General features: G+C 32.2%; 58 protein-coding genes and 3 tRNA genes (2 of these 61 cut by a window edge). 27 read left to right on the forward strand and 34 right to left on the reverse strand.

What is annotated here, in order from left to right:
• Positions 1–213, reverse strand: the 5' portion of a protein-coding gene (locus HYN56_RS17885) for a thioredoxin family protein (protein ID WP_109193419.1). The gene continues 963 nt to the left of window position 1, outside the view; the window shows 213 of its 1,176 coding nt (coding positions 1–213); it begins with the start codon at positions 211–213; its stop codon lies off the left edge, out of view.
• A gap of 177 nt (positions 214–390) precedes the next feature.
• Here HYN56_RS17885 and menD point away from each other — a divergent pair, with 177 nt between their 5' ends.
• The 7 genes from menD (at position 391) to HYN56_RS17920 (ending at position 8,928) form a co-directional block, all read left to right on the forward strand.
• Positions 391–2,052: a 2-succinyl-5-enolpyruvyl-6-hydroxy-3-cyclohexene-1-carboxylic-acid synthase gene (gene menD / locus HYN56_RS17890; protein ID WP_109193420.1), complete on the forward strand. Its 1,662-nt coding sequence runs from the start codon at positions 391–393 to the stop codon at positions 2,050–2,052.
• 146 nt (positions 2,053–2,198) lie between these two features.
• Positions 2,199–3,050: a CvfB family protein gene (locus HYN56_RS17895; RefSeq protein ID WP_109193421.1), complete on the forward strand. Its 852-nt coding sequence runs from the start codon at positions 2,199–2,201 to the stop codon at positions 3,048–3,050.
• 790 nt (positions 3,051–3,840) lie between these two features.
• Positions 3,841–4,674 (forward strand): 1,4-dihydroxy-2-naphthoyl-CoA synthase, encoded by an 834-nt coding sequence (locus HYN56_RS17900; protein ID WP_012024845.1) that lies wholly within the window; start codon positions 3,841–3,843, stop codon positions 4,672–4,674.
• 102 nt (positions 4,675–4,776) lie between these two features.
• Entirely contained in the window at positions 4,777–5,739 is a 963-nt protein-coding gene (gene menA, locus HYN56_RS17905; protein ID WP_109193422.1) for a 1,4-dihydroxy-2-naphthoate octaprenyltransferase, read from the forward strand.
• Between the two features lie 30 nt (positions 5,740–5,769).
• On the forward strand, positions 5,770–6,447 hold the full coding sequence (locus tag HYN56_RS17910; protein ID WP_109193423.1) for a metal-dependent hydrolase: 678 nt from the start codon (positions 5,770–5,772) through the stop codon (positions 6,445–6,447).
• 147 nt (positions 6,448–6,594) lie between these two features.
• Positions 6,595–7,833: a tetratricopeptide repeat protein gene (locus tag HYN56_RS17915; protein ID WP_109193424.1), complete on the forward strand. Its 1,239-nt coding sequence runs from the start codon at positions 6,595–6,597 to the stop codon at positions 7,831–7,833.
• A 57-nt stretch (positions 7,834–7,890) separates the two neighbouring features.
• Complete coding sequence (locus HYN56_RS17920; RefSeq protein WP_109193425.1) at positions 7,891–8,928, forward strand: o-succinylbenzoate synthase; 1,038 nt, start codon at positions 7,891–7,893, stop codon at positions 8,926–8,928.
• 169 nt (positions 8,929–9,097) lie between these two features.
• Here the strand turns inward: HYN56_RS17920 and HYN56_RS17925 are convergent, their stop codons facing one another.
• The gene (locus HYN56_RS17925; RefSeq protein WP_109193426.1) at positions 9,098–9,646 is read right to left on the reverse strand and encodes a hypothetical protein; all 549 of its coding nucleotides are present in this window, start codon (positions 9,644–9,646) and stop codon (positions 9,098–9,100) included.
• 19 nt (positions 9,647–9,665) lie between these two features.
• On the reverse strand, positions 9,666–10,583 hold the full coding sequence (locus HYN56_RS17930) for an OmpA family protein (protein ID WP_109193427.1): 918 nt from the start codon (positions 10,581–10,583) through the stop codon (positions 9,666–9,668).
• Between the two features lie 185 nt (positions 10,584–10,768).
• On the opposite strand from HYN56_RS17930, the gene HYN56_RS17935 reads away from it, so the two are divergent.
• Both HYN56_RS17935 and HYN56_RS17940 read left to right on the forward strand, forming a co-directional pair.
• On the forward strand, positions 10,769–11,242 hold the full coding sequence (locus HYN56_RS17935; RefSeq protein WP_109194863.1) for a CYTH domain-containing protein: 474 nt from the start codon (positions 10,769–10,771) through the stop codon (positions 11,240–11,242).
• Position 11,243: 1 nt separating this feature from the next.
• Positions 11,244–12,218, forward strand: a complete 975-nt coding sequence (locus HYN56_RS17940) for a YpdA family putative bacillithiol disulfide reductase (RefSeq protein WP_109193428.1) — start codon at positions 11,244–11,246, stop codon at positions 12,216–12,218.
• 110 nt (positions 12,219–12,328) lie between these two features.
• On the opposite strand, the gene HYN56_RS17945 is transcribed toward HYN56_RS17940, so the two are convergent.
• Positions 12,329–13,897, reverse strand: coding sequence for a protein adenylyltransferase SelO (locus tag HYN56_RS17945; protein ID WP_109193429.1), 1,569 nt, complete (start codon positions 13,895–13,897; stop codon positions 12,329–12,331).
• Positions 13,898–14,071: 174 nt separating this feature from the next.
• Entirely contained in the window at positions 14,072–14,605 is a 534-nt protein-coding gene (gene msrA / locus HYN56_RS17950; protein ID WP_109193430.1) for a peptide-methionine (S)-S-oxide reductase MsrA, read from the reverse strand.
• Positions 14,606–14,786: 181 nt separating this feature from the next.
• Between msrA and HYN56_RS17955 the strand changes: the two genes are divergently transcribed.
• On the forward strand, positions 14,787–16,274 hold the full coding sequence (locus HYN56_RS17955; protein ID WP_109193431.1) for an aminotransferase class V-fold PLP-dependent enzyme: 1,488 nt from the start codon (positions 14,787–14,789) through the stop codon (positions 16,272–16,274).
• Positions 16,275–16,538: 264 nt separating this feature from the next.
• Here the strand turns inward: HYN56_RS17955 and HYN56_RS17960 are convergent, their stop codons facing one another.
• From HYN56_RS17960 to HYN56_RS17985, 6 genes are all read right to left on the reverse strand, one after another.
• A complete protein-coding gene (locus HYN56_RS17960) occupies positions 16,539–18,281 on the reverse strand; it encodes an APC family permease (RefSeq protein WP_109193432.1) in 1,743 nt (580 codons plus the stop codon).
• A gap of 120 nt (positions 18,282–18,401) precedes the next feature.
• Entirely contained in the window at positions 18,402–18,872 is a 471-nt protein-coding gene (locus tag HYN56_RS17965) for a nuclear transport factor 2 family protein (RefSeq protein WP_109193433.1), read from the reverse strand.
• A 47-nt stretch (positions 18,873–18,919) separates the two neighbouring features.
• Positions 18,920–19,444 carry a hypothetical protein gene (locus tag HYN56_RS17970; protein ID WP_109193434.1) on the reverse strand — a complete coding sequence of 175 codons (525 nt, stop codon included), beginning with the start codon at positions 19,442–19,444 and terminating at the stop codon, positions 18,920–18,922.
• 9 nt (positions 19,445–19,453) lie between these two features.
• A complete protein-coding gene (locus HYN56_RS17975) occupies positions 19,454–19,930 on the reverse strand; it encodes a hypothetical protein (RefSeq protein WP_109193435.1) in 477 nt (158 codons plus the stop codon).
• Between the two features lie 6 nt (positions 19,931–19,936).
• The gene (locus HYN56_RS17980; protein ID WP_109193436.1) at positions 19,937–20,614 is read right to left on the reverse strand and encodes a peptidoglycan DD-metalloendopeptidase family protein; all 678 of its coding nucleotides are present in this window, start codon (positions 20,612–20,614) and stop codon (positions 19,937–19,939) included.
• A 4-nt stretch (positions 20,615–20,618) separates the two neighbouring features.
• Positions 20,619–21,284, reverse strand: a complete 666-nt coding sequence (locus tag HYN56_RS17985; RefSeq protein ID WP_109193437.1) for a spermidine synthase — start codon at positions 21,282–21,284, stop codon at positions 20,619–20,621.
• A 64-nt stretch (positions 21,285–21,348) separates the two neighbouring features.
• Here HYN56_RS17985 and HYN56_RS17990 point away from each other — a divergent pair, with 64 nt between their 5' ends.
• The 5 genes from HYN56_RS17990 (at position 21,349) to HYN56_RS18010 (ending at position 27,075) form a co-directional block, all read left to right on the forward strand.
• Complete coding sequence (locus HYN56_RS17990) at positions 21,349–21,900, forward strand: 1-acyl-sn-glycerol-3-phosphate acyltransferase (RefSeq protein ID WP_109193438.1); 552 nt, start codon at positions 21,349–21,351, stop codon at positions 21,898–21,900.
• Positions 21,901–22,152: 252 nt separating this feature from the next.
• Positions 22,153–23,307, forward strand: coding sequence for a M14 family metallopeptidase (locus HYN56_RS17995; RefSeq protein WP_109193439.1), 1,155 nt, complete (start codon positions 22,153–22,155; stop codon positions 23,305–23,307).
• Positions 23,308–23,384: 77 nt separating this feature from the next.
• Entirely contained in the window at positions 23,385–23,864 is a 480-nt protein-coding gene (locus HYN56_RS18000; RefSeq protein ID WP_008468989.1) for an Lrp/AsnC family transcriptional regulator, read from the forward strand.
• Positions 23,865–23,955: 91 nt separating this feature from the next.
• Positions 23,956–26,541: a phosphoenolpyruvate carboxylase gene (locus HYN56_RS18005; protein WP_109193440.1), complete on the forward strand. Its 2,586-nt coding sequence runs from the start codon at positions 23,956–23,958 to the stop codon at positions 26,539–26,541.
• 18 nt (positions 26,542–26,559) lie between these two features.
• Entirely contained in the window at positions 26,560–27,075 is a 516-nt protein-coding gene (locus tag HYN56_RS18010) for a DinB family protein (RefSeq protein ID WP_109193441.1), read from the forward strand.
• A 95-nt stretch (positions 27,076–27,170) separates the two neighbouring features.
• Here HYN56_RS18010 and recQ read toward each other — a convergent pair whose 3' ends face one another.
• From recQ to aroB, 5 genes are all read right to left on the reverse strand, one after another.
• Complete coding sequence (gene recQ / locus HYN56_RS18015; protein WP_109193442.1) at positions 27,171–29,294, reverse strand: DNA helicase RecQ; 2,124 nt, start codon at positions 29,292–29,294, stop codon at positions 27,171–27,173.
• 144 nt (positions 29,295–29,438) lie between these two features.
• Positions 29,439–29,855, reverse strand: a complete 417-nt coding sequence (locus HYN56_RS18020; protein WP_109193443.1) for a DNA primase — start codon at positions 29,853–29,855, stop codon at positions 29,439–29,441.
• 8 nt (positions 29,856–29,863) lie between these two features.
• Positions 29,864–30,832 carry a deoxyhypusine synthase family protein gene (locus tag HYN56_RS18025; protein ID WP_057117936.1) on the reverse strand — a complete coding sequence of 323 codons (969 nt, stop codon included), beginning with the start codon at positions 30,830–30,832 and terminating at the stop codon, positions 29,864–29,866.
• A gap of 99 nt (positions 30,833–30,931) precedes the next feature.
• Entirely contained in the window at positions 30,932–32,335 is a 1,404-nt protein-coding gene (locus HYN56_RS18030) for a type III PLP-dependent enzyme domain-containing protein (RefSeq protein WP_091499049.1), read from the reverse strand.
• Positions 32,336–32,640: 305 nt separating this feature from the next.
• The gene (gene aroB / locus HYN56_RS18040) at positions 32,641–33,708 is read right to left on the reverse strand and encodes a 3-dehydroquinate synthase (RefSeq protein ID WP_109193444.1); all 1,068 of its coding nucleotides are present in this window, start codon (positions 33,706–33,708) and stop codon (positions 32,641–32,643) included.
• Positions 33,709–33,956: 248 nt separating this feature from the next.
• On the opposite strand from aroB, the gene HYN56_RS18045 reads away from it, so the two are divergent.
• Positions 33,957–35,129, forward strand: coding sequence for a proline dehydrogenase family protein (locus HYN56_RS18045; RefSeq protein ID WP_109193445.1), 1,173 nt, complete (start codon positions 33,957–33,959; stop codon positions 35,127–35,129).
• Between the two features lie 262 nt (positions 35,130–35,391).
• Here the strand turns inward: HYN56_RS18045 and HYN56_RS18050 are convergent, their stop codons facing one another.
• Positions 35,392–37,176 (reverse strand): ABC transporter ATP-binding protein, encoded by a 1,785-nt coding sequence (locus HYN56_RS18050; RefSeq protein WP_109193446.1) that lies wholly within the window; start codon positions 37,174–37,176, stop codon positions 35,392–35,394.
• A gap of 267 nt (positions 37,177–37,443) precedes the next feature.
• Between HYN56_RS18050 and HYN56_RS18055 the strand changes: the two genes are divergently transcribed.
• The 3 genes from HYN56_RS18055 to HYN56_RS18065 all read left to right on the forward strand — a co-directional run bounded on the left by HYN56_RS18055 (position 37,444) and on the right by HYN56_RS18065 (position 37,827).
• A tRNA-Val gene (locus HYN56_RS18055) sits at positions 37,444–37,518 on the forward strand.
• 86 nt (positions 37,519–37,604) lie between these two features.
• Positions 37,605–37,679: transfer RNA gene (locus HYN56_RS18060), tRNA-Val, on the forward strand.
• Between the two features lie 67 nt (positions 37,680–37,746).
• Positions 37,747–37,827, forward strand: a tRNA-Tyr gene (locus HYN56_RS18065).
• Between the two features lie 57 nt (positions 37,828–37,884).
• Here the strand turns inward: HYN56_RS18065 and HYN56_RS18070 are convergent.
• Both HYN56_RS18070 and HYN56_RS18075 read right to left on the reverse strand, forming a co-directional pair.
• A complete protein-coding gene (locus tag HYN56_RS18070; protein ID WP_109193447.1) occupies positions 37,885–38,538 on the reverse strand; it encodes a hypothetical protein in 654 nt (217 codons plus the stop codon).
• A 67-nt stretch (positions 38,539–38,605) separates the two neighbouring features.
• Positions 38,606–38,950, reverse strand: a complete 345-nt coding sequence (locus HYN56_RS18075; RefSeq protein WP_109193448.1) for a VOC family protein — start codon at positions 38,948–38,950, stop codon at positions 38,606–38,608.
• A 205-nt stretch (positions 38,951–39,155) separates the two neighbouring features.
• Between HYN56_RS18075 and lepB the strand changes: the two genes are divergently transcribed.
• Positions 39,156–40,763, forward strand: a complete 1,608-nt coding sequence (gene lepB, locus HYN56_RS18080; protein WP_109193449.1) for a signal peptidase I — start codon at positions 39,156–39,158, stop codon at positions 40,761–40,763.
• 140 nt (positions 40,764–40,903) lie between these two features.
• Here lepB and HYN56_RS18085 read toward each other — a convergent pair whose 3' ends face one another.
• On the reverse strand, positions 40,904–41,710 hold the full coding sequence (locus tag HYN56_RS18085; RefSeq protein ID WP_109193450.1) for a hypothetical protein: 807 nt from the start codon (positions 41,708–41,710) through the stop codon (positions 40,904–40,906).
• Positions 41,711–41,844: 134 nt separating this feature from the next.
• On the opposite strand from HYN56_RS18085, the gene HYN56_RS18090 reads away from it, so the two are divergent.
• Entirely contained in the window at positions 41,845–42,420 is a 576-nt protein-coding gene (locus tag HYN56_RS18090; RefSeq protein WP_109193451.1) for an HD domain-containing protein, read from the forward strand.
• A gap of 50 nt (positions 42,421–42,470) precedes the next feature.
• On the opposite strand, the gene HYN56_RS18095 is transcribed toward HYN56_RS18090, so the two are convergent.
• The 4 genes from HYN56_RS18095 to HYN56_RS18110 form a co-directional block, all read right to left on the reverse strand.
• Complete coding sequence (locus tag HYN56_RS18095) at positions 42,471–42,977, reverse strand: endonuclease V (RefSeq protein WP_109193452.1); 507 nt, start codon at positions 42,975–42,977, stop codon at positions 42,471–42,473.
• A 90-nt stretch (positions 42,978–43,067) separates the two neighbouring features.
• A complete protein-coding gene (locus tag HYN56_RS18100) occupies positions 43,068–43,589 on the reverse strand; it encodes a hypothetical protein (RefSeq protein ID WP_109193453.1) in 522 nt (173 codons plus the stop codon).
• A gap of 6 nt (positions 43,590–43,595) precedes the next feature.
• A complete protein-coding gene (locus tag HYN56_RS18105; RefSeq protein WP_109193454.1) occupies positions 43,596–44,966 on the reverse strand; it encodes a hypothetical protein in 1,371 nt (456 codons plus the stop codon).
• A 22-nt stretch (positions 44,967–44,988) separates the two neighbouring features.
• A complete protein-coding gene (locus tag HYN56_RS18110; RefSeq protein ID WP_109193455.1) occupies positions 44,989–45,519 on the reverse strand; it encodes a hypothetical protein in 531 nt (176 codons plus the stop codon).
• 140 nt (positions 45,520–45,659) lie between these two features.
• Between HYN56_RS18110 and HYN56_RS18115 the strand changes: the two genes are divergently transcribed.
• The 4 genes from HYN56_RS18115 to map all read left to right on the forward strand — a co-directional run bounded on the left by HYN56_RS18115 (position 45,660) and on the right by map (position 48,596).
• The gene (locus HYN56_RS18115) at positions 45,660–46,055 is read left to right on the forward strand and encodes a VOC family protein (protein WP_109193456.1); all 396 of its coding nucleotides are present in this window, start codon (positions 45,660–45,662) and stop codon (positions 46,053–46,055) included.
• A 52-nt stretch (positions 46,056–46,107) separates the two neighbouring features.
• Positions 46,108–46,677 carry a Crp/Fnr family transcriptional regulator gene (locus HYN56_RS18120; protein WP_109193457.1) on the forward strand — a complete coding sequence of 190 codons (570 nt, stop codon included), beginning with the start codon at positions 46,108–46,110 and terminating at the stop codon, positions 46,675–46,677.
• Positions 46,678–46,757: 80 nt separating this feature from the next.
• The gene (locus HYN56_RS18125; protein ID WP_109193458.1) at positions 46,758–47,495 is read left to right on the forward strand and encodes an SDR family NAD(P)-dependent oxidoreductase; all 738 of its coding nucleotides are present in this window, start codon (positions 46,758–46,760) and stop codon (positions 47,493–47,495) included.
• Between the two features lie 336 nt (positions 47,496–47,831).
• On the forward strand, positions 47,832–48,596 hold the full coding sequence (gene map / locus HYN56_RS18130; protein ID WP_109193459.1) for a type I methionyl aminopeptidase: 765 nt from the start codon (positions 47,832–47,834) through the stop codon (positions 48,594–48,596).
• 29 nt (positions 48,597–48,625) lie between these two features.
• On the opposite strand, the gene HYN56_RS18135 is transcribed toward map, so the two are convergent.
• From HYN56_RS18135 to HYN56_RS18145, 3 genes are read right to left on the reverse strand one after another with little or no spacing between them, the layout of a single operon-like run.
• Complete coding sequence (locus tag HYN56_RS18135) at positions 48,626–49,153, reverse strand: GNAT family N-acetyltransferase (protein WP_109193460.1); 528 nt, start codon at positions 49,151–49,153, stop codon at positions 48,626–48,628.
• Positions 49,154–49,165: 12 nt separating this feature from the next.
• Positions 49,166–49,693, reverse strand: a complete 528-nt coding sequence (locus HYN56_RS18140; protein ID WP_109193461.1) for a serine O-acetyltransferase — start codon at positions 49,691–49,693, stop codon at positions 49,166–49,168.
• A 55-nt stretch (positions 49,694–49,748) separates the two neighbouring features.
• Positions 49,749–50,159, reverse strand: a complete 411-nt coding sequence (locus HYN56_RS18145; protein WP_109193462.1) for a VOC family protein — start codon at positions 50,157–50,159, stop codon at positions 49,749–49,751.
• A gap of 112 nt (positions 50,160–50,271) precedes the next feature.
• On the opposite strand from HYN56_RS18145, the gene HYN56_RS18150 reads away from it, so the two are divergent.
• The gene (locus HYN56_RS18150) at positions 50,272–51,018 is read left to right on the forward strand and encodes an XAC2610-related protein (RefSeq protein ID WP_109193463.1); all 747 of its coding nucleotides are present in this window, start codon (positions 50,272–50,274) and stop codon (positions 51,016–51,018) included.
• A gap of 42 nt (positions 51,019–51,060) precedes the next feature.
• On the forward strand, positions 51,061–51,411 hold the full coding sequence (locus HYN56_RS18155) for a DUF2200 domain-containing protein (protein ID WP_109193464.1): 351 nt from the start codon (positions 51,061–51,063) through the stop codon (positions 51,409–51,411).
• Positions 51,412–51,454: 43 nt separating this feature from the next.
• On the opposite strand, the gene HYN56_RS18160 is transcribed toward HYN56_RS18155, so the two are convergent.
• From HYN56_RS18160 to HYN56_RS18190, 7 genes are all read right to left on the reverse strand, one after another.
• Complete coding sequence (locus tag HYN56_RS18160) at positions 51,455–52,012, reverse strand: DUF4256 domain-containing protein (RefSeq protein ID WP_109193465.1); 558 nt, start codon at positions 52,010–52,012, stop codon at positions 51,455–51,457.
• Positions 52,013–52,024: 12 nt separating this feature from the next.
• A complete protein-coding gene (locus HYN56_RS18165) occupies positions 52,025–52,402 on the reverse strand; it encodes a DoxX family protein (protein WP_109193466.1) in 378 nt (125 codons plus the stop codon).
• A 6-nt stretch (positions 52,403–52,408) separates the two neighbouring features.
• Positions 52,409–52,876, reverse strand: a complete 468-nt coding sequence (locus tag HYN56_RS18170; protein ID WP_109193467.1) for an SRPBCC domain-containing protein — start codon at positions 52,874–52,876, stop codon at positions 52,409–52,411.
• 3 nt (positions 52,877–52,879) lie between these two features.
• On the reverse strand, positions 52,880–53,197 hold the full coding sequence (locus HYN56_RS18175; RefSeq protein ID WP_109193468.1) for an ArsR/SmtB family transcription factor: 318 nt from the start codon (positions 53,195–53,197) through the stop codon (positions 52,880–52,882).
• A gap of 130 nt (positions 53,198–53,327) precedes the next feature.
• On the reverse strand, positions 53,328–54,698 hold the full coding sequence (locus HYN56_RS18180) for a hypothetical protein (protein WP_109193469.1): 1,371 nt from the start codon (positions 54,696–54,698) through the stop codon (positions 53,328–53,330).
• A 118-nt stretch (positions 54,699–54,816) separates the two neighbouring features.
• A complete protein-coding gene (locus HYN56_RS18185) occupies positions 54,817–55,866 on the reverse strand; it encodes a linear amide C-N hydrolase (protein WP_109194864.1) in 1,050 nt (349 codons plus the stop codon).
• Between the two features lie 220 nt (positions 55,867–56,086).
• Positions 56,087–57,671 carry the 3' portion of an ABC-F family ATP-binding cassette domain-containing protein gene (locus HYN56_RS18190; RefSeq protein WP_109193470.1) on the reverse strand. 2 nt of this gene lie beyond the right edge of the window, so 1,585 of the gene's 1,587 nt are visible here — the last part of the coding sequence; the start codon is cut by the window's right edge — 1 of its three bases falls inside, at position 57,671; its stop codon occupies positions 56,087–56,089.

A 57,671-nucleotide genomic window follows, 5' to 3' on the forward strand; every position in this document is an offset into this window, starting at 1 on the left:
AAAATCAATTACGGCAGGATCGCTTAAAACTTCACTTTTCATCAAATTACAATGCGGACACCAATCTGCATAAAGCATCACAAAAAGCGGTTTTCCTTCTTTTTTGGCAGTTTCCAGTGCTGTTTTATACGGAATATCAACAGGAACAAATTGATTTTGAGAATGTACAGTTTGAAAAGTAACAGCTAAAAAGAGTAGTAAAAAGAAACGCATAATTAAGTCAGGCTTTTATTAATAATTCGATTTTACAAATATATCTCCTTTTTTGAGAAAGAGCCTTAATATATTCCTAATTGTAATATAAATAAACTGCGAACTTTGTAACTTTGTAAGCAAGATTAAGAAAAATCAAATTAGTGATTTTCTTTATAAAAGTAATACACGATCAGAATGATTTACCCCAAAATAGCGCTTGCACAAAGCATTATCGAAATTTTATCTGCCAAAGGCATTATCAATATTATTATTTCTCCAGGATCCAGAAATGCCCCTTTAACGATTGGATTTGCTCAAAATCCTAATTTTAAATGTTATAGTATCGCAGACGAAAGATGCGCCGCTTTTTTCGCATTAGGAATCGCACAGCAAACTAAACAACCGACTGCTGTTGTTTGTACTTCAGGATCAGCTTTATTAAATTATTATCCCGCTTTCGCGGAAGCATTCTACAGTGAGATTCCTTTAATTGTAATTTCTGCTGATCGTCCACAGAGCAAAATAGATATTGGTGACGGACAAACGATTCGTCAGCAAAATGTATTTTTGAATCATTCGGTTTTTAATGCTAATCTTACGGAGGAAGCTTCAGAAGAAAATGATTTAAAAATCAATCAGGCGATTGAGGCTGCAATTCTGAAAAAAGGACCTGTACACATTAATGCGCCTTTTGAAGAACCTTTGTATGAAACTACAGAAGAACTTTCGGTTCAACCGAAAATCACCAATTTCATTTCTGGTATCAGCACAAAAAATATAGAAAATAGTGACGAATTTGTTTCTGTTTGGAATAAAGCGAAAAGAAAATTAGTTCTGGTTGGAGTTAATGAAGCGAATACAATTGACAAGGAAATTATAGAAAATTTAGCTTCAGATCCTTCAATTGTGGTACTTACAGAAACAACTTCTAATCTTCATCATCCTAATTTTATTAATAGTATTGATACTTTAATTACACCTTTTGATGATTCTGATTTTAAAGAGTTTAATCCGGAAGTTTTAATCACTTTTGGTGGAATGGTAGTTTCAAAAAGAATTAAAGCTTTTTTACGAAAATACAAACCAGAGCATCATTGGCATATTGATACTTTGCGTGCTTACGATACATTTGGAGCGTTAACGAAACATGTCGAAATGCAGCCAAATGATTTCTTTAAAGATTTACTTTCAAAAACGACATTTGTAGAAAGTGATTATTTTGAAAATATTGATTCTGTATATAAAGAAAGACTGGAAAAGAGAAAAGAATATTTAAGTCAAATTGGTTTTTCAGATTTTAAAGTTTTCGAAAAAGTGATAGAATCGCTTCCTAAAAACAGTCAGCTTCAGGTTAGTAATAGTTCCGCAATTCGTTATGCACAATTAATTGATATTGATGAATCGATTGAAGTTTTCTGCAATCGCGGCACCAGTGGAATTGACGGAAGTACATCTACAGCAATTGGTGCGGCAGTTGGGAATTCAAAACAAAATATTTTTATTACCGGCGATATCAGCTTTTTGTACGACAGTAATGCGCTTTGGAATGCTTATATTCCTAAAAACTTTAAAATTATTTTAGTAAATAATGGAGGAGGAGGAATTTTCAGAATTCTTCCGGGACATCAGGAAAAACCGGTCTTCAATACTTATTTTGAAACTTCGCATCATTTAACTGCAGAACATTTAGCTAAGATGTATCACTGTAATTATTTTGTTGCTAATGATTCAGAAAGCTTAAATACAGGTATAGAATTTCTATATCAAAGTGATGATGCTCCGACAATATTGGAGATTTTTACACCAACAACTGAAAATGATGTTATTCTAAAACAATATTTTAAGAGTTTAAATTAATTCTCTTTACCTATTAGAATTAAATAAAAAGTGTCGTTTTGCGGCACTTTTTATTTTATGTTAAACATTTTTGATTTAACATTTTCAAACTTCGTACCTTTGCATGACAAAACTTAGTTGTATAATCAACTTAGAATATTAAAAAAATGCTTGAAATAGGAAAATACAATACTCTAACTATATTACGTGATACCAAAGTAGGTCTGTTTTTAGGTAATCCTGAAATTGATCCAGAAGGTGTTCACGATGTTTTATTGCCAAATAAATATGTTCCAAAAGAGTTTGAAATCGGAGAAGAATTAATCGTTTTTGTTTATCTGGATCACGAACAACGACCGGTTGCAACCACTTTAGTACCTTATATTTTATTGAATGAATTTGCTCTTTTGCGTGTAAATTATATCAATAATGTTGGGGCTTTTATGGATTGGGGAATGGAAAAAGATATTCTGGTTCCGTTCAAAGAACAAGCCCGTCCAATGGAAAAAGGCAAACGTTATTTGGTTTATTTGTACATGGACAAACAGACTAATCGTTTGGTTGCATCAAGTAAAACCAATCAGTTTTTGAGCAATGACGATTTAACAGTTGAAAAAGGAGAAGAAGTAGATTTAATCGTTTCTCATATTACCGATATGGGAATCAATGTAATTATCAACGAACAACACAAAGGTCTTTTGTACAAAGACGAAGTTTATGATGATTCTATCAGAACTGGTCAAAGATTACGTGGTTATATCAAAAACATTCGTCCTGATAACAAAATTGATGTTGCGCTTCAGGCTCAGGGAGTTGAAAGTATCGAACCGAATGCAGAAAAAATCTTAAGTGAATTAAGAGCAAGCAGAGGTTTTCTAAGGTTAAACGATAATTCCCATCCCGAAGACATCAAGACTGTTTTAAAAATGAGTAAAAAATCATTTAAAAAAGCAATTGGAACCTTATACAAAGAAAGACTTATTGAAATAAAGGAAGACGGAATTTATTTAATAAATTAAATTTCCAATATTTCGAATTCCAAATTACAAAAATAGCTTTAACACAAAGTATTGGAATTTGGAATTTTCATTTTTGGAATTTGCGAAAGTATATATAACACAAAAGGCTGCTCATTACGAGCAGCCTTTTGCTTTTTATTCTAGTTTTAAAAAAAATTGTAATTAAAAAAAAACAGAAATAAAATAATTCGAATCCATCTCAGAATAATAGCTTTACGTATTTTAGAGATTATCCTATTGACGGTATGTCTTTTAAACAATTAATGCAAATATCTTAAAAGCAAAAAGAGAATTTCACGGCTGCTCCATTGGTTTATAAAATAACTTTTAGAAAGTGTGAATTAGTACTTTTTCCTCTTTTCGTTATCCTTTATATACTAATCATAGTTACAATTCTAACCTTTAACCTTAGGTGTTACTTTTTTCTTTTTGAAGTTTCGACAAACACATAAATCATTTGCTCTTTAGTTTGAGGTTTGTTAGTGAAAACCCTAAAAAAATGAGCGACAAATTTTTTAAATTTTCTCAAAAAAATCATTTTTTAGGTTAATAAATCAGTGAAAGAAAATCAATCTGAAATCAAGTAAATAAAATGTATCTCGTTGATTTCTAGGATGTAAAATTAATTATTATTTTTCTAAACTAATGTTAAAAAATGTTATTTTTTGTAAGTAAATACCAATTGTTAACATTGTGTGGCGATTTCGTTAAGACTTAACCCAAATTGAGTAGGTAAAATTGTAAAAATGCCTTATTTTTACCGTATAATTATTTAAACAAAAAAATCAAAATGGATTGGATTACAGCCAGAGAATTTGAAGATATAACTTATAAAAAATGCAATGGAGTAGCGAGAATTGCCTTTAACAGACCAAATGTTAGAAATGCTTTCCGCCCTAAAACCACTTCAGAATTATACCAGGCTTTTTATGATGCACAAGAAGACACTTCAATTGGAGTTGTTTTACTTTCTGCTGAAGGGCCTTCAACAAAAGACGGAGTTTATTCTTTTTGCAGTGGAGGAGACCAAAATGCACGTGGACATCAGGGATATGTAGGAGATGATGGTCAGCACCGTTTAAATATACTGGAAGTACAGCGTTTAATTCGTTTTATGCCTAAAGTTGTTATTGCAGTTGTTCCGGGATGGGCAGTTGGAGGCGGACATAGTTTACACGTAGTTTGCGATATGACACTTGCCAGTAAAGAACATGCTATTTTTAAACAAACAGATGCCGACGTAACTAGTTTTGATGGAGGTTACGGATCTGCTTATTTAGCAAAAATGGTAGGTCAGAAAAAAGCTCGTGAAATCTTTTTCTTAGGTAGAAATTATTCCGCACAGGAAGCTTTTGAAATGGGAATGGTAAATGCCGTAATTCCGCACGACGAATTGGAAGCTACTGCGTACGAATGGGCACAGGAAATTCTTCAAAAGTCGCCAACTTCGATCAAAATGCTAAAATTCGCTATGAACTTAACAGATGACGGTATGGTTGGACAGCAGGTTTTTGCAGGAGAAGCAACTCGTTTAGCTTATATGACAGAAGAAGCAAAAGAAGGAAGAAATGCTTTCTTAGAAAAGAGAAAACCGAACTTTGGGGAAAATAAATGGTTGCCATAATAATTTTAGATTTCTGATTTCAGATATTAGATTTTCAATCTATCTATTTTTAATCAGAATGTAATAATCTAAAATCGACATTCTAAAATCTAAAATTACAATATGAAACATTGGATTGAAGCCGCAAGATTGCGCACATTGCCTTTATCAGTTTCCGGAATTATAGTTGGAAGTATATACGCCTTATCAAATCCAACAGAAACTATTAACACACCGACAGAAGTATTCAGTTGGAAGATTTTTGGTTTCGCACTTTTAACAACATTAGGTTTACAGGTTTTATCCAATTTTGCCAATGATTATGGTGATGGAGTAAAAGGTACTGATAACGCAGATCGGGTAGGACCGCAGCGTGCTATTCAGAGTGGTGTTATTACGCCTCAAGCCATGAAAAAAGCCATTATAATTACTTCTTTACTAACTTTATTGTCTGCCATAATCTTGATTTATTTTGCTTTTGGCAAAGATAACTTTGGATATTCAATTTTCTTTTTACTATTGGGAATTGCTGCAATTGTAGCAGCTATTAAGTATACGGTTGGAAACGGAGCTTATGGTTACAGAGGATTTGGAGATGTATTCGTTTTCATTTTCTTTGGATTGGTCAGTACTTTAGGAGTGAATTTTTTATATGCGAAAGAGGTTGATCCGCTTTTGATTCTGCCAGCCATTTCAATTGGATTATTGAGTGTTGGGGTTTTGAATTTGAACAATATGCGTGATCAGGAATCGGATAAAAAAGCAGGAAAAAATACGATTGTAGTACAAATAGGCGCTGCAAATGCTAAAATTTACCATTATACTTTGATCGTTACAGCAATGCTTTTAGTAGTCGTTTTTGCTATTCTGAGCGATTACAACTTTGATCAATATTTGTTTATATTGGCTTATATTCCTTTAACTAAGCATTTAATTACAGTTTATAAAAATCAGGATCCTAAGTTGTTAGATCCGGAATTAAAAAAACTGGCGTTGAGCACTTTTTTACTTTCAATCCTACTAACCGTTTGTATGATTTCGTTGATTTCGGACATCATTGTGAACTTGTTTTTAGGCGGAAGATAGAAACAACTTTAAACTTAAAATTAGATAAAAATGAAAATCACATATTACGGACATGCTTCTTTGGCAATTGAAGTAGGAGGAAAAAATATTATTGTAGATCCTTTTATTACCGGAAATCCAAAAGCTTCCGGAATTGATATTAATGTAATAAAAGCAGATTATATTTTGGTTACGCATGCACATGGCGATCACGTTTTGGATGTTGAGGCCATTGCAAAAAATACAAATGCAGTGATTGTTTCCAATGCAGAAATTGCAACTTACTACGGAAATAAAGGATTCAATTCACATCCAATGAATCACGGTGGAAGCTGGAAATTTGATTTCGGAAAAGTAAAATATGTAAACGCAATTCATTCCAGCAGTTTTCCTGACGGAACTTACGGTGGAAATCCTGGGGGTTTTGTAATTGAAGGCGAGCATAAAAACATTTACATCGCGGGAGATACCGCTTTAACTTACGACATGAAATTGATTCCGCTTCGTACAGAATTAGATTTAGTAATTCTTCCAATTGGAGATAATTTCACAATGGATGTAGAGGATGCGATTATCGCTTCAGATTTTGTAGAATGTGACAAAATTTTAGGGTATCACTTTGATACTTTCGGTTATATCGAAATTAATCATGAAGAAGCTATTCGTAAATTCTTCGATAAAGGAAAAGATTTGATGCTTTTAGAAATAGGAGAATCAATAGAATTATAATTATCATGCAAAAATGTAGTCGAAAGCAGAAAGTAATCTCGCTTTCGACTACATGTTTTTAAAGCAATCTGCTTCATCAGAAAGTTATTTGGCACAATCTATGTTATTGAAATACTGGAGTTTTTAAAATAAAAATCATTTTAATCTGTGAAATCTGTGGCAATTAAGGCATCCTCACAAAAATCAACTTTCAAAAAAATATTCCTTTCTCTTTTTATTGTGGTTTCTTATAACGTTTTTGCTCAAAAAGACGGTTATTGGGACAAAGAACGAGCAACGACAAAAGAAATTATGGTTCCGGCTCGTGATAGAATCTCTATTGCGACAGAAGATTTGCCGGTTGGAACTACAGAAATCGTTTATCGAATTACACTTTTAGATAAAAATCAGGAAATGGCTAATAGCCTGGTTTCTTTATTAAAAGCAATTCCTGATCCGTCTGGGGTAAGTCAGGGATCGGCTGGTGCGGTTTTCTTAATGTCTAAAATTTCAGGAGACGACCAATGTACCTATTCAATTTTTACCTCAAACGAAAATGCTAAAAAGTACGTTTCTGACGGTAAAATCACGAACGCTTGTTATTCTCAGGCAGAGCCAGTTAGTAAAGACGCAAAACGTTTGTCGGTTAACAAATCATCTTGTTTAAAAGAAAACATCAGTACAATCTGGTTTGGTTTTGAAAGTAAAAACTGGATTTTAAGCCAAAAAGTAGTCTTAGAAGTAGTCCCTTGGGTTGATACTAAGCTGAACCGTGGCTGGAATCAGGATAATAAAAACGAAATCATAAGTTTGTGCAAAACGTCTACAATGGCACAAAAAATGGCTAATTCTGACGATTTTTGCGTTTGTATTTTAAACAAAATCATGAAACAATATCGTTATGATGAGTTTCAGAAACTACTGGCTGTTGAAAAAACAAAAGTGTATAAAGATTTTGGAAATTCTTGTTACAAAGATGCTGATATCTCTAAAAATGTTTTTAATGATTTAAGAAAACAGGCGTCATCTTTAATCAAAACACAAAAATACAATGAAGCGATTCCGAAATTAAACACTATTGTTAACGAAGGAAAAGCAACCGCTTTAGATTACAGTTCTCTGGGATATTGTTATATTCTGACCAAACAATATGCAAAAGCATTAAAAGTACTTCAGGACGGAGAAAAACTGGATGATACGGAACTTATGGTAAAATTGAATTTGGCTCATGTTTATTTGGTAAGCAACGATTACAGCGCTGCTAAAACTATTTATAAAAAATACCAAACACAAAATGTTACTGACAGTTTAAGCTGGATTGAGAAAACAAAACTCGATTTTCAGACCTTTGAAAAAGCAGGTTTGCCTTCAAAAGATTTTGAGAAAATCTTAAAATTATACAACTAAGTTGCTTAAAAAAAACTTAGCCTCTCAGTACCCAATTATTTTAGCATTAAAAAGAAAATGAACGCATCTTATCATAAATATTTATTACAATTTAAAAGGCCATCCGGAACTTCGAGAGGAATTATGACCGAAAAAGAAACCTGGTTTATAATTCTGGAAGAAAATGGTAAAAAAGGAATAGGAGAGTGTGGAATCCTTCGCGGACTAAGCGTCGATGATCGTGATGATTATGAAGAAAAACTAAAATGGGCCTGTGATAATATTCATTTAGGAGAAAAAGCACTTTGGGAAGCTTTATTAGAATTTCCATCCATTCAATTTGGCATTGAAATGGCTTTTTTATCGTTAAAGAGTGAAAATCCATATCTTTTATTTCCTTCAGATTTTACTAACAATGTGAGTTCAATCAATATAAACGGTTTGGTTTGGATGGGAGAATCTGCTTTTATGAAACAGCAAATTGAGGACAAGTTAGCTAATGGATTCAATTGCATAAAACTTAAAATTGGTGCAATCGATTTTGAAAAAGAATTGGAATTATTAGCATTTATAAGAAGTCATTTTTCAGCGGAAGAAATAGAAATTCGTGTTGATGCAAATGGAGCCTTTTCTGTAAGTGAAGCTTTAAATAAATTAATTCAATTAAATCAATTTCAATTACATAGTATTGAACAACCGATAAAAAAAGGAAATGTAAAAGAAATGGCAAGGCTTTGTGAAGAGACACCACTTCCAATTGCATTAGATGAAGAGCTTATTGGTGTATTTTCGTTTGAAGAAAAAGAAAAATTACTGCAAGAAATAAAACCACAATATATTATTTTGAAACCAAGTTTTATTGGAGGTTTTAAAGGAACACAAGAATGGATTTCATTAGCAGATAAATACAATATCGGTTGGTGGATCACTTCAGCTTTAGAAAGTAATATTGGTCTGAATGCAATAGCGCAGTGGACTTTCCTTCAAAATTCAGAAATGCCACAAGGTTTAGGAACCGGTGCATTATATACTAATAATATAGATTGTCCATTAGAAGTCAAAAATGGACGACTTTGGTATAATTTAGACAAAGAGTGGCAAAAGGATTTTTTTTAAGATTCAGAGTGACAAAGTAGCAAAGTGACAAAGTAAAAAAGGTACAGAGTAAAAAAACTTTGTACCTTTTTTTTTGTTATTAATTAAGAAAAGTAAGGGAGACAAAGTTTCAACAAAAGCTAAAAACTCTGCAACTTTGCTACTTTGTCACTCTGAACCTTAAAAAAAATCACTCTTTTCCGCCTAATAGACTATCCTGCCAGTCTTTCAATTCCTGCCATTTTCCCTGGTAAGCCATTAAAGCCTGTTTTGCCCATGTGCTTGGATTGTGTATGGCGTAATTCTCGCCACCTGCATCAAGTATAGATTGTAATTTTTCTGTTGAAGCCTGAGAAAGATCATACCACGTTTTGATTCCGGCATCGTTAAACAAAGCTTCTATTTTTGGTCCGATTCCCTCGACAATTTTCAGGTCATTTTCTTTGATTTTCTTGCCGAGCACCGTTGCTGCCAATTCACTGTTAAATGGAATTACAGTTGGAGCGCTTGCTGCAAACGATTGTGGTGCAGGTTTAGATTTTGCTGCCGCTAAATCTGCTTCTAAAGTTGAAATCCTTCCATTTAGATTTCGGGTATTAGCTTTACAGGCATCCAAATCGGCCTGAAGTGACAATGCAAGAGAATCATCATTTTTCGAATTCATTTTTCCTAGTAAGTAGCCTAAAATTCCACAGATTAGTCCTACTAGTGCAGGTATTAAGATACAAGGTATATTCATGATCGTATGTTTTGATTAATTATTTAATAGTAATTACAGTCCTTCTGTTTGATGCCTTTCCTTCAGAAGTATTATTATCTCCAATTGGCTCATCCGGTCCTTTAGATTGTGTTTCAATCCTTCTGGCATCAATACCATTTTTAGAAAGATAATTTTTAGAAAATTCTGCTCTTTTTTGTCCTAAAACAATGTTTGAATCACGATTTCCAACATTATCAGAATGTCCAACAGCTAAAACAACAGCGTCTTTTACATGTTCGGTATATTTTACAATATCTGCAACTTTTTGTTTTTCAAGAGTCGTTAAAGTTTCTTTGGACTGATTGGTATTAAAATGAAGAATTAACGGATCTGCATTAATTTTACTTTTTAAAGCAGTCCACTCATCAGTTCCTGCACTTGTGGAAGTAGAATCTATAGTGTCAAATGCATAATTTGCGGGACCTAGAAGTGTGTCGGCACTCATTTTCCATTTGCCTATAATTTCTCCTTTGGTGTTGAATTGTTTTTCTGATAATCCTTCAGAGACAAAATAATTTTTGACTTCGTTGGCTCTTGCCAGACCCAGATTCTCAAAATTGGTAGAATTTGTTTCATCTGATGTTGCATAGCCCGTTATCGTTACTTTTTGCTGAGGGTTTGAAACCAGGAATGTCTTTAATTTTTGAATACCACTTATGACAGAATCACTGACAGGTATTATTAAAGTAGCGCTGTTTTTAAGGAACTTGAGATTATCATTTGTCTGATATTCAATTCCAGGACCATTTAGTACAAACGGAACAAAATTAGGCTCCTGAACAGGTGTTGAAACTGTTTTTGGAGTATCATCCGTTGTAATTTTCTCAGAGCAATTGCAGCAGAATTTCAGATATAAAAAAGTACCTAAAATAATGGTTATTGCAATGCCTAATAGATAAAGTGCTTTTTTAGACATAGACGATGAAGTTAAGATTCTATCAAATTTAACTAAAAAAATAACACGTAATGTATTAATAATCAGTTATTTTAAGGTTTTTAGCTTCAAAGTCTATTTTTCAAATTAACAAATTTTTCATTTTTTATCTTTTTAAGGACTTGATTAAAATGAGTAACTTGCATAAAAATAATTTACATTTTAAAATGGTCGAAATAGAAAGAAAATTTCTTGTCAAATCTGACGACTTCAAAAATCAGGCTTTTACTCAGAATAAAATAGCTCAGGGATACTTGAGTTCTGTTCCGGAGCGAACTGTTAGAGTTAGAATTAAAGGGAACAAAGGATTTATAACTATAAAGGGAATAAGTCAAAGTGGCGGTATGTCCCGTTTTGAATGGGAAAATGAAATTCCGCTGGACGAAGCAACAGAACTTTTGAAATTGTGTGAGAAAGGTAAAATCGAAAAAACGCGTTACGAAATAAAATCAGGAATTCATGTGTATGAAGTAGATGAATTTTATGGCGAAAATGAAGGTTTGGTAATGGCTGAAATTGAATTAAATTCTGAAACAGAATCCTTTGAAAAGCCAGACTGGCTTGGTGAAGAAGTTACTAATGATGAAAGATATTACAATGCTTATTTGAGCAAAAATCCTTTTAAAGACTGGCAGAAATAAAATGACAGAATCAAAGTACGACCTTATAATAGTAGGTGGTGGTCCAATCGGACTAGCCTGCGCCATTGAAGCCGAAAAGAAAAATCTGAAGTATTTAATTATAGAAAAAGGTGCGATAGTAAACAGTATTTTTAACTACCCGCTTTATATGACCTTTTTTTCAACTGCCGAAAGATTGGAAATTGGAGATATTCCGTTTAATTGTCTGGCACCAAAGCCCGGGCGTCAGGAAGCTTTAGAATATTACAGAAATATACATCGTTATTTTAAATTCAATATCAATCTTTTTGAAAAAGTTATTGATGTAAAGAAAGATGATAATAGTATTTTTCAAATAAAAACAGACAAACAAGCATATCAATCTAAGAATGTTATAATTGCTACAGGTTTTTATGATATTCCGATTGAGATGAATGTTTTGGGAGAAAATCTGCCTAAAGTTCGTCATTATTACAAGGAAGCGCATGAATATGTTTTTAGAAAAGTTTTAGTTGTAGGAGCAAATAATTCTTCTGTAGATGCTGCACTGGAATGTTGGAGAAAAGGTGCAGATGTTACGATGGTGATTCGAAAAAACGAGATAAATAGCCGTGTAAAATATTGGGTAAAACCGGATATAGAAAACCGTATCGAAGAAGGAAGCATTAAAGCATACTTTCAGTCTAATATAACCGAAATTCGAGAAAACGAAGTTGAAATTGAAACGCCAAATGGTAAAATCACAATCGAAAATGATTTTGTTTTAGCTTTGACAGGTTATAAACCAGATTTGAATTTTCTTGAAAAAATGGGAATCCAGCTTTCTGATGATGAATTAAAAATTCCAGTTTATAATTCAGAAACGATGGAAACCAATGTTGAAGGCTTATTTCTTGCTGGCGTTGTCTGCGGCGGTATGCAGACACACAAATGGTTTATAGAAAATTCAAGAATCCACGCCAATATGATTCTAGATTACATAAGTAGCTCAAAGTAAAAGAGATTTGCCACGGATTACACGAATTCACACAAATTTTATAAACTTAATTAAAATATAAAGTAAAAGAAATTAGTGTGAATTCGTGTAATCCGTGGCAAAAAAAGCTTTTAAGAACTGCAAGAAAGCATTGAACAGCCAACTTTTGTTCTGGCCCAATCCGGACGTTTGGCAAACCATTTTTCCGATTTCGGCTGTTCGGCATAAGGATTTTTTAAAAGCTGAAATAATTCATCTACTAAAGAATAATCTCCTTTATCTGCAGTATCTATTGCCAATTGTGCCATATAATTTCTGAGCACATATTTAGGATTTATTTCATTCATTTTTGAAGCACGTTCTTCATCAGAAAGTGTTTCACTACTCAATCTTTTTAGATAAACAGAAAGCCATTTCTGCCATGCGTCCAAAATTGTATCTTTTATTTCCTGTGGCAAATAAAATGCGTACTCGATCTTTTCAAATGCTTGTTCTACAGAATCTTCTTTTTTAATTTGACTAAGATTTCTAAAAAATATAGTCATATCGGTTTCTGATAATTGTAAAATTTCCTCTAACCCTTTTATGATTTTATTATCAGTATCGCTTGAAGTAAATATTCCTAATTTGCTTAAAAACATAATTTTGTAATCTTCTTCAAAATCAATTATAAATGAATCCAGAATCTTTTCTAAAGGTGCTGCTTCATTAACAAGAGGATAGAGTGCATTTGCTAATTGAAATAAATTCCACTGCGCAACTTGCGGCTGATTTCCGAATCGGTATCTTCTGTTTTGACTGTCTGTTGTATTGGGAGTCCAATCCGGATCGTAATTTTCTAACCAGCCATAAGGGCCGTAATCAATCGTAATTCCGTGAATAGACATATTATCGGTATTCATAACTCCGTGAACAAAACCAACTCTTTGCCAATGCAAAATCATTTTACGCGTAGTATCTGCTACCTCTTGAAAGAATTGAATGTATTGTTCTTTCGGTTCACCTGTAATTTCCGGAAAGTAATGTTTGATTGTATATTCTACAAACTGTTTTAGGTTCTTAAGTTCGTTTCTGGCTGTCAGCATTTCATAACTTCCAAAACGTATGAAAGATGGAGCCACACGACAAACCACCGCGCCTTTTTCATAAGCTGGATTTCCGTTATACAAAATATCACGCAATACCTGATCTCCCGAAAGAATCAAAGAAAGCGATCGCGTAGTGGGAACACCTAAATAATGCATGGCCTCTGCACACAAATATTCTCTAATAGAAGAACGCAAAACGGCTAAACCATCTGCTGTTCTGGAATAAGGCGTTTTTCCAGCTCCTTTTAATTGCAGCGTATAAAACTGATTTTTATTTTCAACTTCGGTTAAATTAATCGCACGACCGTCTCCGAGTTGACCCGCCCAATTTCCAAACTGATGTCCCGCATAACACATTGCATAAGGTTGTGTTTCGGGTAAAATATCTTTTCCTGAAAATACATTTAGGAATTCATCTGACTGAATTTCCTCTTTTGAAATCCCAACTAATTCCGCAACTTCTTCAGAAGCATGTATTAGTTCAGGATTAGAAGGTTTTGTTGGATTTACATACGAAAATAAAGTGTTTTTTACCTGACGAATTTCATTTGTTAATTCCGGATCCGCAGGTAATTCAGCTGTAAATCGATTGTTTATTTTTAAACTTTTCATTTTGTTTTTTTATTTTGCCACAGATTAAATGGATTAAAAGGATTTCTTTCTTTTTTTTGCCGCGAATTACACAAATTAACACGATTTTTTTTTTTTAATTTAACCAAAAATTAGTGTTAATTCGTGGCCAAAAAAAATCTTTTTAATCTTTAAAATCTGTGGCTAAAATTAAATTTAGCTAATTAACATATCAGCGTACATTTTTTTTAGTTTTTGAATTTTCGGATCAATTACTACTTGGCAATATCCAGCTTCCTGATTTTCATTGTAATAATTTTGATGATAATCTTCTGCTTCGTAAAATACTTCAAATGGCTTTAATTGAGTAACAATTGGATCTGCGTAAGCTGGTTGTACTTCCTCAAATACTTTTTCTGCAATTTCTTTTTGTTCTTCATTATGATATAAAATGATAGAACGATACTGCGTTCCGCTATCACCGCCCTGACGATTTAAAGTTGTTGGGTCATGGCTTGTCATGAAAATGAAAATTAAGTCATGATATGAAATTATGTCAGGATTATAAGTGACCTGAATAACTTCTGCATGTCCGGTTCTCCCAGTACAAACTTCACGATAAGCAGGGTTTTTAATAAATCCATCCGAATAACCTGATTTTATTGATTCTATTCCTTTTAAACGCTGAATTACAGCTTCTATACACCAAAAACAACCACCACCAAAGGTGGCTACTGATAAATTTCCCATAAATGAACTTTTTGTTTGTTTATTGTCTATTAATTCGATAGGATATTATGATAATTTGCTAAAAAATAGTTCTTTTAACTAAAGATACCCGACAGGAATGTAATGTTTGAAGTTTGTTATTGATAAATTCGCAATTTTATAAAAAAACGATATATTTGCAGTCAAACACAAGACACAACTAATGAATAGCAAAAATAGTACCATCACCCTTGAAACTTATTTTCAGGAATTTAGACAGAATATTGTCGGCATAAATCAGGAATTTACGTCACCTTATGGCAGAAAATCAATCGTTTATACTGACTGGACTGCCAGCGGAAGATTATATCGTCCTATTGAAGAAAAATTATTGAATGATTTCGGTCCTTTTGTAGCCAATACACATACTGAAACTACTGTTTCCGGTACTGCCATGACAAAAGCCTATCATCATGCCAGACATATTATTAAACGTCATGCGAATGCAAATAATGATGATGTCCTGATTACAGATGGAACGGGAATGACTGGAGTTATCAATAAATTTCAGCGTATTTTGGGCTTGAAAGTTCCTGAGAATTTAAAAAGTTTTACGAATGTCCCAGCAGAAAAGAAACCAATTGTTTTTATTTCTCATATGGAGCATCATTCTAACCAAACTTCATGGCTGGAAACTATTGCTGATGTTGAAATTATTCCGTCTTGTGAAAAAGGACTTTTTAATTTAGAAAATCTTGAAGTTTTATTAGAAAAATATACTGATAGAACGATTAAAATTGCTTCGATTACAGCTTGTTCTAATGTAACAGGATTAAGAACACCTTTTCATGAAGCTGCAAAATTAATGCACCAATATAACGGGGTTTGTTTTGTAGATTTTGCTTGTTCCGGGCCTTATGTAGAAGTAGATATGCACCCTGCTGATCCTGAAGCATATTTGGACGCAGTTTTCATGTCTCCGCATAAATTTTTAGGCGGCCCTGGAACTTCTGGTGTGTTAATTTTCAATAAAAAATTATACAATAATATGATTCCGGATTGTCCTGGTGGTGGAACTGTAAGCTGGACAAATCCTTGGGGAGAACATAAATATATTGACAACATTGAAGATCGTGAAGACGGGGGAACTCCCGGTTTTCTTCAGGTTATTAAGACAGCTTTGGCTATTGAACTTAAAGAAGAAATGGGAATCGAAAACATTATGCAACGCGAGCACGAAATCGTTGATTATGTTTTTAGTGAATTAGAACCTATTGAAAATATCAAGATTTTAGCAGGACAACATAAAGAACGTCTTGGAGTAATTTCGTTTTTTATTGATGATCTTCATTTTAATTTAGGTGTAAAAATCTTAAATGATCGTTTTGGAATCCAGACCAGAGGAGGATGTAGTTGTGCGGGAACTTACGGTCATTATTTATTGCATGTTGATCAGGAGACTTCTAATAAATTGGTTAACGAAATTACAATTGGTGATTTAATCAAAAAACCGGGATGGATTAGAATGTCAATTCACCCGACAACTACTGATAAAGAAATTGCTTTTGTTTGTCAAAGCATTAAAGAACTGGCAGCAAATCATAAAGAATGGGCTTTGGATTATTCTTATGATAAAAACAGAAACGAGTTTATTCATAAAAATGCTACTTCTTTTGAAGATGAATTGGTGGAAAGCTGGTTTAAATCTTAATTTTTTATTGACCGCAAAGACACAAGGATTTACACAAAGTGCGCTAAGGTTATAAAATATAAACCCAATAGTTTTTAAACTATTGGGTTTGTTTTTTCTTATGAAAATGAAAGTTTCTAATTTAGCCCCGATAGAAGTGGAAATCCTTTTACTTTTTTCTTTAAAAAGTAAAAGATTACTTCATCAGTTCGCTATCGCTCATGTGCAACGGATAGCGGGACTGGACGTTATTTAAAACAAGAATATTTCTGCTACTAAAAAAAATTACATAATTAATCTTACTCCGCCAAGATCTGAAACGCGATAGGAAAACTTATTTCCGGGAGAACCTATAAACATAAAGTTTTTTGGAATTTTCCATTTCTGGGAAAGTTCGTCGATTATTTCAGGGCCAAAAACTCCTTGAATTTCTAAGTATTCTATGTCGAGTCCGTCATAAGCTCGGTCTAGAACTTCAAGGTCTTTTTTAAGCGCTTCATTATTAGTGGAGTCGTTTTTGACATGAACAATTTTTAGTTTTTTGGTTGTTTCATTGTCTTCGACATACTGCAAAACTTTGTTCAAAATCGTAATATCATCACCTTTGGTAAAAAATACAAATTCCTGTGAGTTAATTTGCGTGCTTAAATTCTGAAGATAGCGATTGCTTACAATAACCATTTTTCTAAGCGGCAGGTAGAAATACTCTAAGGCTTCAATTAACAATTTAATCAGCATAACGCGATTAAGCATGATTCCGATAAATAGTAGTGCCGGAATCATATATTGCAGAAAAGTGTAGAATGAATTAATATTAAGTTCCATATTTCCTATAAAGGCTGCAATTACAAAACTTACGGCTGCCAAAACTGCTATACCGCGAGCACGTTCCGGTCTTGGAAGTTTTTTTCGTTTATATTTCAAGAGTAAATTCCCAATTCCAAATAAAGCCATAACAGCAAGAAATGAAAAAGTATAAACTCCTGCCAAAGATTCTAAATGCCCACTCGTAGCAAAAAGAACAGAAATACAAAGGATTAAAAAACTGATTACTATTCTGTAATGTGCGCCTCTTTTATTTGTCTTTAGGAAATAATTTGGGAGAATCCGATCTAATGTCATTCGGTTTAAAAGTCCGGAAACACCAACAAATGAGGTTAAAACCGCCCCACAGAGTACCATAACGGCATCAATAGAGATCAGCCAGGCAAGCCAGGCTCCGCCGGTAGTTTGTCCTAAATGCGCTAAAAGGGATTCTTTGTTTTCTCCAACTTCTGTTAACGGAATTACGCTGATTAATAATATGGCAATAAACGGATTAAAGAAACTGACAATTCCCCACATATTTCGAAGTGTTTTAGGAAAAACTCCGTGTTCTTGTTCTTCTACAAAATTGGCAGAACTTTCAAAACCTGAGATTCCTAACATCGCTGCTGAGAATCCTAGAAAAAGTGCCGTTTTGATACTTTCGTATGCAATAGGAGTGTGCCAGTTGATGTGAAAAGTTTCTAAACCATGAGTTAAAACAAACCAAATGGAAGCTAAAACTAACAAGGTTAACGTTCCAATATGTGTCAGGAAAATTATAACGGCTACAAATGCAGATTCTCCAATTCCTAGAATAGCTAAGCCAGTAAATAAAACTAATACAATAACAGTTGCAATAGTAACATTGAGTCCTTCAAAAATTCCATGCAAATAGTGCATTCCTTCTGATGCCGAAATAACTGCCGTTGCCATATAGGATAAGACCGTCAGGGTAGCAGCAATTGAAGCTAATCGTTTTGTTGATGTATTTAACAGAACATTGTAGGCACCACCATTTAATGGAATTGCACCAACAACTTCTCCGTAAATTTTTCTGAAAAGAAATAATACAACAGCTACAATCAGCAGCGAAATCCAGGCATATTGTCCTGCATACAATATTGTCAAAGCAGATACATAAAGGCAGGAAGAACTAATATCATTACCGCAAATAGCAGTGGCCTGCAATTGATTTAATTTTTTGTGTACAATTTCTTTCATCAGTATTTGAGATTTACACTTTTAGTAAAAAACAACAAGTAACAAATAATTATAATCGAGGAAAAAGGGCAGATATTAGTCTAAAAAACGTATTGAAAATTAAAGTTTTTAGTAAAGGTATTATTTTGATTCCTGAAATTTTTGCAGTGATAATAAAGCTTGTTTCTGTACTTTTTTCTGAAAGAAACCTGTCCAGCCAAGTAAATATCCTGTTGGACCAAAAGCTTGTTTGGACCATTTCCAAACATCAAAGTTATCAGTGTGTTTGATGATTAATCCGTCCTGAAAAACAAATTCGGCTCTGATTTTATTGATAACTTTTCTATTTGTTTTACTGAAATTGTAGGTAGCAACCCAATTGGCAGAACCAGTTGAATCATCGGCTTTTACGTTTGAAAATTCAATTTTTAAGTTTCCTTTACTTTTTGAAAGTAACATTTCCCACATTTTTGAAACCTGATCTTCTTTAAGTAAACCAAATGCTGGATCGATAAAGTGAACTTTGGGATGATAACATTCACTCATTGTCTTAGCATCGGCATTTGCAAAAGCGGTATAGAATTTTGTTATTAGGATTTCGTTTAAATTCATAGGAAATTTTTAATGTTAAATATAAGATTTATTAGATTAAAAAATCACTATAAAACACTAATTTCTTTAGCTGTATCAAATGTTTTTTTGCTTTTATCGAATGCTGTTGAGAAATAACTCATTTTATTATAAGCAGTAAAATATCCAGTCTGATTTCCAAAATCATTTGATCCTCCGGCAATTATAAATCTAACGGCATAGATATCGTTCTTTTTTAATTTTAACCATTCTGCCGGAGTAAAATAATAGTAAGAAGTTGTTTTTCCGTCAGTTGATTCTTTTACGTTTTTATCTGTACATGCGATAACATCTGCATTGGCTAAATCTACGTACAAACCACCCGCAATTCGGGCTTTATCATTTGCAGTATCAATTGTAATTTTTAAAATGCCACCTTTATCTGTTTTTGCTATTTGAATTTTGGCTTCACCGGTAAAAGCATATTTTTCACAAATAAAAGTATATTCCTGTGTTGCAGGAAAAGGAGTTGAGCCTTTTACACTTATAGTTTGCTGTGCTTTTGCAAATGTTGAAATAAACAATAATAGAAGAAGGGATAATTTTAAATTCATATTTTTAATTTATTGATTAGCCAATTTAGCATCAAATTTTTCATCCCAGTCCATTGATTTAATGGCCGAAATGAGGTTTTCATCATTTACAAAAACTCTTAATTCTTTGTTTGCAACTTTTTTACTGTATAATGCGTGATAGCGGTAAATTATTTCGTTTTTGGTTTTGTAAACTCCGTCCAGTTTTAAATCAATAAAGCTTCCGTAATACTGTCTAAACCTTTGGCAAGTTTTGGTTAAACGCTCCTCAGTTGTGTTTTCCATTACCGATTTGGTTACTTCAGTTTCGTTAAAAGGTTTAAATTTTGAAGTATTACAAGTTGACAGCACTCTTTTTCCCAGTTCATACGCCTTTTGCTGTTGATTTGCATTTATTTCAGATCCGGAAACTTTCTTTATTTTTAAATCTTCTGTATCTCTGTTTACTGTTTTAGATTTACATCCAATTAATAATAACAAACATATAATCAATCCTGCTTTCTTCATAACTATTTAAGTAATTTTTAATAATAAGTTAGGATCGGGACAATTTTCGATATAAAAATTTAGGTCTTTTGTATTGCAGACACCAGGATAATCTCCTAAGTAATTTTCAATATTGTGTATGATTTGAAAATGGACATGCGGTGCATAATCTCCATTTACTGAGGCTTTTCCTAAGGTCGCAATCTTTTCGCCTTTTTTGAAATAGTCTCCGATCGTTAAGTTTTCTATACTTTCTAACGACAAATGTCCGTATAAAGTATAAAATTTTTGATTTTCTACTTCGTGTTCCAAAATTATAGTCGGACCATAATCTCCCAATCCAATGTTGTTTTTAAAACTATGAACTTTCCCATCCAGTGCTGAAAGTACAGCTGTTCCCGCATTTGTCCATAAATCTAAACCAATATGAATATTTCGTTCCGGTTTTGATTCATTCAGGAAAATGGAACTTCTCTGATATAAAGAACGTCCTTCTATATAACCTCCAAAAGCAACTTTGGCATTTTTTCTTTCCAGATAATTTGTAATATATTTTTCAAAATCATCTGATGTCTCCAGTTTTGCATCGGTTAATTCCTTGTTTGAAACGGAGAGATTAATAGGTGTATATTCTGAAATACAAATTGTTTCATCAATAATTTTAGTAGGTGGTAAGGCGTTTAAAATGGAGGTAAGGGGTCTCATGAAATTAGGCTACTTTATTTATAATTATTATTTCGTTGTGTGTTTCAATTCGTGGTAACATTTTAGTAATAAACAGTTCTGAATTTACTTCAGAAATATATTTTCGATTTCTAACATTATGTGCTTCATCCAAAATCATGGTATTGAATAAAACATAACCATTATCTTTTAATAGGACGCAGATTCTATCCAGAAAAAATTTTTCGAACAAAAAGTTAGGCATGTGTGTGTCTTCAAAAATGTCAATAATAATAAGGTTGTATTTGTCTTTTGTTTTTAGAACAAATTCAAAAGCATCATCAATAACCACTTCCAATTGTTTAATCTGATTCAGGTTGAAATACTGATTTGCAATCTGGATCATTTCGGGATCGATCTCAACACCAGTTATTTTTTCTTTGTATTCAATTTCATCTACTAATGTTTTTACAACGCTTCCACCGGCAACTCCTAATAATAGAATATGATCCATTTTGAGAATATTCTCGTAACCAATATTTCGAAGTCCGTACCTTAATATGCGCTGTAAACTTCCATAGGAATAATTAGTGTTTTGAGTATCTAAAACCAGTTCGCCATTTGCCCACGTAACTTCGATCATTTTGCTTCTTGCCGATTTCTTTTTAAATATTTTTATGGGAATAATGTAACTGAAAAATTTTCGAATCATTTTGTATGCTTTTACTCAAATTTACCATTAAATCTTTTATTTTGCATTAAATAATCAATGTTTAATGAAAAAACTATTATACAAATTCATCTTTTATAAGCTAATGGACTGGAAGATAGTGGGACTGGAAAATGCTGAAGTAAAAAAATGTATACTAGTAGTAATGCCACATACGAGTAATCATGACTTTTATATAGGACTTTTTACTCGTGGAATATCCGGATTGCAGATGAATTTCGTCGCGAAAAAGGAATTATTCCGATTTCCGTTCGGTTTTTATTTTAGAAATGTTGGTGGAGAACCTTTAGATCGTTCCGGCGGATTAAATAAAGTAGATGCTATTGCTGCAATCTTTGAAAGAAAAGAAGTTTTTCGTCTTGCCGTTGCCCCAGAGGGAACCAGAAAAAAAATGAATGAAATCAAAACCGGATTTTATTTTATAGCGCTTAAAGCGAAAGTGCCAATTCTTCCAGTAGCTTTTGACTGGGGCAAAAAAGAAGTAAATCTGGGAGAGCCATTTTATCCAACTGGAAATTATGAAGCCGATTACCAAATCCTGAAAAAACATTATAATGGAGTTTTGGGTAAAATTCCAGAAAATGGAATTAAACTGTAAAATCTGATGTTTTTTCCAAATGCGTGAGAATCGCGTATTTGGAAATTTTCTGGATCAATTTCCAAATACGTGCTAATTTTTCAATTACGAGAAATCAGACTTAAATGTACTTTTTATAAAGATTAGAATTTTGGAATAAAAAATTTAACTGTTGTTTAAAAAAAACGGTTACACTATTAAATTGTTAAAGCTTTCGGGGTTTTATAATTGTAAAAATAAAGATCTTTACTTTTGTCAACTAATCAAAACATAATGAATTTAGAAAATCTTTTTATACAATACAAAGAGCAGAGTATATCTGGGAGATATTTGACGTTAGATCATATTCAGCCCATTTTAGATAGATTAAATACCAATAATCAAGTACAAATAATTGGAAAGTCCGTTTTAGGCGAACCTATTTATAGTTATCAAATTGGTACGGGGCCAACACGAGTGTATTTATGGTCTCAAATGCATGGGAATGAAAGCACTACTACAAAAGCATCATTTGATTTTATCAATTTATTGAATGATGATATTGATTTTGCCAAAAGAATGCTCGACACGTTTACTTTTTATTGGATTCCGATATTAAATCCGGATGGTGCAAGATTATATACGAGAGCAAATGCTAATGAAATTGACTTAAATCGCGACTCACAAGACCTGACTCAGCCGGAAAGTAATATTTTGCGTAAAGTATTTGAAGACTTTAAACCTCATTACTGTTTTAACCTTCATGATCAGCGTACCATTTTTGGAGCAGGAACCGAAGGAAAACCAGCAACAGTTTCTTTTTTAGCGCCTTCCTATAATGAAGAAAGAGAAGTAAATGAGAACAGACAAAAAGCCATAAATATCATCGCAGGGATCAACAAAGTACTTCAGGAATATATTCCAGGACAGGTCGGACGTTTTGATGACTCCTTTAATATTAATTGTATTGGAGACACTTTTCAATATTTAGGAGTTCCAACGATCTTATTTGAAGCAGGACATTATCCGGGCGATTACGACAGAGAAATTACACGTAAATACATATTTTTCGCGTTAATTTTAAGCTTCCAGATCATTTCCGAAAACGATTTAGTAAATAATCGAATTGGTGAATATTTGAATATTTCACAAAATAACGTGGTTTTTTATGATTTTATGTATAAAAATGTCAAAATAAATTATGATGGTATCGAAATTATTACGAATTTTGTCGCACAATACAAAGAAGAATTAATCGAAAATAAGATTCATTTTAATGCTTACATCGCTGAAGTAGGTGAACTGGAAAATTATTTTGGGCATTATGAATATGACGCAAAAGGCGAAGAATATTCGGATGATTTTTCCAGTTTTCCAAAAGTGGGTCAAAAAGCAAATTTTTATTTAAATAAAAATGTTAAATTTGTTAACGGATTAATAAAAAGTTAATTTTTATGTGAATTTCTTGTTTTTTATATATAATTTTATACTTTGTAATAGCAATTAGTAATATTAATTAAACAATTATGAGTAAATTTCGTTTAGATGAAGTAGATCACCAGATTTTAGATATGTTAATAGACAATACGAGAGTTCCGTTTACTGACATTGCAAAAAAATTATTGATATCTGCTGGAACAGTACATGTTAGAGTAAAAAAGATGGAAGACGCAGGTATTATCATGGGGTCTTCTTTAGCTTTAGATTACGATAAATTAGGGTATTCTTTTATTGCTTATGTGGGTGTATTTCTAAATAATACCTCTCAGACAAAATTTGTATTAGAACGAATTAACCAAATTCCATTCGTGACTGTAGCTTCTGTAACTACAGGAAAATTCAATATTTTTTGCAAAATTAGAGCAAAAGATACTAAGCACGCAAAAGAGGTTATCTTCATGATTGATGATATCGATGGTGTTTACAGAACTGAAACTATGATTTCTTTAGAGGAAAGTATAAACGATAAGAAGCGTTTGATGCATACTATTTTCAAAAATATGTAAGAACTTTTCTTGAATGCTATATTAAAATATACCTCAAGTTTATTCTTGGGGTTTTTTTATGACTAATTAACCAACCAACTATAACACGATTATGTATACGTTGCCAAAAATTGAGCGTTTTAATCAAGACGTTCTCTCAAAATACCACATTTATAATAGTGTTTTCATAACATTACCATTTGATTCTATAGATAATACGGGAGTTTTACTTCCTTTATTTACAGAGACTTGCGAAACGGGCTTTAAAAAAGAAGAAACACCAAAAGAAATTTTTGATTTCTTTTCTAATAAATTTTTAAATAACGCATCTGAGACAGAAAAAGTCGACTTAATGTTTCGATTTATTCAATACATTGAACGTCAAATTGTATTGTTTGACGCTATTGAAGACGCTGCTTTTCCAGAAGTAAACAATATGGAAGGACGCGGTTCTTTGCGTGACATTAAAGAAAAGTCAGATGCTAAGGAAAAAGACGATGAATTAGTTGAGTTTTTAGAAAACTTCAACGTTCGTACGGTTTTAACCGCGCATCCAACACAATTTTATCCTGGTCCTGTATTAGGAATTATTAATGATTTAACTGAAGCTATTCGTCAGAATGACTTACTTAAAATTAAACAATTACTTGCGCAGTTAGGAAAAACGCCTTTTATACAGCACGAAAAACCAAATCCTTATGATGAAGCAGTAAGTTTGATCTGGTATTTGGAAAATGTATTTTATGCTACAGCAGGAGAAATTGTGCATTATTTACAAAAAAATATTAATGAAGGAACACCAATCCAAAACCAATTGATAAAACTTGGTTTCTGGCCAGGAGGAGACCGTGACGGAAATCCATTTGTTACTACAGAAATTACACTTAAAGTTGCGGATCGTTTAAGAACTTCAATTTTGAAATGCTATTACATAGAAATGAGAAATTTAAAACGTAAGCTAACTTTCTCTGGTGTAGACACTTTAGTATCCGACCTTGAACATAAACTTTACCGTTCTGTATTCTATTCTAAAGGAGATATTTTCATTACTTTAGAAGAATTATTGACACAGTTAAATACAATTAGAGAGATTATAATCGAAAAGCATCAGTCCTTATATTTAGATGAATTAGAAGCGCTATTGGTTAAAATCAATTTATTTGGATTCCATTTTGCAACTTTAGATATTCGTCAAAATAGTAAAATTCATAATAAAGTATTTAAGGATGTTGTAGACTATTATTTAAACTCTGGTTCTTCAATTTTTCCAACAAATTACTATGACTTGACAGAAGATCAAAAGATTGATGTTTTATCTAAAGTTAAAGGAGATTTAAATCCTGCTGATTTTACAGATGAAATTACAAGATCAACTTTAGAATCTGTTCAGGCTATTAAAACGATTCAGAAAAATAATGGTGAAGAAGGAGCGAACCGTTATATTATTAGTAATAACGAAAGCGCATTGAACGTAATGGAAACTTTCGCCATGATTCGTTTGAATAACTGGGAAAATCCTACGGTAGATATTATTCCGCTTTTTGAATCTGTTGATGATTTACAGAATGCACATTCTATTATGGAGCAGTTATATACTAATCCTGAATATGCTAAGCATTTAAAATCACGAGGAAACGAACAGACTATCATGCTTGGTTTCTCCGACGGTACAAAAGATGGTGGCTATTTAATGGCCAACTGGAGTATTTATCAGGCAAAAATTTCATTGACCGAAATCTCCAGAAAATATGGAATTAAAGCTATTTTCTTTGACGGACGTGGAGGACCACCTGCTCGAGGAGGAGGAAAAACACATAAATTCTATGCCTCTTTAGGGCCAAAAATTGAAAATAACGAAATCCAGATTACGGTTCAGGGACAAACTATTAGTTCTAATTTTGGGACTTTAGATTCTTGCCGTTATAATATTGAAAACTTACTGACTGCAGGAGTTACAAATCAGGTTTTCGGTAAAGATAAAAATGAACTTACTTCAGATGAAACTGAGATTTTAAATCAGTTAGCTGATTTAGGTTATCAAAAATATTTAAGTTTCAAAAATCATCCGAAGTTCATTCCATATTTGGAAAAAATGAGTACGTTGAAATATTACTCTAAAACAAACATTGGAAGCCGTCCATCTAAAAGAAGCAAATCAGAATCTCTTGATTTTGCTGACTTAAGAGCGATTCCTTTCGTAGGCTCATGGAGTCAATTAAAACAAAACGTTCCTGGATTCTTTGGTGTGGGTTCTGCATTAAAACATTTTGAAGAAAGCGGTCAATGGGATAAAGTAAGCGATTTATATCATAATTCCTTATTCTTTAAAACTTTATTGGAGAACAGTATGATGTCATTGGCAAAATCATTCTTGCCTTTAACAGCTTATATGAGCAAAGACCCTGAGTTTGGGGAATTCTGGAATATTATTCACTCGGAGTTTTTAGAAACAAAAAGACTTCTTTTGAAAATTGCAGGGCACAAAACTTTGATGGAAAATTATCCTGATGGTATTGCTTCAATTCAGATTAGAGAGCGTATTGTATTACCTTTATTGACAATTCAACAATATGCTTTATTGAGAATTAATGAATTAAACAAAGCAGAAGTTCCAAACGAAGATTTGATTAAAGTTTACGAGAAAATTGTAACACGATCTCTTTTTGGAAACACTAATGCAAGTAGAAACTCTGCTTAATTAATTAAATTTTACAATATGTACGTTAGCGAAATAGCAGAAAACGAGTATTCAGGTCATTTTGGAACTTATTTGAAACAAGCAGGAGAAGGTAAATTGCTTGAAGAGTTAGAAATTTCTCTTCATGATTTTATTCGATTTGTTCAAAATCTTCCGATGGATAAATTTGACTATCGCTATGCGGAAGGAAAATGGACAATTAAAGAGATTATTCAGCATGTAATTGATACTGAACGTATTTTTGCTTACAGAGCTTTACGTTTTTCAAGAAATGATAAAACGCCTGTGCCAAGTTTTGAAGAACAGGATTATGCTGATAATACAGACGCTAATTCAAGACATCTTCAGGATTTGTTGATGGAACTTTCTGCTGTAAGACATTCCAATTTATTGTTTTATAAAAGTTTGTCAGACGAACAATTGAAAAGAATAGGAACTGCTTCTGGTAATCAAATTTCTGTTCGTGCTTTGGGTTTTATTATAATTGGACATCAAAAACACCATCAAAAAGTTTTTGAAGAGAGATATTTATAAAATTTCAATTTAAAAATAAAGTAAACCCGACAAATTTTTAAAATTGTCGGGTTTATCATTTACTTTAGGGAGTTTCTAGTGTGATCTTTCCTTCGTCAAGATGACAAAACTAATTTCTGTTTTCTCTCCAAAAATGCCAACCCAAATCTTATCTTATCATAGGACATTTTTTCTTCAAAATACTCAAAATAAGGTCTTAATGCGTTCGGATTTTCCAGTTCTATTTGCGCTTTTTCAATAGATTGAATTTCATCTTCTGAAACAAATTGACTTAAATTGATATCATTTCCATCAACGTATAATTTGGCTAAATGAGAAATAATTGTGGTTTCGCCTAAATTTCGTTGTTCAGCAATTTCCTTTACAGAAATTCCACTTTGGAACAACTCTAGTGTTTTAGAGTACGTACTTTCTTTTTTCTCTTTTTTGACTACAGATTTGTTTCTTTCAAATTCTATAATAGCTTTGATAAAATCATCTCCGTATTTCTCCAATTTTGCCTTTCCGACACCTTCCACAGCAAGAAACTCTTCATCACTCATTGGGCGTAAAATTTCCATCTGGCGCAACGATGCATCACTGAAAATAACATAAGCCGGAACTTCTTCTTCTTGTGCAATTTCATAGCGTAGTTTACGAAGTGCTTCAAAAAGAGAATTTTTAACGACTTTAGTTCTAGTTTCTCTAATTTCTGCTTTTTCAATTGTTTTCTTAACAACAGTAGTTAACTTTACTTTTTCGCCTTCAAATAAAACTTTTTTAGCAAAAGGAGTCAGTAATATTTTGTTGTGCTGATGGAAAGCGATTTCGCAATATCCTAAGTTTATAAGCTGAATTAAATATTGATTCCAGTCATACCAGGAAACATCATCGCCAATTCCGTACGTTTTTAGTTCTTGATAATTTTTTTCGTAGATATAGGTATTTCTCGAGCCTCGCAAAAAGTCTATAATTACTGCCAAAGGCTCCGATTCTTTTAAACGTGTGATTGCTGACAAAGCTTTTTGGGCGAGAATCGTCCCATCGAAAAAAGTTGGAGGATTTTTGCAAATATCGCAGTTTCCACAGTTTTCGGTGACAAGTTCTCCAAAATAAGAAAGAAGAATTTTTCTACGACAGCTTACGGCATCAGCATACTGCTTCATACGATCTAATTTTGCCAGCTGAATATCTGCGTTTAATCCTTCAGATGCAAATTTCTGAAGCTGAATCACATCTGCATAACTTTCAAATAAAATAGTTTCTGCCGGAAGGCCATCACGACCAGCCCTCCCAATTTCCTGATAATATCCTTCTATATTTTTAGGAAGATTATAATGGATAACCCAACGAACGTTAGATTTGTCAATTCCCATCCCAAAAGCAATAGTCGCACAAACAACCTGACAATCGTCATTAATAAACTGATCCTGAGTTTTGGCTCGGGTTTCATTATCCAGACCAGCATGATAAGCTTTTGCTGTAATTCCGTTTTTCTTTAATTTCTCTGCAAGCTCTTCAGTTGTTTTGCGACTAAGGCAGTAAATAATTCCGGATTCATTAGGTTTATCTTCAACAAAATCAATTATTTGTTTAACACGATCTAATGCAGGACGAACTTCTAAACTCAGATTTTTTCGATCAAAAGAAGCAATAAACGTTTTAGGCTTTTTTAGATTCAGTTGCTTGGTAATATCTGTACGTGTAGCTTTGTCTGCTGTTGCTGTTAAAGCCAGAACCGGAGTAGAAGGGAAGCGACTTTTTAAATATCCCAAATTGGTGTAGGCAGGTCTGAAATCATGCCCCCAGGATGAAATACAGTGCGCTTCATCAATTGCTATCAGGCTAATAGTTAATTCATTAAAAGCCATGTCCAGATACGAAAGACTTTCCGGAGCAATATAAACTAATTTGAATTTATTAGATTTTAGATTGTCAATATAATACTGCTGTTCTTGTGAAGATTGTGAACTATTGATATAACAAGCGGCTATTCCGTTTGTTTTCAAACTATCAACCTGATCTTTCATTAAAGCAATCAAGGGAGAAATTACAATTGTGATTCCAGGTAATATTAAAGCCGGAAGCTGAAAGCATATCGATTTTCCTCCACCTGTGGGCATAATTGCTAATGTATCTTGTCCCGAAAGTATCGTACTTATTATATTTTCCTGATTTGGTCTGAATTTTTCAAAACCAAAATTTTCTTTTAAAGTTGCGTGTAAAATTTCTGAAGTCATTGGCGTATAATTTTTATGTTGGGTTAATAATTTTAGAAATAATCTTACAAAACATAAAAATATAAATTTTATTTAAAGTTTAATTCAAAATATAAAAAAAGGAACCCAAATAGAGTTCCTTTTATTTATTATAAAGAAAATGAATTAATCTTCATCCTCTTCATCTTCGTCGTAATCAGTATCTGCCTTATCGTTGTCATCATCATCGTCATCATCGTCTCCACCGTCAGAATCTGGTTTATCTTGATTATCATCTTCGTCGTCGTCATCGTCGCTAATATCATCATCAAGATCTAAACCTTTAACTGGTGCAATTGCATCTACATCAACATCTAAATCATCATCTTCATCGTAGTTTTCAATTCTGTCAGCAAGTTTAGTACTAATCTTAACTAAGTAGATAGTGTCCTCAGTACGTACTTCAACAGCCTCAACCAATTCGTTTTTAGCATTTCTAAAACGGATTACATCCGAATCATCGTAACCATCAGGAAATTTTTCAACCAAAAGGTTTAAAATTTCATTGGTAAGTTTAGCGTAGTCTACTATAACTCTTTTCATAAATTATTTTATAAATCTAATAAATATGCGAAAATTAACGGAGCAACGATTGTAGCATCCGACTCAATAATAAATTTAGGGGTCTTGATATCTAATTTACCCCAAGTGATTTTCTCATTTGGAACTGCTCCGGAATAAGATCCATAACTAGTTGTTGAATCAGAAATCTGGCAGAAATAACTCCAAAATGGAACATCGTGCATTTCCATATCCTGGTAAAGCATTGGAACCACACAGATAGGGAAATCACCTGCAATACCACCACCGATTTGGAAGAATCCAATACCGTTTGAACTGTTTTTTGAATACCAATCTGCTAAGAAAGTCATGTACTCAATTCCGGATTTCATGGTTGATGCTTTTAAATCTCCTTTAATTACGTATGAAGCAAAGATATTTCCCATTGTGCTATCTTCCCATCCCGGTACGATAATCGGTAAATTTTTCTCTGCAGCTGCATACATCCAGCTATCTTTTAAATCAATTTCATAATATTCTTCTAGAACACCTGACAACAACATTTTGTACATGAATTCATGCGGAAAATAACGTTCTCCTTTATCGTCTGCGTCTTTCCAAATTTTGTAAATGTGTTTTTGTAAACGACGGAATGCTTCGTGTTCAGGGATACAAGTGTCAGTAACACGGTTTAATCCTCTTTCCAATAAAGCCCATTCGTCTTCAGGAGTTAAGTCACGGTAATTTGGAACTCTTTCGTAGTGAGAATGAGCTACAAGGTTCATGATGTCTTCTTCCAGATTTGCTCCGGTACATGAAATAATATGTACTTTGTCTTGTCTGATTACTTCAGCAAAAATTTTTCCAATTTCTGCTGTACTCATTGCGCCAGCCATACTTACCAGCATCTTTGCACCATCGGCTAATTGCTGCTCGTATGCTTTTGCAGCATCTACTAATGAAGCAGAATTGAAATGCAAATAATGTTTTTCAATAAACTGACTGATTGGTCCTTTCATTTTTTTGTTTTTTTTTGAATTAAAAAGTTTAACCTTTTTGGATGTTAATGCAAATTAAGAATTTTCTAAATATTTTCTTTACTTAATTTGCCGTTTTTTTTACAACTTTTTTTTGTAGCCTAGAATTTTTAATACATCGTCAGAAGTCTGTTGTTCTGAGAAAACTTCTGTTGCCAGAATACCATTTTCATCACGATCTATTAAGATGTGTTTTGGCTGTGGAATCAAACAGTGGTGAAGACCTCCGTATCCTCCAATTGTCTCCTGATAAGCGCCAGTATTAAAGAAACCAATGTAAAGTGGTTTTTCTTTATTGTACTTTGGCAAATAAATGGCATTCATGTTTTGTTCAGAATTGTAATAATCGTCACTATCACAAGTAAGACCTCCCAACAGAACCCGTTCGTAAGTATCATTCCAGCGATTAATAGCCAACATGATAAAACGTTTGTTTATAGCCCAAGTATCTGGTAAAGTAGTAATGAAAGATGAATCAATCATATTCCATTTTTCTCTATCATTTTGTTGTTTTTGATACAAAATCTGATAGATTGCACCACCGCTTTCGCCTACAGTAAAGGATCCAAATTCCGTAAATATATTTGGAACATCTACTTCAGCTTCATCACAAGCAATTTTAATCTGATTGATAATTTCGTCAATCATGTATTGGTAATCATATTCAAAAGCAAGTGAATTTTTAATAGGGAAACCACCGCCAATGTTCAAACCGTCAAGAGTTGGACACTCCTTTTTAAGAGCAATGTACACTTTAATACATTTTACAAGCTCATTCCAGTAATATGATGTATCATTAATTCCGGTATTAATGAAAAAGTGAAGCATTTTAAGCTCTAATTTATCATTCTCCTGAATTTGTTTTTTATAGAAAGAAACAATGTTTTTGTAACCAATTCCTAATCTTGAAGTATAAAACTCAAATTTAGGCTCTTCCTCTGCTGCAATACGAATTCCGATTTTGAATTTACCTTTAATTTCAGCCTGAAGTAAATCTAATTCTTCATAATTATCAATAATTGGAATGGTATTCTTATGTCCGTTATTGATTAATCTCGCAATATTGCTAATATATTCGTCTCTTTTGAAACCGTTACAAATTACATAAGTACTTTTGTTGATTTTTCCGTTTTCTAATAAATTCTCTACAATATTAACATCAAATGCTGATGAAGTTTCGATATGAATATTGTTTTTGAAAGCCTCATTCATGATATATTCAAAATGAGAACTTTTTGTACAGTAGCAATAGTAGTATTTTGCGTCGTACTTATTCTTTTCCATTGATTTTCTGAACCAAGCTTTTGCTTTGTTGATATTTTCAGAAATTTGAGGCAAATAAGTAAACTTTAATGGAGTACCATATTGTTCAACCAATTTCATTAAATCGATGTTATGAAATAAAAGGTTGTCTTTGTTTAATTTAAATTCCTCTTGTGGAAAGTAGTATGTTTGATTTATTAGATCAGAATATTTTGTATTCATTTATTTGTCAAAGTTTTAGAGATTGTAATTGTATTTTAAATTTAGTATTTTTTAGGCTAAATCTTAAATTCAAACTCTAATATTTGCAAATATAATTGGCAGCTTTTCATGCTCCGCTTTTGAACATTGGAAAACATCAAAACAAAACGGACTTTTGCTATTATAAAAACGATCCAACATTCTTAATAAAGAACTGTTGAGGCGGTTTCTGTAAGAGCTGAAATGTCTTCTTTGTTTGTTTGTTTTCATGGGGCAAATGTAAAAAATAAAATATACCAAATGCAACGCTTTCGATTAAAAAAAGTTTAAGATTTATAATCTTGAAACGCGTCCAGAATTAATTTATTTTCAACGGATTGGTTAATTTTTATTTTTCCGATTCCCTCAATTAATGCAAATTGAATTGTACCGTATTCATTTTTTTTGTCGTGAATGAGTAATTCTAAGATCGGATCGATATCATTTTCTTCAAAAATCACATCATCATAAATGCCTTTGATAATGGTTTTGATTTCTCTGTATTCTTGTTCCGTAATTAGATTTTTTTGAAGTGAAATATAACTTTCTAAAATCATTCCGACAGCAATAGCTTCTCCATGTAGCAAAGTTGTTTTTTCTTCACTTTCCAAAAAGTAACTTTCGATAGCATGTCCTAAAGTATGTCCGAAATTCAATGCTTTACGAATGTTTTTTTCAGTTGGATCCTGAATTACGATTTCATTCTTAATTTCAACCGAACGATAAATCAATTGATCTAGTTCATCAAAAACAATCGATTTTAAATCTGAAAACTGTCTCCAGTAAGGTGCGTCATAAATTAAACCGTGTTTCAACATTTCAGCTAATCCGGAACGCATTTCGGTTTGAGGCAAAGTTTCAAGATATTCAGTATCGATTAAAACCATTTGAGGCACATTAATAACGCCGATCTGATTTTTAAGATTTCCTAAGTCAACTCCCGTCTTTCCTCCAACAGAAGCATCCACCATAGACAATAAGGTAGTCGGAACATTAATGAAATCTACACCTCTTTTAAAAGTAGAAGCAACAAAACCTCCTAAATCTGTAACTACACCGCCACCAACATTAATTACAAGTGATTTTCTATCGCCTCCAAGTTCCGTTAAAATATTCCATATCTCGATACAAGTCTCAATATTTTTATTAGCCTCACCAGCTTCAAACTCTATAATTTCGATAGCCAATTCTGTCTCTAAATGCGGAATAAATTTAGGAAGACAATATTCATTGGTTTGATCATCGACAATTATAAATATATTAGAATATTTATTTTCTCTTAAATGTTTATTTAAAGCTTCGTAAGCATTTTGGTTAAAATGTACGAGGTAATTATTGGCTTGAATAGAGTTCATAATTCTTTAATTGATTGAAAACGCAAAAATAAAGCATTTTAAACGAAATAATCTTCAAACTTTGACTCAAATTTGTTTAAAATACAGGCTTATATATCTTAATTTATCTAGATTATAATTAAGCAGGTAAATATTTACTTTATAAATTGGTGTTTTCTGATAATCTTATTAAATATACTTAAAAAAATCGCCCTGTTTTATGAAGAATATTTAAAACACTCTCTATCTTTGCATAAAAACTAAACTTAATGGAAAAAATATTCGATAACACTCAGGTTGCATTCTCACTTAAAAGTGACACAGAACTTGATAGAGCTTATTTTCTTTTTAAAATGATTGACAGTGAACCCTTAGTACGAATTGGTACTGCTGTTACAAATTTTGCTATAAAGGCGCATCTTCCTGTTGAAGGATTAATTCGCGCTACTGTTTTTGATCACTTTTGTGGTGGAGTAAACGAAAACGACTGCTTGACTGTAGTTGATAAAATGTTTACTAAAGGAGTTTCATCTGTTTTGGATTATTCAGTTGAAGGAAAAGAAGAAGAGGAGCAGTTTGATGCAGCTCTGGCAATGACATTAAGAACTGTTGAGTTTGCAAAAGAACGTCTTGCTATTCCATTTGCGGTTTTTAAGCCAACCGGTTTAGGGCGTTTTGAATTATATGAAAAATTAGGAGAGAAACAAACTTTATCACCAGCAGAACAAGCAGAATGGGATAGAGTAGTAGCTCGTTTTGATAAAATCTGTAGTGAAGCTCACAAAAAAGATGTAGCGTTATTGATTGACGGTGAAGAAAGCTGGATGCAGGATGCTGCCGACGATTTAGTTACAGATATGATGCGTAAATACAACAAAGAAAAAGCAATTGTATTTAACACTTTACAGATGTACCGATGGGATCGTTTGGATTATCTAAAAGGTCTGCACGAAATCGCTAAAAATGAAGGTTTCTATATCGGAATGAAGCTGGTTCGTGGTGCTTATATGGAGAAAGAAAACAAAAGAGCGGAGGAAAAAGGATACGTTTCTCCAATCTGTGTTTCTAAGCAAGCTACAGACGATAATTATGATGCTGCTGTTCAATACATGGCAGATCATTTGGAGACGATGTCAATTTTTGCAGGAACCCACAACGAATTAAGTTCTTATAAATTAATGGAAATTTTAGCTCAAAAAGGCATTACTAAAAATGATAACCGAATCTGGTTTGGGCAATTATACGGAATGAGTGATAATATTAGCTACAACTTAGCAGAAAACGGTTATAATGTAGCAAAATATCTGCCATTCGGACCTGTAAAAGATGTTATGCCATACTTGATTCGTCGTGCTGAAGAAAATACTTCAGTTGCTGGACAAACAAGCCGCGAATTATCCATGATTAAAACAGAGCGTAAACGCCGAAAAGGAAAGGAGTAGTTTTTTAGTGTTCAGTTCTTAGTATTCAGTTTACAGTTTACAGTTTACAGTTTACAGTTTACAGTTTACAGTTTACAGTTTACAGTTTACAGTTTACAGTTTACAGTTTACAGTTTACAGTTTACAGTTTACAGTTTACAGTTTACAGTTTACAGTTTACAGTTTACAGTTTACAGTTTACAGTTTACAGTTTACATAAAAAAAAGCTTCAATTTTCATTGAAGCTTTTTTTTATGAATTTCTAAAATTGGGAATTTTCTTTTTAAGAATTACTAAATTGTAAGTTGCTTAAATTCTTGTAAATTCCGTTTTCGAGGTTTATTAATTCCTGATGTGTTCCTTCTTCAGAGATTTTTCCGTTATCTAAAACTAAAATCTTATCAGCATTTCTAATCGTTGAAAGTCTGTGTGCAATGATAATGCTTGTTCTTCCTTCCATTAATACCTCTAAAGCTTCCTGAACCAGTTTTTCGCTTTCACTGTCTAAAGAGGATGTTGCTTCGTCTAGAATCAAAATACTTGGGTTTTTCAGCAAAGCTCTCGCAATAGCAATACGCTGACGCTGTCCGCCTGAAAGTTTTACACCGCGTTCTCCAACTAAAGTTTCGAATTTCTCAGGGAAACCATCAACAAAATTGAAAGCGTTTGCTTGTTTAGCAGCTTGCATAATTTCTTCGTCGGTTGCATCTGGTTTTCCGTAAGCGATATTTTCCTTAATTGTTCCTCCAAACAAAATTACGTCCTGAGGAACAATGCTCATATTTCCTCTAAGGTTTTCTAAATCGTAATCGTAAATATTTTTTCCATCAACCGTGATTTCTCCTGAAATAATATCATAAAAGCGAAGCAAAAGCGAAGATATAGTCGATTTTCCAGCACCACTTGGGCCAACAATTGCAATTTTCTGACCGAATTCGGCTGTGAAATTAACATCTTTTAAAACCTGAACTTCCTGACGTGTTGGATAACTAAACGCGACATTTTTAAAAGTAACGTTTCCTTTAATTTTTTCTTGGGCGCCTTTATATTCCGGGTTGATTTTTTCCGGACTTTCGTCTAATAATTCAAAAACTCTTTCGGTTGCACCAATTGCTTTTTGAATCTGCGCATATAATTCGGCAATTCCTCCAAAAGAAGCTCCAACAAAGGTAGAGTAAAGTACAAATGAAATTAATTGCCCAACACTCATTTCGCCTCCAATACTTAAACGAACACCATACCAAACCACGGCAACAATAGCTCCGAACAAGCAGAAAATGATAAACGAAGCAAAATAACCACGGTATTTACCACCTTTGATAGCCAATTTTACCACATCGTGAATTTTTCCTTTATACCTCGCAATTTCGTACCATTCGTTTGCAAAAGCTTTTACAATGCTGATTCCCTGCATTGTTTCTTCCACGATTACCTGACTTTCGGCAACCTGATCTTGTACCTGTTTGGAATACTTTCTAATGAATCTTCCAAAAATTACGGCCGCAACAGCTACCAAAGGCACTACAGCAAGCATTAATAAAGTAAGTTTAAAACTTTCAGTAGCTAAAAGAATAACACCACCGATAATTAAAATAAACTGACGTAAAAACTCCGCTATTGTTGTTGTTAAAGTATCCTGAATTTGTGTTATATCAGCACTGATTCTACTGTTTAATTCACCAACTCTTTTTTGAGAGAAGAAAGTCATTGGTAATTTTACCAAATTCGTATACAAAGCCAAACGTAAATTTGCCAGTGTATTTTCGGTAAAGTTTACGAATAATGATAATCGAAAGAATGAGAAAAAAGACTGTAAAAACAGAATTACAATTAAACCTAAAGCAATTGTATTTGCCTGGTCGTTATTTTTATTTTTCACACAATCTACAAGCATTCCCATTAACTTAGGAAAGGCGAGGGCAGTAGCGCCTGTTAAAAGCAGAAAAATCAAACCAATGAAGAATTTCCATTTATGATGTCCTGCGTATGTAAAAATTGTTTTTGCTTTATTAAGGGAAGTAGCCGTTATTTTTGATTTTGGTAAATCATTTTCTTTAAATCGTGCCATTAGAAATACTATTTTTTAGGTATGCAAATGTATGACTAAGTCGAATTACTACAAAGGAATATTAAGAATTAGAAGACTCATTTTGGCTTTTTAACGAAATTATAAGAAAATAGTAAAATTTGTTTCTTTTTTAAGAGTTTGAAAAATAGGTTTGTAAAGAAAAAAGTAAAAAAAAGTTTCAGTTATTTTTAAAATATGCTTGCAAATACAAAATCTAGCTGTATATTTGCACTCGCAATCACGAAATGATAGCAACCTAGTAAAATAGGGCGATTAGCTCAGCTGGTTCAGAGCACCTCGTTTACACCGAGGGGGTCGGGGGTTCGAACCCCTCATCGCCCACAAGTTTTTATTGAAATATTAGCAAATATAAAATCTAAAAGTATATTTGCATTGGATATCAGAAATGATAACAACCTAGTAAAATAGGGCGATTAGCTCAGCTGGTTCAGAGCACCTCGTTTACACCGAGGGGGTCGGGGGTTCGAACCCCTCATCGCCCACAAAAGACTCCTTAAGAAATTAAGGATTTTTTTTTGACTTTTTAAAGTCTTAATTTTTATACATTTTGGGGAGATACTCAAGCGGCCAACGAGGGCAGACTGTAAATCTGCTGTGTGAACTTCGCAGGTTCGAATCCTGCTCTCCCCACAAAAAAACAAAACCTGTGAATTTTATGATTTACAGGTTTTTTACTTTTTAGTTAGTTTATTTTTTTTCTATACTTCCGCATTTAATTTCTTTATCCCGAATTTTATAAAAAAGATTTTTTCCTTTTAAAGTAAATTCTGTTCGCAAGATACCATATTGTGTTCCTTCCATCAAACGAAGCGTTACAACATAAAATCCAGTAGATTCTTTCGGCTTAATACTTCTTTTTAATGAAGACGGTTTATCTATATTCTTATCAAAAAAAGACTCTAAATTTGTTAACCCATAATTAAACAAAGGTATTTTATCCAGCGTCATTGTATCAGAAGGAATCAATATTTTATAGTACTTTACAGGTAAAGTTGGAATCTCATATGAGTTTAAAGGAAAATCAATTTTAAAATCAACAGCATCAGGTGTTTTATTGCTTATTCGCGTCCAAAACACAGCATAAATATATTCTTTGCCGTTAGGAGCCTTATATCTCATTCCTCCTTTCGGAAAGCTATTTTGTATTATTAGACTTTTGCTTTCAGAATAAATATACTCATACTTAGTGTAAATGCTTTTATTTTTATTGGTTGAATTTTTTGTACTTTTTACAGAATCCAAAGTTTCTACATTAACAGTATGGAGCCCAGATTTAATGTCTTTTTTACAAGAGAAAAAAGTTATTATTACTAAAACCAGAAGTATTTTTATTGTTTTCATTTTTTAGTTAGGCAGGAAAATGAGTTGATTTATATTTGAGATAATATATCCATTTTTAAAGGCAAATTTACTTTTTATAAAGCTCAACTTTTCGTCCATCAGGATCTGAAACAATAGTCAAAAAGCCAAAGTCAGTTTGTAAAGGTTCTGAAAACATTATGTTGTTATCATTCAATAATTTCAATGTTGCTTCAAAATTATCAATTGCAAAACCTAATCTCGTATTTATCTCTGGTTCGGTTTGATTTTTTGCTAAGGGATAAATTTCCAAAACTAAACTTCCAATTTCTGCCGAATAATGCATAGGGGAGTTCCCGTGTTTATGATAATCAAATTTTAAACCCAGCAAACTGTAAAAGTCAGCAAGACGTTTTTGGTCATTTGTTCGTATTACTAAAAGTCTAATTTCCATTTTTTTTGTAGCGTTTTAAATTTATTTAAAATTTGATTGGCTTTAAATCTTCTCTAATCCCTGATTTTAAACCTGTATAAAAGATACATTGTTTTTTATGCGAGCTTACACTTTATTCATTATGTAACAAATTATTTAAAAAGCTACATATCCTAAATCAATATAATTATAATACAAAAGTACTAACAAATAAAACTTCAGGAATATGAATTTAATACAGTGGCTCTTCTTTATTCTTATTGCACAAATTATCCATGGATTATGCACCTGGAATCTTTATCTAAAAGCAGATAGAAAACCAATAGAGTCATTTATACCAATTTATAATTTAGTAGTATTGATGAAAATTATAAAACGTCCTCGTTGGTGGGTTTTCTTGCTTTTCATTCCCATTATTAACCTGTTAATTATTCCTGTAGTTTGGATCGAGGTTATTAGAAGTTTTGGAAAAAACACTACAAAGGATACTATAATTGTTTTGCTTACATTAGGGTTTTATATTGCTTATTTAAACTATACTTCCAAAAATTGTGTCTATATCGAGAATAGGGATTTAAAACCAAAATCAAAGACAGAAGACACAATTGGCTCTCTATTATTTGCTGTTATTGTTGCGACATTAGTTCATACTTACGTTATACAACCATTTACAATTCCGTCTTCATCTTTAGAGAAAACATTATACACAGGAGACTTTTTATTTGTAAGCAAACTGAATTTTGGAGCCAGAACTCCTATAACAACAATTGCAGTTCCTATGGTTCATGATTCGATTCCTTTATCCGGTCTTAAATCATATGTGTTTAATGATGATTTTTCTAAAAAAGAAACATCGTTTCTAAATAAATTTCAATTACCCTATTTCAGACTTCCGGCAATAGAAAATATAAAGCGTAATGATATTGTGGTTTTTAATCAGCCTGCAGATACTTTAAGTAATATGGATGATTTTCATCCGGATAGAAATTATTACAAGCCAATTGATAAAAAAACGAATTTAGTAAAACGATGTGTCGGTATACCGGGAGATTCATTGGAAATACGTGAAGGATATATTTATATTAATGGTAAAATATCACAATTGCCTAAAAGTGCAAAAGCTCAGTATAATTTTTTGATTGACACTAAAGGACAAGCGATTAGTCAGGATGACCTTGTAAGCAAATATGGTGCAAGAGACGGTTTAAAATATCAAAATGGATATTTTGCAATTACCAATACAGGAGAGTATTTTTTGACATTAACAGATGATGAAGCTAAGTTAATAGCTAAAAATCCTATTGTAAAAGGAGTTAAAAAATATCTGACGCCAAAAGGTGAGGATGGTGGCGTTTTTCCACATATTACGTCTTTAGGCTGGAATGTAGATAATTTCGGACCTATTTATATTCCTAAAAAGGGAAAAACTGTAAAACTTACTATTGAAACATTACCTTTCTATAAACGAATTATAGAAGAATATGAGCACAATACGCTTAAAGTTCAAGGCAAGAAAATTATAATAAACAGAAAATTTGCTAATTCTTATACTTTTAAACAGGATTATTACTGGATGATGGGAGATAATCGTCAGAATTCCCTAGATGCAAGATTTTGGGGATTTGTTCCTTTTGATCACGTAATTGGTAAACCGGTTTTTATTTGGTTTAGCTGGGATAAAAACGGAAAAGGTATCAATAAAGTGAGATGGAATCGTGTTTTTTCTTTTGTAAATGGAAATGGTGAACCTAAATCCTATTTAATACACTTTTTGGGATTAATCCTTATTGGCATGATGATAAACAAAGTGATTAAAAACAGGAAAAAAGTATAAAACATTTAATTTAAAACAAAAACTCCTTAATCCTATAGGGAGTTTTTATGTTTTAAATGCTTGTAGACTATATCCGTTAATTTTGAATAATATACTAAAATATTCGATATCCTAAAATCTTGTTTAGTTTTCAAAAACATTTATGTCCATTGAAAGAACTGATAGACTTCATCATTTTTCTTGTCCCAAAAAAGAAAAATTTCTGCAGAGCCATTTGTAAAATCACTTTCAGAGACACTTCCTATAAAAGTTAAATCAAGATCTTTCAAAATATCTTCCGACTTTTGAAGCCAATTAGGCTCTTCTAATAAGTTATTGATGAGATCATTATCTGATTTTCCTTCATCATTAAACTCAGCAATTACTTCTTCTTTGGTTGTGGTTCGCCCAATAAATAGCTCTGAATAAGAAAAATCAGAATTAATTTTATTAAAAAGCTCGTATTTTTTCTTTGTATACAAGTATTGCATTATTCTTTCATAATAATATGCAGCATCAGGTTTATCAAAATCATTTAGTTGATTTATTATTTTTGCAAGACCTTTAGTAAAAACTCCGTTTTCATCTGAAAATTCCCGAAAACTTTTAGGTTTTAAATAATACTCTAGATTTTCTTGAAAATGATTTTCAATTAAATCATAGGCATTGGGAAGTAAATGAACAAAAGGAAAGTTGGGTTTTCCTAAATAAGAGTATTTATTGCCTTCCAGTTTAAATTTAATACATCTAATATCTTTTCTAAATTCATTAAAAAAGTCATCTTCGTAAGTTCCGGTATCCCAAATTAAAATGAAATGAAATTGTCTGTTTTCGAATTCTGAATGCTTCTCAAACTGAATAGTGGCAAGAGGCAAAAAGATAAATTTTTCTCTTTTGTTGATTATATTTAATGTTTTGTCAAAATCTGGAAATGCAATTATTTCGATTTGTTTATTTATCTTATGCATTCGTTTATTGATTTGGGATTTTTTAAGCTAATATAATAATCATTCTGATAATTTAAAATTTAGATGATAATTGAATTCTTGTAAATCTCCGCAAAAAGCCATAAATTACAATCAAATAAATTATTTATTACGATATGCAACAACAAAAAGACTGGTCAATAGACGAAATTCAGAATACCTGGCAATTGGTTTCAAAACTTCATGACGGACAAAAATATGGTGGAAGTAATGCAGGAGAAAGAGTAGAATACATTAATCATATCGGAAGTGTTGTTTTTGAAGTTTTAAACGCCACTCGTTTAACCGAAAATATGAATGCTGATTTGGCTGTGAAATGTGCTATGCTTCACGATACTATAGAAGATACTGCATTGAATTATGAAAGAGTAAATGATTTATTTGGCAGTGAAGTAGCTTCAGGAGTTTTAGCCTTAACCAAAAATGATGAAATAAAGGATTCTCTGGAAAAAATGCGCGATAGTTTAAGTAGAATAAAACAACAACCAATTGAGGTTTGGGCAGTTAAAATGGCCGACAGAATATGTAATTTATATGAACCTCCTTATTATTGGAATGACGAAAAGAAGCTAAAATATATCGAAGAAGCAGAAGTGATCCACAAAGAGCTGAAAGACGGTAATAAATATTTGGCTGAAAGATTAAAAAATAAAATCCAGGAATACTATCGTTTTTTAAGCACTTCTAACTAAAAACTTTATATTATAAAAAACTCTAAATCTGAATGCATTTGGAGTTTTTTTTATAAATTTTCCTTTGTCAGTCGATCCAGTTCTTTCAATAAAGTTGGCATTCTAAATTCACCATGCATACTTTCAACTTTTTTAAAAGCTTCCTCAAGATCGATTCCGATAGAAGTAAGGTATAACGGTTTCTTGCTATCTCCTCTAAACAGAGCTTTTTTATTTTTTTCTATAGACGCAAAATTTGTTTTTGCAACGCCAATAATTGGAATTTCTTTATTTAGTTTTTCATACAAATAAGCGCCTAAACCGTATTTCAGCTCATCATCTAAATAAACAAAACCATCTACGATAATAGTTTCTACAATTGACAAATCAATTTGATTTAGTAAACTTAAAATACAGGGCAATTCTCTTTTGTAAAACTCACCAGGAATATATTCTTCAACATTATCAATTATTTCTGAGTGAATTTTAAAGTTTTTATTTTCATTCCATTCTGAAAATTCCAGACAAACCGTTTTTGCTTTTTGGTCAAAATAATAGGTATCAAAAGCTAAGATCATATTTTTTAAAAGGCTTATTTACAAAATAGCGAAGATATATTACTTAGAATTAACTTTCCTAAGTTCTGCCAACATTTCATTTAGAAAATTCTATTGTTCTTGATTGTCTTTAAAATACCGTTGGTAGAGTACGCTGCAGTCATTAACATCGGCTATATTTTCTTTATTAAAAGACCAGTCATCTTCGTTTTTAATTGTGATTCCTAAATCATTGCTACAGCTTTGCCAAAGTTCAGAAAACTTCGTCTTTTTATCGGCGCTCAATTTACTGAAATCTGCGTAGACAGAATAACCACGCATCTCTGAATTAAAAAACTTGTAAATTTCATAAACAGGAACTCCGCCCCAGTTTATGGTTTGTCCTTCCGGTAATTTTATTGTAGTCAGTCTTTGCTCACTCATTTTATGATCTTGTTTTCCTGACACAAAAAAGTGCTCGTCATAGGTAAGCGTTGTGCCTTTTGGAACCCTTATTTTTTTAACTATCATTGGTTCTGTTGTAATAAAATAAGGATAATCCGGAGAAGAATTTCCTCCGGTAGGATTCATGTTTCCAACGCATCCAGTCAGAATTAACGCGACTAATGAAGAAAAAGGTTTAAAAATTTTCATATAATACTATTTTATCAACTTGAAAAGCGAATCAACTGTCGAGTCTTTTTGATTAATAATGATCAATTGACTTTTATCACTCAGTAAAGTTTTATTTGCAAATTCCTTGTTTGTATTTACTTTCCACTCTTTTAATTCGGGAAAATCATTTTTCAAAAGCTTGAATTTTTCCGAATTTTCTTTTGATATAATTACAATTTTTGTCAAAGGAGTATTCTTCATTTTGTTTATACTGTTTTCTGTAATTTCCGAATCAAATTCTGTTCTGGAACGATAACGAAACAGCTGATTTATTTTTCTTAAATCGCCTTCATTTTCAGAAATAACATATCTGTAAGTCATTATATTATCTAACTCATTGATCCAATCCGGGAAGTTTTCTTCGTAAAGTTTAATATAAGTATCAATAAAGTTTTTATCCATTGATTTTTTCTGATCGATATATTCTTTAACTAACGGATAAATTTGCTTTGCCATCAGATTGATATATTTTCTATTGTACCAATCTCCGGGATCTGGTTTGCCATCCAATTTTTCGTATACATAGCCATTTCCCAATGCAGTAGCTAAAACTTCATTCATAAGCTGATAGGCGTAATTACTGCATTTTGATTTGTTTTCTTTAAAATAATTGTCAATTTCTGTTTTTACTTCAAATGATTGTTCGTCGTATACAATATGATAAGTTTCGTGCATCATAACACTGAATAAATCTTTATTAGAATTTAAATCAGTTTGTATGGCACTAATAAAATTGTTGCAAAAAGCCTGAGCTGTAAAACCTTTAGAATTTGGTAAAGGATAAAATGCCGCCACAAACGGAATCGCATTATCCCAACTTGAATTATAAAACAAAAGTCCCGTTTCAAAAAAGTCAGTTATATTATTATCCTTTGAATATTTTATGATATCTTCTAATTGCTTTTCAAATTTCCCTTTATTTGGATTGTAAATCAATTCGTTGTAAACATCCGTAAATTCTTCAATACATAAAGACAAATCAGTTAAAGTCTGATTGGGAATAAGACCGGAAGTGCGAAGTTTAAAATCAGTAAGATTATTGGTTTCAATCAGATTTTTTTTCAGGAGATCATTGGTCTGCATATTCTTTTTTGATCCATACGGATATTCATCAAACCGGAAACTATAGTCTACTATCAGTTTATCAAACTTGGAGATTAAGCTTTTGTATTTCTCAGAGTTGTATTTAGATTTTTGAAATTCTGTCTTAAAAACGTTTTCAGGATAATGTTCAGAAAGATTTTCTATAAAAAGATAAACCGCTAACTGTTCAGAATATTTAATAGTAAAAGTTGTTTTTTGTGCGAATGTTAATGATGTTAAAAATAATAAAGCAACTAAAAATGCATTCTTCATATCAGTGTAAAGGTTTTACTGTTTAATTTTTCCCGTTGTATGGCGCAGTCATTTTTTCATTTTTAATATATCGATCAGAAACAGTATCGGTATCAATACCTTTCATTTGGTCTTTTACTTCACGCAACCAACCTTTTTTATCAGGAACATAATAATCGATTAATCTGCCGCCGTGATAGGGATCATAATAATCAACAGTTATAATGAGAGTGTCATATTTTATTTTATAAGAACCTTCTCTTGCAATTTTACCTTTTATAGTAGCATACTTTTGAGCTGTTCTTCCAATTGCGCTCGATTTAGTATTTTTAAATGCAAAATCATATAAAATTAAGGTGTCTTGCGAAGTTTGTTCAGACATGAGCTCTTTTTCATATTTTAAATAAACATCGTATACATTTCCTTTAATTTTTATTGTTTCTATTCGCTTTTCCAGTTTTGGAACGCTTGTGGAAACAGTAGGTTTTATGATGTTTTTAGTACTCTTTTTTTGCTGTGAATGAACTACCGTCAAACTCAAAAACAAGACTAATACCATGAATTCATTTTTCATATTTAAATTCCATTTTTTTATTCAGGCTTATTATTTAACAGAATTCTTCTCAGGCTAATATAAGAAATATCTTTAAAACCCAACTAAAAACTAAATTGCTTAACTTTAACAGACTATCTAATCATATAAAACTAAAAGAGATGAAAACGAAAATGATATGGGCAAATTTGGCCGTAAAGGACATACAAAAAACAATTCAGTTTTATTCCGGTTTAGGATTCAGACAAAACGGGCAAGAAACAGATGAACTGGTAAGTTTTTCTTTTGCTGAGAATAACTTTATAATCAATTTCTTTATTGCCAAAAGACTTGAAAATGCCTTAAAAGGAAAATTGACCAATACTTTAAATGAAAATGAAATTATATTTTCTTTATCTGCCGAAAGTAGGGAAGAAGTTGAACAATGGGTTGAAATAGTTCAAAAAGCAGGCGGAAAAATAATCTCTGAACCTGAAAACTATGAAAAAGGCTATACTTTTACATTTGCGGATCCAGATGGACATAAATTCAATTTTTTGTATTGGCCGGGAATGTGATTTTTTGCCATATGACAAATTTCTATCCAAAACTTATCCCTAACTTTCGTACATGAAAGAATTAGTAGCATACATACTGCAATTTGGCAGTTTAAATCAGCAACAAATTGATTTAATTTTAAGCAAAGCCCAGGAAAGAGAAATTAAAAAAGAAAGTTATTTTTCTGAGGCCGGAAAAGTTTCCGTTGAAGTTGGGTTTATCGTGGAAGGAATTATGAGGGTCTGTTATTACAACAACAAAGGCGAAGAAATCACCAAATATTTTATTGACGAAAACAATCTGGTTGTTGATTTAGAAAGTTTTGAAAACAGTATCTGTTCTTCGGCTTATGTTGAAGCCGTTACCGATTGCAAAATGATTGTTTTTTCTAAAAAAGACTGGGAAGAACTTCTCAATACAATTATTGGATGGGATAAAATCGTTCATAAAATCATCAATAAAGCTTTGATCCTGAAAGTATCCAGAAGAAGTCCATTGGTTTCTGAGGACGCTACAACACGCTATTTATCTTTTATGGAAATGTTTCCTAATGTGATCAATCGAGTTCCACTTTCTTATTTGGCTTCTTATCTTGGGATCACACAATCTTCTTTAAGCCGCATTCGAAAAAATATCCGTTAAAGTTGCTTTTTGCCATTTGGCAAATGTTTTTGTTTTTAATCGATGCAACTTTGTAATCAATAATTTAAAAAAATAAAAAGATGGATTCAGTATTAATTACAGGAGCAAATAGAAGTATAGGTTTAGAAATAGCAAAACAGCTTTCAGAAAAGGGATTATTCGTTTATTTGGGAAGCCGTAACCTTCAAAAAGGGGAGGAAGTTGTAAGTGAACTAACTCAAAATGGATTTAAAAACATAAAAGCCATTCAAATTGATGTCACAAATCAGGAAAGTGTTTTAGAAGCCAAAAATATTGTAGAAAAAGAGCAGGGAAAACTGGATATTCTAATTAATAATGCCGGAATTTTAGGAAATATGCCGCAAGATTCTTCGACAACATCGGTTGAAAATATTCAGAATGTGTTTGACACTAACTTTTTTGGCGTAATAAGAGTTACTCAGACATTTCTTGAACTGCTTAAAAAATCTAAAAATCCAAGAATAAGCAATATTACATCCGGCTTGGGTTCATTAGCATTACACAGTGATCCAACCTGGGAATATTATCCGTTTAAAGCCGTTTCTTATGTTTCATCCAAAACGGCCTTAAATGCCTTTACTGTGACTTTAGCTTATGAATTAAAAGAATTAGGTTTTAAAGTAAACGCTATTGATCCAGGTTATACAGCAACAGATTTTAATCATTTCAATGGACCGGGAAGTGTAGAAAGCGCTTCAGGTTTTATCATTAAACATACCCTAACGGATGAAAATGGTCCAACTGGAAAATTCTTCAGTAATGATATTAAAGATGAAAGCGAAGAAAGTCCGTGGTAAAATAGAATTTTAGCAGAAACAAAACTCCAAAGTCACTCGATTTTGGAGTTTTTATTTTTAAAATCTATCGTTTTAGATTAAATTATGATGAATAAAAATACTTTGGGTATAGTTTTTTAAGCACGTAGAAACATAGTTTCAACAACCGCTTAAAGGCATTTCATTTGCATTAATACACATAGCAAAAATTACGTGTTAGAAACTAGTTTCTTTTTGTTTTCTTTTTAAGATAAGTAAATAACTATGTTTATATGTGTTTAAAAATAACAAAAGACAAAGAGTAATAAAATTTAAAGCCGTAAATTAGTAGCCTGAAAAATTTCAAAAACAAAAAGCATGTCTATTACAACAGAAGCAGAATTAGCCGGAATGAAAAAAGCTAGCGAGGCAGTTGCATTCACTTTAAAAGAAATGAGAAAGTTTGCCAGGGCCGGTATGTCAACCAAAGAATTAGACGACTATGGCGGACAAATATTAAAAAGTTTCGGGGCTAAATCTGCACCTTATGAAACGTATGGTTTTCCGGGATGGACTTGTATTAGCGTTGGGAACGAATTCTGTCACGGAATTCCATCAGATAAAAGAATTTTACAAGAAGGAGACTTAATCAATATTGACGTTTCTGCTGAATTAGACGGTTTTTGGTCAGATAATGGCGGATCATTTGTGATTGGAGAAGATATAAACGAACATCAAAAATTGATTGAAGCGTCTAAACAAATTCTTCATAAAGCAATTCATAATATAAAAGGTGGTGTCCGTATTTCTGATATTGGTTTTATAATTGAAAACGAAGCAAAGAAAAAAGGCTATAAAGTCATTAAAAACCTAACCGGACATGGAGTAGGGAGAAGTCTTCATGAAGCGCCACACGAAATAGCCAATTACAGAGATCGTTTTAATGTGACAAGATTTAAAAAGAATTCAGTTGTAGCCATTGAAACTTTTATTTCGACAACTTCTACTTATGCCGAAACATTGAACGATGGCTGGACAATGATTGGAAATAAAGGTGGTTTTATGGCTCAGCACGAACATACTATTGTCGTGACGGAAGGCAAACCGATTATTTTAACTGAAATGAATGAAATTTGGAATTAGACATTCCATGTAAACTATAAAAAACTCCATTACAAATAATGGAGTTTTTTTGTATTTGCCTTTTCAATTTGATATATCAAACCCTTTTGTCCGTCAAAATCGAATTCTTTTTTATAGGTAAGACCAAGTTTTTCTAAAACTTTTATAGAAGCCATATTTTCGGTTCTGACTTTTCCTACTACAAACTCTAGTTTTAATTTTTCAAATCCATATTGCAGACATGCTTTTGCACTTTCAGTAGCGTAGCCTTTGTTCCAGTATTGCTCAAAGAATCTAAAACCTATATCTGTTTCATCTCTTTCTTTGGTATATTTTAATCCGCACCAGCCAAGAAAATCTTTTGTTGTTTTATCAATAACAGCCCAACGTCCATAACCATTTAGCTTATAATCATTATAATTTTCCAGAAAAAACCTAGCATCCTTAATACTGTCAAATTTTCTGTCTCCGGTATATCTAATCACATTCGGATTCAAATTTAATTCATAAAAAAATCCGGAATCTTCAATAGTCAATTCTCTCAATATAAGACGATTTGTTTGTAGAATTTCCTTCATTTTAAACTCAGATTACTTATCGAATTGTTTATTAAAGTTTGTTACTAATTTTTTATTTGCTTCAATTATTTTCTGAGGAGCAATCATGTTCTTATTAAATATAAAATCATAATTCTCATCCTTCGGTTTAAATTGATTCACTCCATAAGCCACACTATTTGCCGGAATGCTTTTGGTTATAATGGATCCGGCACCAATCACCGAATTCTCTCCAATTACTATTGGTCCTAAAATTTTGGCACCATCAGCAATAATAACATTCCTGGCAATAATTGGATTTCCGACATTTTCCCATTCATGAGTAATTTTATTGTACTTCAAATTAGCACCAATAGAAACATTTTGAAAGATCACTACATTTTCACAGATTTTAGAAGCCACAATTGTACAACCTCGTCCATGATGCGCAAACAAAACACTTCTGTCCATTTCGGCACAATTTATTTCACAGCAATAAAGCTTTTCTAATAAATTACCGGCAATTTCTCGTAAAAGACCGCTTTTTGAATGACAATTTATTTTAACTAATGTATTAAACATATTCTTTTTTAAGCATCAGGTATTTTATTCATAATTAACACTTTACAATTTAGTATTAAATTGGTTCCCAAAGTTCAATTTTATTGCCTTCAGTGTCCATAATATGAACAAACTTTCCATAATCATAAGTTTCTATATCATCGAGAATAGTCACTCCGTTTGCTTTCAGTTTTTCCAAAAGACCTTCAATATTCTGAACTCGATAATTCACCATAAATTCCTTTTTCGAAGGCGAAAAGTATTCATCGCCTTTTTTAAAAGGACACCATTGTGTTGATTCAATTTCTTCCGGATTATCCATATTTCTGGATTCAAAACTTGCAGAGCCCCAATCGTTGATTTCCAGTCCTAAATTTTTAGCATACCAGTCTTTAGATTCTTTCGGATTATCCATAAAAAAGAAAATTCCGCCAAGTCCAGTCACTTTTGGTTCATTAGACTTATCTTTATTTAGTAATTTTTCCATAATAAACTTTTAGAATTGAAATAACTAAGGTAAATTATTTTTCTATACCATCCATTTTATATTCTGTTGTCCATTTAAATAATTTTATAATTTTAAGCTCAAATAAAACTAAATGAGAAATATTCTATTGTTGATAATTTTTGTTTTAGTAGCTAATTGTACTAATAAATCAATTGAGAATAATAAAACTTCTACGAAAGTAATTACTGATTCAAAAGAGGTAAAAAATCCGATAAAGCCTAAAGCAAATGAAATAAAAGAGAATTATACAGAAACAGAAATTTTTACAGACAGCACTAAAATTGCTGAAAAGGGAAAGTACAAAATTGAAATTACACAGACTACAATTGATACCAGTACAACTGTTTCTTTCAAACTCTTTCTAAAGCAAAACAGCAAATGGAAAAATATTCAAAACTATTCTTTAAGAAAAGAAAGCGATGTTCCGTTGATTACAGAAATTGAAGACTTCAATAACGACGGATTCAATGATTTTACAATTCATTATTCAACAGCTGCAAGAGGTGCCAATGATATCAGAAAATTGTTTATTTTTTCAAATAAAGAACATAAATTTATAGAAATAAAAAATTCGGATTTGTATCCTAATCTTCAATATAATAAAAAGCTGAATTGTATTGATGCTTTAAGTGTGTACGCAGGTTCAAGTACAACATTTTTAAAACTCAAAAAAGATCATTTAATTGAATTTGCACGTGTAGATATTATGGATGGAAAAATTGAAATTTATTTGATTGATAAAAATAAAGAAACAAAGCTTCGGTCTGAAACTTATTCGGGCTCAAATGATGAAATGATTAGATTCGTCAATTATAATCCTCTTGAAGAATATAATTAAATAGCTATACAAGAAACTGGTTTTTAACTAAATAAAATCAAAATGAAAAACGACAGAGTATTCAAAATAATATTCGCCAGTGTTTATCCAATGTATATTCAGAAAGCTGAAAAGAAGGGGAGAACCAAAGAAGAAGTAGATACTGTAATTTTATGGTTAACAGGTTATAATGAAGCACAATTTAAAGAACAAATTGAAAAGAAAGCAGATCTGCAGACTTTCTTTGATGAAGCTCCAAAATTAAATCCAAATGCCTCAAAAATTACAGGAGTTATCTGCGGTTATCGTGTGGAGGAAATTGAAGACCCGCTAATGCAGAAGATTCGCTATATGGATAAATTAATAGATGAATTAGCGAAAGGAAAGAAAATGGAAAAGATTCTAAGGGAATAGATAAAACCTCCAAATTTTATGTTTTTGGAGGCTTTACATAATTTTAAACCCTCAGTAAACCACGAAATCCTCTCGCAGCGTAATAAGATTCGGCGCCATTATGATAAACAAAAACGGTATTATATCTAAAATCAGAAAAAATAGCACCTCCCAGTTTTCTTATTTCAGGAGGAGTTAAAATCCAGCTTGATGTTTTCGTGTCAAATTTTCCTAATTTTTGAAGTTGTTTATATTGCTCTTCGTTTAGAATTTCAATTCCCATTTCTTCAGCCATATTTATAGCACTGTTTACGGGTTTGTGTTCTTTTCTTTTCTCTAATGCTTCATGATCATAACAAACACTTCTGCGGCCTTTTGGACTTTCTGGAGAACAATCTGCAAAAAGATATTCTTTTGTTTTTTCGTCACAACCAATAACATCAGGTTCTCCCTCAGTTCTTTCCATTTCATCTAAAGACCATAATTTTTCAGGATTGGCTTTTAATTTGGCTTCTATAGTTTTCCAATCTAAATCTTTATGTCTGTTTATATTTTTCTCAAAACGTTTTTCGAGCGTAGTCAAAATTTCTTCCTGTTCGTTGGCAGTTAATTCTTTTTTCATGACATTCAAATTTTAGTTTGTAAAACATTTTCTATTTGCAGGTCTGTAATACCACGAAATAATCGTTAAAGCAATTAGTAATACCGGCCCAAAAAGTTCCTTTGCACTATCACCAACTGCCAAGTGAGAAACTACAGCCCCTGACATCACAAAGAAAAAACCGGCATAAGCCCATTCTTTTAGTAAACCAAATCTCGGAATTAATATTGCAATCACACCTAAAAGTTTCCATACGCCCAAAAGAGTTAAAAAGTACAGCGGATAACCTAAATGGTTCATCATTTCTGTTTCTTCTTTTATCTGCATTAACTGTACAATTCCTGTTGATACCATTCCTAAAGCCAGCCAAAGCGTGGCAATCCAATAAATAATTTTGTTTCGTTTACTCATGATTTTTTATTTTAATTTAGTTACAATTTCTTCTAGACGGTTATGAGCCATATTTAAACCTTGTGCAAATGGCAGTTTCAATTGATTGGTTCTGTGCTCAATCGATTTGTAAATAATCTGCATGGTAAGCTTACTGGTTTCATTAGTTAGTTTCTCGAATTCTAAAAACTCCAATTGTGGTGCAAAATTGATGTTATCCATTTCAAAAGTGCGTACGATTCTCTCATTTGGAACAAAATCATGAATAACACCATTTGCCTTAAAAACAACATTTCCGTTGGGATCACTCGTTTCAAACTCCCAGGCACCATATTTTTTACTTTCTAATTTAATCACTTTAGTTCCCATCCATTGTGCCACAATTTCAGGTTCTTCATAAGCTTTGAAAAGCAATTCAACAGGAAGATCAAATTCTCTGGTAATAGTGAGATCATGCCTGTTATCTTCGGCATTAATTTTTGTTTTCTTTTCCATGGTTTATTTTTTATAGTTTTTCATAATAGATTCCAGTTTGTTGAAACGATCATCCCACATTTGTCTGAACGGTTCAATGAAGTTGTCAATTTCTTTCATTTTTTGAGGATTTAAATGATAATAGATTTCTCTTCCATTTTGTGTCTGGTGTAATAATTCACATTCATTTAAAATCTGAATATGTTTTGAAATCGTCTGTCTTGACGAATTAAAGTTCTCAGCAATTGCACCAGGTGTCATTGCTTGTACGGCAACCAGACTCAATATAGCTCTTCGGGTCGGGTCGGCTATTGCCTGAAATACATCTCTTCTAATTTCCATTGCGCAGTTATTTGACTGCAAATATAACGAAGTCATTTGACTGCGCAATATTTTTTAGTATTAATTTTAAAAAACAAAACCTTCAAATGGTTAGTTTGAAGGTTTTTATGGAGGATATAATAAACTTTAATTAAAGCTTAATTGTATAAGTCTCATTTGAATATTTACTTTCAGAATAGTTACTTGTTTTCCATCGCAGCATATCCTTAAGATATTCTAACATTGGATTTTCTAAAGATCTTGTGTCGTAGATCTGAGTATAATCTCCTATTTCCCAATCTCTTTGTGCAACTTCCTTAATTTTTGGAAACTTATCTAAAATTCCTGCAGGAATAGTAAAAGGTCTTATACTTAAAGTTCCTACACTTTCTGAGCTGTCAAAATTTAGATAATAGCTAATACTATTACCAGCATATCTATACTTAAAGAACGAAACGGAAGTTTTTAAAAGCTTTTTATCAGAAAAAATTGTTCCGTGTTTAAATGAAAATTTATCACCATTTTTAGTGATGCTTTGCCCGGTAAGTTCTTTTATATTTATTGATAATGGTATTTCCTCTTTATTACTTTTAATGATATTGCTTGTTTTTCCTGTTTTTGCTGAGTAAATTAATGTCCAGTAATCAATAGGCATTTCCTCATTACTACTCACATACCATATACTATTTCCCGTAACAATATCATTAAAAGATCTAATAATATCTCTTCTGTCGGTTTGTTTATTATAAGTATATAAAAACATGTTATTATAAGTATCATTATTGTTGTTTACCTGTACAGATTTGATTTCAGCTATTTTAAAATCACTTTTATTTAATGTAATTACATCACTGCTTGTATAGTTTTCCGTAAGCGTTTTCAAATCTAAATATTTAATATAAGCCTTATTTGTAACACGATCAATAAGGAGAAGCTCTGCACCGTATTCTTTTTCTTCAGGATCATTTCCTTTAGCAAAACTTATATCTGCATAAGTATATCCATTTTCAACTTTAGCCCATTTTAATGGGATGAAAGTAGCATATCCGCTTCGGCTCAGATAAGCTGTGCTCATAAATCCAAACTCATCAGTACCATTTCCTTCTCTTTTACCAAAATCTTCTACTTTAAATTTAAAAGTTTTATTGTCCGTTTCCTGATATTGGTTACTAACTATCGAATTGGTAAAAGTTTGTCCTACATTAATATTTTTGATATGTTGAACAGTTAAGCCATTAACAACTTCAAAATACAAGATATCTATTTTGTCACCATTATATTTTCCTTTTAGATCCCATTTAGTAGAATCTCCTAAACTACCATAATTTAGTAATTCACCTTCCGGAGTATAAGCTGCGAGATATCCTTTAATACTTCCTTTATAGGAATTCCCAAAATTTACAGAAAACATTACGTTTGTCTGTTGTTCGACAGTTGGAGAATCTGCCTCATCATTTTGGCAGCTGAAAAGGAATAGCAGAAAAAAAGTACTTAATAATACTTTAGTGAAGAAATGTTTCATAATTTGGGAATTGTTTTAGGATTAAGTACTCAAATATAGTAATTTTGTATTATTTTGATTACAAAAGCTAAATATTTGTTATAAAAAAGTAATTTTTAATAGTTTTAAAAATATTTAATCAATCCAGTCCCGCAAATTGAAACGGCTTTGCTTCTTTAAAATTAATCAATGATTCACCTGAATAATTCTCATTATTAGCTAAACTTAGTTTTTTAATTTTTCCCTTTTCACTAAAATCAATTTTACTGAATTCCACCCAAATTACATTTGGATTCAATACATTATCAAAATAATAAACCAGATTTTTTTGATCTGCAACGGTTCTCCAACGGGTAGAAGAAATGTTAGGTTCTGTTGGAGAAGCAATTCCAAGTGGCACAGAACAATTTCTGATTACCCCAAATACACTTGCCAAAGCACTTCTTGTATTATCTGTTTTTGGAATCGCATCTATATAATAGGAAGCTCTTACAAAACGATCTGCCGCTCTGTTTGTACCTGGAAGCATTACGGTTCCCGGAATACTTTTCCAATACGTATTGATGGCTAACTGATCATTAAAAATAGGGGAATTGGTCATTGTCACATATTTTCTATCGTGATGAATCACCAGTTTTTCGTTTATATATTCAAAAATAGCATTGTCACCCGAAGCGTCAGAAACTGATAAATGTACGGTCGCAAAGATGTTTGTACCCGGAATATGAGAGGAAGCTACAACAAACTCTTCTTTTTCTAAAGCAGCAACAACCTCAGAGACAGTCGAAAAATTATCTAAGACATATTGGAGCCATAATGAAACCGCTAAACCTTTTACTTTTCCATTCTTTTCAAATTTTGGATATTGAGATTCTACCAGCCATAAAAGATTGCCTACAAGTCCTTTTTCGTTCATTCCGTCAGAAGAAGCAATATCCCACGAACTAGTAATAACACTTCCGTATTTTGATTTCCATTTAACCGAGCTTGTTCCAACTTCACCTGCTCGTTCAATACCACGCGGAAAAATCCAGAGATTGGCAGGGATTTCACTGCGCCAGTCCATTGATCTGGCTGTAATTATGGTACCGTTTAAACCTTCATAAACAACTCTTGTACAAGGGAAAACAGTTTCACTAATTAAAGTAAAAGCAAGTAAAAGCGAGAAAAATTTTTTTCGTGATTTCATGGTATTTTGCATTTTAATTAAACGTTGATCAGTATATAAGGTAGAGGAATAAAAATTTGTAAATAAAATCTTCCTATGCAATTTACATAATTTCTATAATAATTTAACTATCAGTCTAATATCTATCGAAATAAAATTACTTCAGTTAAAAAAGAAGTAACTTAATTTGCAACGAAATCAAAAGATTAGCGCCAGAATAATTCCGGCGCTTTTTGCTTTTTTAAAGTATAATATTTTGTTTTATTCCAATTTCTTCCAAGAAAGATGCATCGTGAGATATAACAATTAATGTTCCTTGATACTCATTGAGTGCAGCAGTAAGAATTTCTATATTCTGAATATCTAGATTGTTTGTTGGTTCATCCAGAATTATTATTTCAGGAGCTTCGTTACTAATAGTTAAACAACATAACAGCAAACGCATTCTTTCACCTCCGCTTAAAGCGAAGCAGGGTTTATCCCAATCGTTTTGGGAGAATAAAAAGCGATTCAGTCTCATTTTAATGTCATGTTCTTCCAAACCACAATCATTAAAACGTTGTGCCTGCTCGTAGATATTTAGATTATTATGCAGAAGAGAATAATCCTGATCAATATAAATTGCTTTTTTCGCCAGGGAGGTAATAATACCGTTTTGGCACTTTAATTCTCCAAGAATAATTTTAATTAAAGTTGTTTTTCCTGAACCATTTAAACCTTTAATACTTAAACGGTCACCGGAAAGAATTTCAAAATTGAGATTTTCTTTCCAAAGCGATTGATTTTCATAGCTAAAATTTAATTCTTCTGCTCTAAAAATCATTTTTCCTTTATGGAATGTGGTATTAGAAAAACCAAACTTCATTTGATCTATTGCCGGTAATGATGAGCGAAGCTGTCTTAAATCATCTGAAATGCCACTGATTTTTTCTGCATGAACATCTTTAAGTTTAGAACTGCTGTTTTCTGCTTTATTTCTCAGCGTATTCATCATAATTCGAGCAACTCCGGACTTTTCCTGTTTCTTTTTTCCTCTGGAATCTAATTTATTCTGACGTTCAATTGTTTCCCGCTCTTTTTCTTTGGCTTTTCTAAGCGCTTTTTCTTTGCTTTGAACATCTTGTTCTAAGGCATTATTTTCTATTTTTTTCTGTTCGCTGTAAAAATCGTAATTACCACCGTATACAGAAATACCATTTTTAGTCATCTCCATGGTTTTATTCAGAAGATTTAAAAGCGTCCTGTCATGGCTAACAATTAATAAAGAGCTTGAAGTAGATTTTATAAATTCGTACAGCAATTTTCTTCCTGCAAAATCCAAATGATTACTGGGTTCGTCCAATAAAACCAAATCGGGTTGATGAATCATAATGCCGGCTAAAAATACTTTTGTTTTCTGACCGCCGCTTAGTGTTCCCATTTTTTGTTCCAGATCAAAATCCTGCAGCTGCCAGTATGATAATGCTTCTGTACAACGCTCTTCGATAGTCCAGTCATCGTTTAATAGCTGAAGATTCTCTTCGGTTACAATTCCTTCAAGTATTTCTTTAAGTGATTTTATTTTGTCCTTTATTTTTAAGGCTTCAGAAATGGTAAAATCATTAAACTGACCAAATAATTGTGGGACAAAATAAGGATCTGAGTTTTGAATAATCTGACCTGAAACAGGCTGTAATTGTCGGGAAATAATTTTCAGTAATGTAGATTTTCCTACGCCGTTATTTCCAACTAAAGCGGTTTTATCGTTTTTATTTACAGTAAAACTGATGTTTTGAAACAGCATGTTTTTATTCTCATGCTGATATGAGATATTTTGAAGAATAAGC

This window comes from Flavobacterium crocinum (assembly GCF_003122385.1).
GTDB lineage: Bacteria > Bacteroidota > Bacteroidia > Flavobacteriales > Flavobacteriaceae > Flavobacterium > Flavobacterium crocinum.

What these genes read in the sequence shown, in the direction of transcription:
- menD (WP_109193420.1), top strand. Translation starts at nt 391, where the DNA reads ATGATTTACCCCAAAATAGCGCTTGCACAAAGCATTATCGAAATTTTA.
- HYN56_RS17895 (WP_109193421.1), top strand. Translation starts at nt 2,199, where the DNA reads ATGCTTGAAATAGGAAAATACAATACTCTAACTATATTACGTGATACC.
- HYN56_RS17900 (WP_012024845.1), top strand. Translation starts at nt 3,841, where the DNA reads ATGGATTGGATTACAGCCAGAGAATTTGAAGATATAACTTATAAAAAA.
- menA (WP_109193422.1), top strand. Translation starts at nt 4,777, where the DNA reads ATGAAACATTGGATTGAAGCCGCAAGATTGCGCACATTGCCTTTATCA.
- HYN56_RS17910 (WP_109193423.1), top strand. Translation starts at nt 5,770, where the DNA reads ATGAAAATCACATATTACGGACATGCTTCTTTGGCAATTGAAGTAGGA.
- HYN56_RS17920 (WP_109193425.1), top strand. Translation starts at nt 7,891, where the DNA reads ATGAACGCATCTTATCATAAATATTTATTACAATTTAAAAGGCCATCC.
- HYN56_RS17925 (WP_109193426.1), bottom strand. Translation starts at nt 9,646, where the DNA reads ATGAATATACCTTGTATCTTAATACCTGCACTAGTAGGACTAATCTGT.
- HYN56_RS17930 (WP_109193427.1), bottom strand. Translation starts at nt 10,583, where the DNA reads ATGTCTAAAAAAGCACTTTATCTATTAGGCATTGCAATAACCATTATT.
- HYN56_RS17935 (WP_109194863.1), top strand. Translation starts at nt 10,769, where the DNA reads ATGGTCGAAATAGAAAGAAAATTTCTTGTCAAATCTGACGACTTCAAA.
- HYN56_RS17940 (WP_109193428.1), top strand. Translation starts at nt 11,244, where the DNA reads ATGACAGAATCAAAGTACGACCTTATAATAGTAGGTGGTGGTCCAATC.
- HYN56_RS17945 (WP_109193429.1), bottom strand. Translation starts at nt 13,897, where the DNA reads ATGAAAAGTTTAAAAATAAACAATCGATTTACAGCTGAATTACCTGCG.
- msrA (WP_109193430.1), bottom strand. Translation starts at nt 14,605, where the DNA reads ATGGGAAATTTATCAGTAGCCACCTTTGGTGGTGGTTGTTTTTGGTGT.
- HYN56_RS17955 (WP_109193431.1), top strand. Translation starts at nt 14,787, where the DNA reads ATGAATAGCAAAAATAGTACCATCACCCTTGAAACTTATTTTCAGGAA.
- HYN56_RS17960 (WP_109193432.1), bottom strand. Translation starts at nt 18,281, where the DNA reads ATGAAAGAAATTGTACACAAAAAATTAAATCAATTGCAGGCCACTGCT.
- HYN56_RS17965 (WP_109193433.1), bottom strand. Translation starts at nt 18,872, where the DNA reads ATGAATTTAAACGAAATCCTAATAACAAAATTCTATACCGCTTTTGCA.
- HYN56_RS17970 (WP_109193434.1), bottom strand. Translation starts at nt 19,444, where the DNA reads ATGAATTTAAAATTATCCCTTCTTCTATTATTGTTTATTTCAACATTT.
- HYN56_RS17975 (WP_109193435.1), bottom strand. Translation starts at nt 19,930, where the DNA reads ATGAAGAAAGCAGGATTGATTATATGTTTGTTATTATTAATTGGATGT.
- HYN56_RS17980 (WP_109193436.1), bottom strand. Translation starts at nt 20,614, where the DNA reads ATGAGACCCCTTACCTCCATTTTAAACGCCTTACCACCTACTAAAATT.
- HYN56_RS17985 (WP_109193437.1), bottom strand. Translation starts at nt 21,284, where the DNA reads ATGATTCGAAAATTTTTCAGTTACATTATTCCCATAAAAATATTTAAA.
- HYN56_RS17990 (WP_109193438.1), top strand. Translation starts at nt 21,349, where the DNA reads ATGAAAAAACTATTATACAAATTCATCTTTTATAAGCTAATGGACTGG.
- HYN56_RS17995 (WP_109193439.1), top strand. Translation starts at nt 22,153, where the DNA reads ATGAATTTAGAAAATCTTTTTATACAATACAAAGAGCAGAGTATATCT.
- HYN56_RS18000 (WP_008468989.1), top strand. Translation starts at nt 23,385, where the DNA reads ATGAGTAAATTTCGTTTAGATGAAGTAGATCACCAGATTTTAGATATG.
- HYN56_RS18005 (WP_109193440.1), top strand. Translation starts at nt 23,956, where the DNA reads ATGTATACGTTGCCAAAAATTGAGCGTTTTAATCAAGACGTTCTCTCA.
- HYN56_RS18010 (WP_109193441.1), top strand. Translation starts at nt 26,560, where the DNA reads ATGTACGTTAGCGAAATAGCAGAAAACGAGTATTCAGGTCATTTTGGA.
- recQ (WP_109193442.1), bottom strand. Translation starts at nt 29,294, where the DNA reads ATGACTTCAGAAATTTTACACGCAACTTTAAAAGAAAATTTTGGTTTT.
- HYN56_RS18020 (WP_109193443.1), bottom strand. Translation starts at nt 29,855, where the DNA reads ATGAAAAGAGTTATAGTAGACTACGCTAAACTTACCAATGAAATTTTA.
- HYN56_RS18025 (WP_057117936.1), bottom strand. Translation starts at nt 30,832, where the DNA reads ATGAAAGGACCAATCAGTCAGTTTATTGAAAAACATTATTTGCATTTC.
- HYN56_RS18030 (WP_091499049.1), bottom strand. Translation starts at nt 32,335, where the DNA reads ATGAATACAAAATATTCTGATCTAATAAATCAAACATACTACTTTCCA.
- aroB (WP_109193444.1), bottom strand. Translation starts at nt 33,708, where the DNA reads ATGAACTCTATTCAAGCCAATAATTACCTCGTACATTTTAACCAAAAT.
- HYN56_RS18045 (WP_109193445.1), top strand. Translation starts at nt 33,957, where the DNA reads ATGGAAAAAATATTCGATAACACTCAGGTTGCATTCTCACTTAAAAGT.
- HYN56_RS18050 (WP_109193446.1), bottom strand. Translation starts at nt 37,176, where the DNA reads ATGGCACGATTTAAAGAAAATGATTTACCAAAATCAAAAATAACGGCT.
- HYN56_RS18070 (WP_109193447.1), bottom strand. Translation starts at nt 38,538, where the DNA reads ATGAAAACAATAAAAATACTTCTGGTTTTAGTAATAATAACTTTTTTC.
- HYN56_RS18075 (WP_109193448.1), bottom strand. Translation starts at nt 38,950, where the DNA reads ATGGAAATTAGACTTTTAGTAATACGAACAAATGACCAAAAACGTCTT.
- lepB (WP_109193449.1), top strand. Translation starts at nt 39,156, where the DNA reads ATGAATTTAATACAGTGGCTCTTCTTTATTCTTATTGCACAAATTATC.
- HYN56_RS18085 (WP_109193450.1), bottom strand. Translation starts at nt 41,710, where the DNA reads ATGCATAAGATAAATAAACAAATCGAAATAATTGCATTTCCAGATTTT.
- HYN56_RS18090 (WP_109193451.1), top strand. Translation starts at nt 41,845, where the DNA reads ATGCAACAACAAAAAGACTGGTCAATAGACGAAATTCAGAATACCTGG.
- HYN56_RS18095 (WP_109193452.1), bottom strand. Translation starts at nt 42,977, where the DNA reads ATGATCTTAGCTTTTGATACCTATTATTTTGACCAAAAAGCAAAAACG.
- HYN56_RS18100 (WP_109193453.1), bottom strand. Translation starts at nt 43,589, where the DNA reads ATGAAAATTTTTAAACCTTTTTCTTCATTAGTCGCGTTAATTCTGACT.
- HYN56_RS18105 (WP_109193454.1), bottom strand. Translation starts at nt 44,966, where the DNA reads ATGAAGAATGCATTTTTAGTTGCTTTATTATTTTTAACATCATTAACA.
- HYN56_RS18110 (WP_109193455.1), bottom strand. Translation starts at nt 45,519, where the DNA reads ATGAAAAATGAATTCATGGTATTAGTCTTGTTTTTGAGTTTGACGGTA.
- HYN56_RS18115 (WP_109193456.1), top strand. Translation starts at nt 45,660, where the DNA reads ATGAAAACGAAAATGATATGGGCAAATTTGGCCGTAAAGGACATACAA.
- HYN56_RS18120 (WP_109193457.1), top strand. Translation starts at nt 46,108, where the DNA reads ATGAAAGAATTAGTAGCATACATACTGCAATTTGGCAGTTTAAATCAG.
- HYN56_RS18125 (WP_109193458.1), top strand. Translation starts at nt 46,758, where the DNA reads ATGGATTCAGTATTAATTACAGGAGCAAATAGAAGTATAGGTTTAGAA.
- map (WP_109193459.1), top strand. Translation starts at nt 47,832, where the DNA reads ATGTCTATTACAACAGAAGCAGAATTAGCCGGAATGAAAAAAGCTAGC.
- HYN56_RS18135 (WP_109193460.1), bottom strand. Translation starts at nt 49,153, where the DNA reads ATGAAGGAAATTCTACAAACAAATCGTCTTATATTGAGAGAATTGACT.
- HYN56_RS18140 (WP_109193461.1), bottom strand. Translation starts at nt 49,693, where the DNA reads ATGTTTAATACATTAGTTAAAATAAATTGTCATTCAAAAAGCGGTCTT.
- HYN56_RS18145 (WP_109193462.1), bottom strand. Translation starts at nt 50,159, where the DNA reads ATGGAAAAATTACTAAATAAAGATAAGTCTAATGAACCAAAAGTGACT.
- HYN56_RS18150 (WP_109193463.1), top strand. Translation starts at nt 50,272, where the DNA reads ATGAGAAATATTCTATTGTTGATAATTTTTGTTTTAGTAGCTAATTGT.
- HYN56_RS18155 (WP_109193464.1), top strand. Translation starts at nt 51,061, where the DNA reads ATGAAAAACGACAGAGTATTCAAAATAATATTCGCCAGTGTTTATCCA.
- HYN56_RS18160 (WP_109193465.1), bottom strand. Translation starts at nt 52,012, where the DNA reads ATGAAAAAAGAATTAACTGCCAACGAACAGGAAGAAATTTTGACTACG.
- HYN56_RS18165 (WP_109193466.1), bottom strand. Translation starts at nt 52,402, where the DNA reads ATGAGTAAACGAAACAAAATTATTTATTGGATTGCCACGCTTTGGCTG.
- HYN56_RS18170 (WP_109193467.1), bottom strand. Translation starts at nt 52,876, where the DNA reads ATGGAAAAGAAAACAAAAATTAATGCCGAAGATAACAGGCATGATCTC.
- HYN56_RS18175 (WP_109193468.1), bottom strand. Translation starts at nt 53,197, where the DNA reads ATGGAAATTAGAAGAGATGTATTTCAGGCAATAGCCGACCCGACCCGA.
- HYN56_RS18180 (WP_109193469.1), bottom strand. Translation starts at nt 54,698, where the DNA reads ATGAAACATTTCTTCACTAAAGTATTATTAAGTACTTTTTTTCTGCTA.
- HYN56_RS18185 (WP_109194864.1), bottom strand. Translation starts at nt 55,866, where the DNA reads ATGAAATCACGAAAAAAATTTTTCTCGCTTTTACTTGCTTTTACTTTA.